This is a genomic window from Lelliottia sp. RWM.1, assembly GCF_016859735.1.
Classification (GTDB): Bacteria; Pseudomonadota; Gammaproteobacteria; order Enterobacterales; family Enterobacteriaceae; genus Enterobacter.
Map to the genome: position 1 here is coordinate 1 of NZ_WLVC01000035.1, position 54939 is coordinate 54939.

The 54939-nt window shown below is 51.1% G+C and carries 58 protein-coding genes, 1 tRNA gene and 2 pseudogenes; 14 read left to right on the forward strand and 47 right to left on the reverse strand.

Translation table 11 applies throughout. From position 1 onward, the window contains the following. Positions 1 to 96: 96 nt before the first annotated feature. From GF617_RS19930 to GF617_RS19950, 5 genes are all read right to left on the reverse strand, one after another. Positions 97 to 1050: a transketolase family protein gene (locus GF617_RS19930; protein WP_203452311.1), complete on the reverse strand. Its 954-nt coding sequence runs from the start codon at positions 1048 to 1050 to the stop codon at positions 97 to 99. Further along, complete coding sequence (locus GF617_RS19935; protein ID WP_203452312.1) at positions 1043 to 1873, reverse strand: transketolase; 831 nt, start codon at positions 1871 to 1873, stop codon at positions 1043 to 1045. Before GF617_RS19935 ends, GF617_RS19930 begins: the two co-directional genes overlap by 8 nt. After that, entirely contained in the window at positions 1870 to 3261 is a 1392-nt protein-coding gene (locus GF617_RS19940) for a PTS ascorbate transporter subunit IIC (protein WP_181620239.1), read from the reverse strand. Before GF617_RS19940 ends, GF617_RS19935 begins: the two co-directional genes overlap by 4 nt. A 22-nt stretch (positions 3262 to 3283) precedes the next feature. Beyond that, on the reverse strand, positions 3284 to 3556 hold the full coding sequence (locus tag GF617_RS19945; RefSeq protein WP_181620240.1) for a PTS sugar transporter subunit IIB: 273 nt from the start codon (positions 3554 to 3556) through the stop codon (positions 3284 to 3286). Between the two features lie 81 nt (positions 3557 to 3637). After that, positions 3638 to 4081 carry a PTS sugar transporter subunit IIA gene (locus GF617_RS19950; RefSeq protein ID WP_181623810.1) on the reverse strand — a complete coding sequence of 148 codons (444 nt, stop codon included), beginning with the start codon at positions 4079 to 4081 and terminating at the stop codon, positions 3638 to 3640. Between the two features lie 238 nt (positions 4082 to 4319). Between GF617_RS19950 and GF617_RS19955 the strand changes: the two genes are divergently transcribed. Beyond that, positions 4320 to 5339: a LacI family DNA-binding transcriptional regulator gene (locus GF617_RS19955; protein WP_203452313.1), complete on the forward strand. Its 1020-nt coding sequence runs from the start codon at positions 4320 to 4322 to the stop codon at positions 5337 to 5339. Positions 5340 to 5342: 3 nt separating this feature from the next. Here GF617_RS19955 and yfcD read toward each other — a convergent pair whose 3' ends face one another. From yfcD to yfcF, 3 genes are read right to left on the reverse strand one after another with little or no spacing between them, the layout of a single operon-like run. Continuing rightward, on the reverse strand, positions 5343 to 5897 hold the full coding sequence (gene yfcD, locus GF617_RS19960) for an NUDIX hydrolase YfcD (RefSeq protein WP_181620242.1): 555 nt from the start codon (positions 5895 to 5897) through the stop codon (positions 5343 to 5345). A 56-nt stretch (positions 5898 to 5953) separates the two neighbouring features. Next, entirely contained in the window at positions 5954 to 6505 is a 552-nt protein-coding gene (gene yfcE, locus GF617_RS19965) for a phosphodiesterase (RefSeq protein ID WP_181620243.1), read from the reverse strand. A gap of 55 nt (positions 6506 to 6560) precedes the next feature. After that, the gene (yfcF, locus tag GF617_RS19970) at positions 6561 to 7205 is read right to left on the reverse strand and encodes a glutathione transferase (protein ID WP_181620244.1); all 645 of its coding nucleotides are present in this window, start codon (positions 7203 to 7205) and stop codon (positions 6561 to 6563) included. 138 nt (positions 7206 to 7343) lie between these two features. Between yfcF and yfcG the strand changes: the two genes are divergently transcribed. The 4 genes from yfcG (at position 7344) to GF617_RS19990 (ending at position 9890) form a co-directional block, all read left to right on the forward strand. Next, positions 7344 to 7973 (forward strand): GSH-dependent disulfide bond oxidoreductase, encoded by a 630-nt coding sequence (gene yfcG / locus GF617_RS19975; RefSeq protein WP_181620245.1) that lies wholly within the window; start codon positions 7344 to 7346, stop codon positions 7971 to 7973. Between the two features lie 73 nt (positions 7974 to 8046). Then, positions 8047 to 8415 carry a dihydroneopterin triphosphate 2'-epimerase gene (gene folX / locus GF617_RS19980; RefSeq protein ID WP_181620246.1) on the forward strand — a complete coding sequence of 123 codons (369 nt, stop codon included), beginning with the start codon at positions 8047 to 8049 and terminating at the stop codon, positions 8413 to 8415. A 13-nt stretch (positions 8416 to 8428) separates the two neighbouring features. Continuing rightward, entirely contained in the window at positions 8429 to 9328 is a 900-nt protein-coding gene (locus tag GF617_RS19985; protein WP_203452314.1) for a TIGR01777 family oxidoreductase, read from the forward strand. 52 nt (positions 9329 to 9380) lie between these two features. Beyond that, on the forward strand, positions 9381 to 9890 hold the full coding sequence (locus GF617_RS19990; RefSeq protein ID WP_181620248.1) for a GNAT family N-acetyltransferase: 510 nt from the start codon (positions 9381 to 9383) through the stop codon (positions 9888 to 9890). Positions 9891 to 9937: 47 nt separating this feature from the next. On the opposite strand, the gene hisP is transcribed toward GF617_RS19990, so the two are convergent. From hisP to pdxB, 15 genes are all read right to left on the reverse strand, one after another. Beyond that, positions 9938 to 10711 carry a histidine ABC transporter ATP-binding protein HisP gene (gene hisP / locus GF617_RS19995; RefSeq protein ID WP_181620249.1) on the reverse strand — a complete coding sequence of 258 codons (774 nt, stop codon included), beginning with the start codon at positions 10709 to 10711 and terminating at the stop codon, positions 9938 to 9940. 8 nt (positions 10712 to 10719) lie between these two features. Continuing rightward, positions 10720 to 11436, reverse strand: coding sequence for an ABC transporter permease (locus GF617_RS20000; protein WP_181620250.1), 717 nt, complete (start codon positions 11434 to 11436; stop codon positions 10720 to 10722). Continuing rightward, complete coding sequence (locus GF617_RS20005; protein ID WP_181620251.1) at positions 11433 to 12119, reverse strand: histidine ABC transporter permease HisQ; 687 nt, start codon at positions 12117 to 12119, stop codon at positions 11433 to 11435. Before GF617_RS20005 ends, GF617_RS20000 begins: the two co-directional genes overlap by 4 nt. 88 nt (positions 12120 to 12207) lie before the next feature. Then, positions 12208 to 12990 (reverse strand): histidine ABC transporter substrate-binding protein HisJ, encoded by a 783-nt coding sequence (hisJ, locus tag GF617_RS20010; protein WP_181620252.1) that lies wholly within the window; start codon positions 12988 to 12990, stop codon positions 12208 to 12210. Positions 12991 to 13233: 243 nt separating this feature from the next. Beyond that, the gene (gene argT / locus GF617_RS20015; RefSeq protein ID WP_181620253.1) at positions 13234 to 14016 is read right to left on the reverse strand and encodes a lysine/arginine/ornithine ABC transporter substrate-binding protein ArgT; all 783 of its coding nucleotides are present in this window, start codon (positions 14014 to 14016) and stop codon (positions 13234 to 13236) included. Between the two features lie 285 nt (positions 14017 to 14301). After that, positions 14302 to 14871, reverse strand: a complete 570-nt coding sequence (locus tag GF617_RS20020; RefSeq protein WP_181620254.1) for a UbiX family flavin prenyltransferase — start codon at positions 14869 to 14871, stop codon at positions 14302 to 14304. 89 nt (positions 14872 to 14960) lie between these two features. Then, entirely contained in the window at positions 14961 to 16478 is a 1518-nt protein-coding gene (gene purF, locus GF617_RS20025; RefSeq protein WP_181620255.1) for an amidophosphoribosyltransferase, read from the reverse strand. Between the two features lie 33 nt (positions 16479 to 16511). Next, on the reverse strand, positions 16512 to 17000 hold the full coding sequence (gene cvpA, locus GF617_RS20030; protein ID WP_032612840.1) for a colicin V production protein: 489 nt from the start codon (positions 16998 to 17000) through the stop codon (positions 16512 to 16514). A 220-nt stretch (positions 17001 to 17220) separates the two neighbouring features. Continuing rightward, positions 17221 to 17925 (reverse strand): cell division protein DedD, encoded by a 705-nt coding sequence (gene dedD, locus GF617_RS20035; protein WP_181620256.1) that lies wholly within the window; start codon positions 17923 to 17925, stop codon positions 17221 to 17223. Beyond that, positions 17915 to 19183, reverse strand: coding sequence for a bifunctional tetrahydrofolate synthase/dihydrofolate synthase (gene folC, locus GF617_RS20040; protein WP_181620257.1), 1269 nt, complete (start codon positions 19181 to 19183; stop codon positions 17915 to 17917). Before folC ends, dedD begins: the two co-directional genes overlap by 11 nt. 69 nt (positions 19184 to 19252) lie before the next feature. Continuing rightward, on the reverse strand, positions 19253 to 20158 hold the full coding sequence (accD, locus tag GF617_RS20045) for an acetyl-CoA carboxylase, carboxyltransferase subunit beta (protein ID WP_181620258.1): 906 nt from the start codon (positions 20156 to 20158) through the stop codon (positions 19253 to 19255). Positions 20159 to 20312: 154 nt separating this feature from the next. Next, positions 20313 to 20972 (reverse strand): DedA family protein, encoded by a 660-nt coding sequence (locus GF617_RS20050; protein ID WP_181620259.1) that lies wholly within the window; start codon positions 20970 to 20972, stop codon positions 20313 to 20315. 28 nt (positions 20973 to 21000) lie between these two features. Beyond that, on the reverse strand, positions 21001 to 21813 hold the full coding sequence (gene truA / locus GF617_RS20055; protein WP_181620260.1) for a tRNA pseudouridine(38-40) synthase TruA: 813 nt from the start codon (positions 21811 to 21813) through the stop codon (positions 21001 to 21003). Further along, the gene (locus GF617_RS20060) at positions 21813 to 22826 is read right to left on the reverse strand and encodes an aspartate-semialdehyde dehydrogenase (protein ID WP_181620261.1); all 1014 of its coding nucleotides are present in this window, start codon (positions 22824 to 22826) and stop codon (positions 21813 to 21815) included. The genes truA and GF617_RS20060 overlap by 1 nt, the downstream gene beginning before the upstream one ends. Positions 22827 to 22893: 67 nt before the next feature. Next, positions 22894 to 24030 (reverse strand): 4-phosphoerythronate dehydrogenase PdxB, encoded by a 1137-nt coding sequence (gene pdxB, locus GF617_RS20065; RefSeq protein WP_203452315.1) that lies wholly within the window; start codon positions 24028 to 24030, stop codon positions 22894 to 22896. A gap of 113 nt (positions 24031 to 24143) precedes the next feature. Between pdxB and flk the strand changes: the two genes are divergently transcribed. Continuing rightward, the gene (gene flk / locus GF617_RS20070) at positions 24144 to 25148 is read left to right on the forward strand and encodes a flagella biosynthesis regulator Flk (RefSeq protein ID WP_203452316.1); all 1005 of its coding nucleotides are present in this window, start codon (positions 24144 to 24146) and stop codon (positions 25146 to 25148) included. Positions 25149 to 25186: 38 nt separating this feature from the next. Here the strand turns inward: flk and GF617_RS20075 are convergent, their stop codons facing one another. Next, a complete protein-coding gene (locus GF617_RS20075) occupies positions 25187 to 26365 on the reverse strand; it encodes an MFS transporter (protein ID WP_203452317.1) in 1179 nt (392 codons plus the stop codon). Between the two features lie 207 nt (positions 26366 to 26572). Beyond that, positions 26573 to 27790, reverse strand: coding sequence for a beta-ketoacyl-ACP synthase I (fabB, locus tag GF617_RS20080; RefSeq protein ID WP_181620265.1), 1218 nt, complete (start codon positions 27788 to 27790; stop codon positions 26573 to 26575). Positions 27791 to 27947: 157 nt separating this feature from the next. Here fabB and mnmC point away from each other — a divergent pair, with 157 nt between their 5' ends. After that, positions 27948 to 29948, forward strand: coding sequence for a bifunctional tRNA (5-methylaminomethyl-2-thiouridine)(34)-methyltransferase MnmD/FAD-dependent 5-carboxymethylaminomethyl-2-thiouridine(34) oxidoreductase MnmC (mnmC, locus tag GF617_RS20085; protein WP_203452318.1), 2001 nt, complete (start codon positions 27948 to 27950; stop codon positions 29946 to 29948). A gap of 55 nt (positions 29949 to 30003) precedes the next feature. On the opposite strand, the gene GF617_RS20090 is transcribed toward mnmC, so the two are convergent. The 6 genes from GF617_RS20090 to prmB all read right to left on the reverse strand — a co-directional run bounded on the left by GF617_RS20090 (position 30004) and on the right by prmB (position 34556). After that, positions 30004 to 30282: a YfcL family protein gene (locus GF617_RS20090; protein ID WP_181620267.1), complete on the reverse strand. Its 279-nt coding sequence runs from the start codon at positions 30280 to 30282 to the stop codon at positions 30004 to 30006. A gap of 13 nt (positions 30283 to 30295) precedes the next feature. Beyond that, positions 30296 to 30841 (reverse strand): elongation factor P hydroxylase, encoded by a 546-nt coding sequence (locus GF617_RS20095; protein WP_181620268.1) that lies wholly within the window; start codon positions 30839 to 30841, stop codon positions 30296 to 30298. Next, positions 30841 to 31650 (reverse strand): sulfite exporter TauE/SafE family protein, encoded by an 810-nt coding sequence (locus tag GF617_RS20100; RefSeq protein ID WP_181620269.1) that lies wholly within the window; start codon positions 31648 to 31650, stop codon positions 30841 to 30843. The genes GF617_RS20095 and GF617_RS20100 overlap by 1 nt, the downstream gene beginning before the upstream one ends. Further along, complete coding sequence (gene mepA / locus GF617_RS20105; protein ID WP_203452319.1) at positions 31650 to 32474, reverse strand: penicillin-insensitive murein endopeptidase; 825 nt, start codon at positions 32472 to 32474, stop codon at positions 31650 to 31652. The genes GF617_RS20100 and mepA overlap by 1 nt, the downstream gene beginning before the upstream one ends. A 2-nt stretch (positions 32475 to 32476) precedes the next feature. Then, a complete protein-coding gene (aroC, locus tag GF617_RS20110; RefSeq protein WP_181620271.1) occupies positions 32477 to 33562 on the reverse strand; it encodes a chorismate synthase in 1086 nt (361 codons plus the stop codon). A 61-nt stretch (positions 33563 to 33623) separates the two neighbouring features. Then, positions 33624 to 34556, reverse strand: a complete 933-nt coding sequence (prmB, locus tag GF617_RS20115; RefSeq protein ID WP_181620272.1) for a 50S ribosomal protein L3 N(5)-glutamine methyltransferase — start codon at positions 34554 to 34556, stop codon at positions 33624 to 33626. A 145-nt stretch (positions 34557 to 34701) separates the two neighbouring features. On the opposite strand from prmB, the gene smrB reads away from it, so the two are divergent. Beyond that, on the forward strand, positions 34702 to 35253 hold the full coding sequence (smrB, locus tag GF617_RS20120; RefSeq protein ID WP_181620273.1) for an endonuclease SmrB: 552 nt from the start codon (positions 34702 to 34704) through the stop codon (positions 35251 to 35253). Between the two features lie 45 nt (positions 35254 to 35298). Here smrB and sixA read toward each other — a convergent pair whose 3' ends face one another. The 4 genes from sixA to GF617_RS20140 all read right to left on the reverse strand — a co-directional run bounded on the left by sixA (position 35299) and on the right by GF617_RS20140 (position 39899). Then, positions 35299 to 35784 carry a phosphohistidine phosphatase SixA gene (sixA, locus tag GF617_RS20125; RefSeq protein WP_181620274.1) on the reverse strand — a complete coding sequence of 162 codons (486 nt, stop codon included), beginning with the start codon at positions 35782 to 35784 and terminating at the stop codon, positions 35299 to 35301. Positions 35785 to 35993: 209 nt separating this feature from the next. After that, complete coding sequence (gene fadJ, locus GF617_RS20130; protein ID WP_203452320.1) at positions 35994 to 38141, reverse strand: fatty acid oxidation complex subunit alpha FadJ; 2148 nt, start codon at positions 38139 to 38141, stop codon at positions 35994 to 35996. After that, complete coding sequence (gene fadI / locus GF617_RS20135) at positions 38141 to 39451, reverse strand: acetyl-CoA C-acyltransferase FadI (protein ID WP_181620276.1); 1311 nt, start codon at positions 39449 to 39451, stop codon at positions 38141 to 38143. The genes fadJ and fadI overlap by 1 nt, the downstream gene beginning before the upstream one ends. Positions 39452 to 39614: 163 nt before the next feature. After that, on the reverse strand, positions 39615 to 39899 hold the full coding sequence (locus GF617_RS20140) for a YfcZ/YiiS family protein (RefSeq protein WP_181620277.1): 285 nt from the start codon (positions 39897 to 39899) through the stop codon (positions 39615 to 39617). Positions 39900 to 40271: 372 nt separating this feature from the next. On the opposite strand from GF617_RS20140, the gene fadL reads away from it, so the two are divergent. Beyond that, positions 40272 to 41618, forward strand: coding sequence for a long-chain fatty acid transporter FadL (gene fadL, locus GF617_RS20145; protein ID WP_181620278.1), 1347 nt, complete (start codon positions 40272 to 40274; stop codon positions 41616 to 41618). A 119-nt stretch (positions 41619 to 41737) separates the two neighbouring features. Next, positions 41738 to 42662 (forward strand): annotated as a pseudogene (locus tag GF617_RS20150) (transposase domain-containing protein). Between the two features lie 49 nt (positions 42663 to 42711). On the opposite strand, the gene mlaA reads toward GF617_RS20150, so the two are convergent. Then, positions 42712 to 43464, reverse strand: a complete 753-nt coding sequence (gene mlaA, locus GF617_RS20155) for a phospholipid-binding lipoprotein MlaA (RefSeq protein ID WP_181620279.1) — start codon at positions 43462 to 43464, stop codon at positions 42712 to 42714. A 315-nt stretch (positions 43465 to 43779) separates the two neighbouring features. On the opposite strand from mlaA, the gene GF617_RS20160 reads away from it, so the two are divergent. The 4 genes from GF617_RS20160 (at position 43780) to GF617_RS20175 (ending at position 47291) form a co-directional block, all read left to right on the forward strand. Further along, complete coding sequence (locus tag GF617_RS20160) at positions 43780 to 44709, forward strand: formate/nitrite transporter family protein (RefSeq protein ID WP_203452321.1); 930 nt, start codon at positions 43780 to 43782, stop codon at positions 44707 to 44709. Positions 44710 to 44784: 75 nt separating this feature from the next. Continuing rightward, positions 44785 to 44859: transfer RNA gene (locus GF617_RS20165), tRNA-Arg, on the forward strand. A gap of 164 nt (positions 44860 to 45023) precedes the next feature. After that, positions 45024 to 46193, forward strand: a complete 1170-nt coding sequence (locus tag GF617_RS20170) for a tyrosine-type recombinase/integrase (protein WP_203452322.1) — start codon at positions 45024 to 45026, stop codon at positions 46191 to 46193. Positions 46194 to 46271: 78 nt separating this feature from the next. After that, positions 46272 to 47291 (forward strand): acyltransferase, encoded by a 1020-nt coding sequence (locus GF617_RS20175; protein WP_203452323.1) that lies wholly within the window; start codon positions 46272 to 46274, stop codon positions 47289 to 47291. A gap of 65 nt (positions 47292 to 47356) precedes the next feature. Here the strand turns inward: GF617_RS20175 and GF617_RS27555 are convergent, their stop codons facing one another. The 11 genes and pseudogenes from GF617_RS27555 to GF617_RS27195 all read right to left on the reverse strand — a co-directional run. Beyond that, positions 47357 to 47617 (reverse strand): transposase, encoded by a 261-nt coding sequence (locus GF617_RS27555; protein ID WP_375290791.1) that lies wholly within the window; start codon positions 47615 to 47617, stop codon positions 47357 to 47359. Next, on the reverse strand, positions 47508 to 47894 hold the full coding sequence (locus GF617_RS20185) for a hypothetical protein (RefSeq protein WP_203452325.1): 387 nt from the start codon (positions 47892 to 47894) through the stop codon (positions 47508 to 47510). Before GF617_RS20185 ends, GF617_RS27555 begins: the two co-directional genes overlap by 110 nt. Next, positions 47894 to 49210, reverse strand: a complete 1317-nt coding sequence (locus GF617_RS20190) for a hypothetical protein (RefSeq protein WP_203452326.1) — start codon at positions 49208 to 49210, stop codon at positions 47894 to 47896. The genes GF617_RS20185 and GF617_RS20190 overlap by 1 nt, the downstream gene beginning before the upstream one ends. Positions 49211 to 49212: 2 nt before the next feature. After that, positions 49213 to 49854: a DUF2612 domain-containing protein gene (locus tag GF617_RS20195; protein WP_203452327.1), complete on the reverse strand. Its 642-nt coding sequence runs from the start codon at positions 49852 to 49854 to the stop codon at positions 49213 to 49215. After that, positions 49851 to 51080 (reverse strand): baseplate J/gp47 family protein, encoded by a 1230-nt coding sequence (locus tag GF617_RS20200; RefSeq protein WP_203452328.1) that lies wholly within the window; start codon positions 51078 to 51080, stop codon positions 49851 to 49853. The genes GF617_RS20195 and GF617_RS20200 overlap by 4 nt, the downstream gene beginning before the upstream one ends. Further along, positions 51077 to 51436: a hypothetical protein gene (locus GF617_RS20205; RefSeq protein ID WP_203452329.1), complete on the reverse strand. Its 360-nt coding sequence runs from the start codon at positions 51434 to 51436 to the stop codon at positions 51077 to 51079. The genes GF617_RS20200 and GF617_RS20205 overlap by 4 nt, the downstream gene beginning before the upstream one ends. Beyond that, entirely contained in the window at positions 51433 to 52143 is a 711-nt protein-coding gene (locus GF617_RS20210; protein WP_203452330.1) for a phage baseplate protein, read from the reverse strand. The genes GF617_RS20205 and GF617_RS20210 overlap by 4 nt, the downstream gene beginning before the upstream one ends. Then, a complete protein-coding gene (locus tag GF617_RS20215) occupies positions 52136 to 53002 on the reverse strand; it encodes a hypothetical protein (RefSeq protein ID WP_239006552.1) in 867 nt (288 codons plus the stop codon). Before GF617_RS20215 ends, GF617_RS20210 begins: the two co-directional genes overlap by 8 nt. Then, positions 52986 to 53291: a hypothetical protein gene (locus GF617_RS27560; protein ID WP_375290796.1), complete on the reverse strand. Its 306-nt coding sequence runs from the start codon at positions 53289 to 53291 to the stop codon at positions 52986 to 52988. Before GF617_RS27560 ends, GF617_RS20215 begins: the two co-directional genes overlap by 17 nt. Then, entirely contained in the window at positions 53288 to 54103 is an 816-nt protein-coding gene (locus tag GF617_RS20220) for a phage baseplate protein (RefSeq protein WP_203452331.1), read from the reverse strand. The genes GF617_RS27560 and GF617_RS20220 overlap by 4 nt, the downstream gene beginning before the upstream one ends. A gap of 58 nt (positions 54104 to 54161) precedes the next feature. Then, positions 54162 to 54863: pseudogene (locus tag GF617_RS27195) on the reverse strand (phage antirepressor N-terminal domain-containing protein); the annotation flags it as partial. Positions 54864 to 54939 lie beyond the last annotated feature (76 nt).

Here is a 54939-nt window from a genome sequence, read left to right on the forward strand (position 1 = left end):
CGCGGGAACTCAGGGTAAAGACCAGAAAATATCCGGATAAAAAGGTTGCTGGTCACCTTAAGTGACCAGCATTAACCTGATGGTCGCCTTTTTTATTTACAGCAGCTCTCGCGCCGCCGAAACAATATCATGCGCCGTCAGGCCGTACTCCTTCTGCAGGAAATCCTGAGTCCCCACCTGGCCGTAACGCTCTTTAACACCCACTCGACGCATCGGTACAGGACAGGTTTCTACCAGCACTTCCGCAACGGCTGAACCCAGCCCATTATGAATACTGTGGTTTTCACAGGTCACGATGCGCCCGGTTTTCTCGGCATAATTTTTCACCAGCATCCGGTCGATGGGTTTCAGGGTAAACATGTCGATCACTGCCGCACTGACCCCTTCCTGCTCCAGTTGACGTGCTGCTTCCAGCGCTTCCGCCACCATGATGCCATTGGCAATAAGGGTAATATCATTCCCTTCACGCAAAACGTTTCCTTTGCCGATGGTAAAGGTTGAGCCTGGGGCATAGACACTTGGCGCCTGTTTACGGATGGTGCGAACCCAATAGAAGCCTTCGAGGTCGATAAGCTGGCGCAGCACATCCTCAAACATCACCGCATCGGTCACTTCCAGCACCACCGAATTCGCCAGACCGCGCACAATGCCCATATCCTCAAAGGACATATGCGTTCCGCCGTTGTGACAGGCCGTAACGCCAGCATCCGAGGCAATCACCTTCACGTTGTTGCGCTGGTAATCGAGCGACATAAATAGCTGGTCGAAACAACGACGGCTGGCAAAGGCGGTAAAGGTGTGGACGAATGGCTTGCGCCCGGTGAGCGACAGCCCTGCCGCTGTGCCGATAACATTGGCCTCCATGATGCCACAGTTAATCACATGCTGCGGGTAATCGCGCGCCACACCGTCCATCGCCATAGAGCTCATCAGATCCGCTTCGAGGGTAATAATCTCGCTCCCGGCTTCAATCTGTTTCGCCACAAAGCCCGCGTAGACTTTACGCATCTCAACGGTATCTTTCTGTCCTGCAGGTGCGACCTTAATCATGTGAAGCCTCCAGTTGGCGAATCGTCTCGTGAAGTGCGGCTTTACTCTCATCGGTCAGGCGCAAATGGTGCGAGTTGCTTAACTGCTCCAGATAAGGAACGCCCTGCCCTTTGATGCTATCGAGAATAACGATCAGTGGGCGGGCATCGGCTGCCGGAATCCGTGAAGTGACTTCCAGCAACATTGGGATATCGTCCCCTTTGACCGTCACCACCTCATAACCAAAGGCACGGAATTTCCCTTCCAGGTCGAACGCGCAAATAATGTCGTCCAACTCACCGTCAAGCTGCTGTTTATTCCAGTCCACAAATACCGTCAGATTGTTTAAACGGTGATGAGCAATAAACTGGAACGCTTCCCAGCACTGGCCTTCGTTCAGCTCACCATCACCCACAATGCAAAATACCCGGTTGGGCCGCCCCGCCAGCTTATGCGACAGTGCCATTCCTCCTGCGATGGAGATCCCCTGCCCCAGAGAACCTGTGGTGGCATCCACGCCGCGGGTTTTCAGACGGTCCGGATGGCTTGGCAGACGCGTTCCATTCTGGTTCAGCGTGCTCAGCTCTTCTACCGGGAAGTAGCCCTTAATGGCGAGCGTGCTGTACAGCGCCGGGCCGGCATGGCCTTTCGACAACACAAAATAGTCGCGCTCTGGCCAGTCAGGATCGGCCGGGTCAATCTTCATCACTGCGCCGTAGAGTACAGCCAGAGTTTCGACCACCGACATACTGCCACCGTAGTGACCAAAACCCAGTTGCGTCAGCGATTTCAGTGTCTCCAGGCGAATCTCACGCGCAAGATGGGTTATCTCATTCACATTCATGATTTAGCTCCGGTGTTTTCCTGCGCGTTACTGCCCGCAGATTTATTTTTAGCGAACACGTTGTACGCCACCAGCACTGCGAACAACGCAACAACCAGTCCCGTAATAGCAAGCGGCGACAGGAAGCGCGCGAGGTTACCCAGTACAATCCCGACAGCACCGAAATCAGCATCCGAGAAGGTAGTATTGGCAAAACCAATCGCGCCAAGTACAGGTAGCAGCAAGACCGGCAGGAAGGTGATCAGTAAGCCGTTGGCGAACGCGCCTATCATCGCCCCACGACGTCCGCCAGTGGCGTTACCGAACACACCCGCCGTCGCACCGGTAAAGAAGTGTGGAACAACGCCAGGCAGGATCAGCACCCAACTAAACTGACCGCAGATAAACAGTCCGACCAGACCACCGAGGAAGCTGAACAGGAAGCCAATCAGTACCGCATTAGGCGCATAGGGATAGACGACCGGACAGTCCAGCGCAGGACGTGCATTTGGAACCAGTTTTTCCGAAAAACCGGTAAAGGCAGGGACAATTTCCGCCAGAATCAGGCGTACACCTTGCAGGATAATGAACACGCCCGCAGCGAAGGTAATGGCCATGATGATGGCGTAAACCAGGTAGTTCTGACCGCCACTGAAGGTCGCCTCAACGTATTCACGCCCGGCGCTTACGGCCATGATCAGGTAGATAATCATCATGGTCAGCGAGATGGAGATAGAACTGTCACGCAGGAAGCTCAGGTTCTTCGGCAGGTTCATCTCTTCAGTAGAACGCGAACCTTTGCCGAATTTACTGCCAATCCAGCCGGAAAGCACATAACCCAGCGTACCGAAGTGACCAAAGGCAATATCATCATTACCCGTAATGCGTTTCATGTAACGCTGAGCCAGTGCCGGGAAGAACGCCATCACCAGACCTAAGATCAGCGAGCCGGTAAACACCAGGCCGACTCCTTCAAAGCCTGCAACGGTCAGGATCACACCAATCATACACGCCATATAGAAGGTGTGATGCCCGGTCAGGAAGATGTACTTCAGACGGGTAAAGCGCGCGACAATAATATTCGCGACCATCCCGAAAGCCATAATTAATGCCGTAGAAGCACCGTATTTTTCCAGCGCGATAGAAACAATCGCTTCATTATTGGGAATAATGCCCTGAATAGTAAAGGCATGCTCAAACATCCCGCCTAAAGGATTTAATGATCCGACCAGTACAGTTGCGCCACCGCCCAGAACAATAAAGCCCAGAATGGTTTTAATTGTGCCTTTTACCACATCAGAAAATGCCTTCTTCTGTGCTACCAGTCCAATTAAGGCAATTAACCCCACCAGCACTGATGGGACTTTTAATATATCAACAACGAAATTCAGCGTTTCAAGGATAAACATATCCGCCTCGCTATAATCAGGGTTATTGTCTTGAGAACCAGGCGCGTAACTGCGCTTCGAGTTCATTAATATCGATGATGTTGTTGATCACCACCAGTTGGCTTTCTGGCACACTGGCACTGGCTGCAATATCTTTTGCCATCACAAAAAGATCCGCTGCGCCTGGGGTAGCAGAAGAGAGATCTGAATGTTCAACCTCTGCCTCAATGTCCAGTTTCTTCAACACCTTTTTAATATTCATTTCGACCATGAAACTACTGCCAAGGCCCGAACCACAAATTGCCATGATTTTCATTATTATCCCCTTTTTTTGAGTACAGTTCGTCCCCATCATGCTGACGCATAATGTTGTGACTTATCGGTATGAGTAATTAAATCAGAAGCGGTCGATAATTTTTTTAATGTCCTCCAGGGTATTAGCCTGATGTAATTCAGCCATATCATCATCGCTGGAAAATAACTCTGCCAGAGCAGAAATCATTTCAATATGACTGTGTTTATCTGGCGCAGCCAGCATCACAATCACATCGACGGGATCAAACTCTCCAGCACCAAATGAAACTCCCTGTTTAAGTTTTAATAATGACAGGCCGAGTCCTTTTGCCCCTTCTTCAGGCCGCGCATGCGGCATGGCTAGCCCTGGTGCCAGCACATAATACGGTCCTAATTTATGGTGTTGCTCAACAATCGCGGTGACATATTCCGGCAATATCACCTGCATATCCAGTAGCGGTTTAGCACAAATCTCCAGCGCCTGTGGCCAGCTCTCCACGCTCTCCTGAAGTGTGATGGTTGTATCATATATCCAATTTTTGAGCATTTTGCACTCCTGGCATGACGCAAAAGATGAGCAAACTTTATTCAACAGTTGAATCATTGGCTGCGATCAAGATCACAAAGATAGCGCTACCAATCTTTAACATTCAGAATTGTGATAGCGCTATCAAATTACAATCATCGCGTGAAATCACAGCAAATAAAGGGATTTAAGGCGTATACTGCCTTCCACGTGAAGCGAAGGATGATAATAAAAACGCGTCCTGTCAGCAGGAAGGTGTATGTCTCTAACCCGAAAACGGCGAAGTACCGGTAAAGTGACAATTGCCGATGTCGCGCAACTTGCCGGAGTGGGCACGATGACCGTGTCCCGTGCGTTACGCACGCCTGAACAGGTTTCCGATAAACTGCGTGAAAAAATTGAAGCTGCTGTGCAGGCGCTGGGGTATATGCCGAACCTGGCAGCCAGTGCGCTGGCGTCGGCCTCATCATGGACGATTGCCATGGTCGTCCCAAATCTTTCCGAGGCGGGTTGCTCGGAGATGTTTGCCGGATTGCAACAGGTGCTGCAGCCTGCCGGATACCAAATCATGCTGGCGGAATCTCAGCACCGTCTAGAACAAGAAGAAAAGTTGCTGGAAACGCTGCTTGCATCGAATATTGCAGCAGCCATTTTGCTCAGTGTCGAACACTCCGACACGGTACGCCATTGGCTGAAAAATGCTTCGATACCGGTGATGGAAATGGGCGCCATGCGTGCCGATCCCATTGATATGAATATCGGTATTGATAACGTGGCAGCGATGTATGAATTAACAGAAATGTTGATTCAACGCGGTTATCAGAACATCGGCCTGCTGTGTGCAAACCAGGAGCAATGGATTTTCCAGCAACATTTGCAGGGCTGGTACAAAGCCATGCTGCGCCATCACATGTCACCAAACAGGGTGATTAATGCCGCCATGCCACCTAATTTCTCCACGGGTGCAGCTCAACTGCCTGAATTTTTGTTGGCGTGGCCAGAGCTTGACGCCCTCGTGTGCGTGTCCGATGAACTGGCGTGCGGCGCATTGTACGAATGCCAGCGCAGACGAATCAAAGTGCCGGACGATCTGGCCGTTGTAGGGTTTGGAGATAGCGATGTCAGCCGCGTCTGTCAACCGCCATTAACAACCATGGCCGTACCACACCGTAAGATTGGTATCGAAGCAGGACGCGCGTTGCTGGAGCGCTTGAACGACGGAGACTGGCGCGATCAGAAAACCATCGCATCCAGCCTGTGTTTACGGGAAAGCTGTTAAGGCTTATTCAGCTTCTTCTTGTTTCTCGGTTTTTGCGGATTCGTTATTAGCATTACGGCTCATCCACAATGCCAGCGCTTTTAACGAGTCCGGCGTGAATTCGTCACAACGCGCAGTGATCTCTTCTGGCGTCATCCAGCTCACTTCACTGACTTCTTCTTCCTGAAGTGCAAACGGCCCGTGGGAGACACAGCTGAACAGTCCTCCCCAGACACGGCAGTTTGGATCTTCAAAATAGAACTGCCCGTGCTCGGCAAATGGAACCCCTGCAATACCTAACTCTTCTTCGGCTTCGCGACGGGCTGAATCCAGTAAAACTTCATCGGCCTGAACCACGCCTCCTGCAGTAGCATCCAGCATACCTGGGAGAAAATCCTTCGTTTCCGTACGTCGCTGCACCAGGATTTTGCCCATACCATCATGGACAACAATATATGTTGCGCGGTGGCGCAAGCGTTCGGCCCGCATCTGTTCGCGACTTGCCTGTGCTATCACTTCATTGTCTTCACTGACAATGTCAACCCACTCTGTACTTGCCAAATGACTCTGCTCCACCATCGGGGAAACCTTCTCGTCTAAGCGCTCTTTCGGCGCGTTTGCAGTTGGGGTGTAACTTACGGATTAATCGCTACCTGCGCAATAACTTGCTGATCATTAAGTGCGATAACGCTGAGCATATTCTCGTCCAGCATGCCGTAGCTCGCCGGGTATCCCCCTTTGGGAATGCTAACTGAGCCGGGATTAAAGTAATAAATATCCCCGCGTTTTTCAGCGACCGGAATATGAGTATGGCCGTAAACCAGAACATCGCCAGCGACCAGCGCAGGCAGGTTATCAGGGTTAAAAAGATGACCGTGGGTCAAAAACAGACGTGTTTTTTCCAGCAAAACCTGCTGCCAGGGAGCGGTAATCGGGAATTGCAGCAGCATCTGATCGACTTCGCTGTCGCAATTTCCGCGAACGGCGATAATGCGCCCCGCAACCGTATTAAGCGCCTCAGCCACCTGCGCAGGGGCATACCCTTCCGGCAGCGCATTACGCGGCCCATGGTTTAACACATCGCCCAGAATAACCAGCCACTGCGCTCCGCTTTGTGCAAACAGAGAGAGAACACGCTCTGCAGCGGGCAGCGATCCGTGGATATCCGATGCAAACATCAGTTTCATCAGTCACTCCTTCGAAAAACAGACTGCCCTATCATACCGCAACAACCCGGGCTTATCAGCCAACACGCTTAGCGGAGAGTGCCACATAGCGCTGCACTGACGCACGTTGCCACTGGAAGTTTGCATAATCAACCAACACCTGGGGAACCTCGTCTCCATTGAGCACCAGTCGATTCAGCATCAGAGCCAAATCCACATCGGCAATACACCATTCGCCAAACAGATTGGGGTTGCCATGTGAAAGCAGTGCTGTTGCTGTTTCCAATAATTTATTGGCACTTTCCTGACCCGCTTCACTTAATGCGGCTTTTTTCGCACCAGCAAACACCACATCCGTAGAACGTTCAGCACGAATTGGCAGCAAATCGCTGCGCAGCCACGCCTGAATCTGACGTGCGCGCGCACGTTTTTGTAGGTCATGAGGATAAATACGTTCCCATTCTGGCGGAGCAAAACGGTCTTCCAGATACTCGGCGATGGCAGAGGATTCACTCAGTTCAAATCCCTCAATCTCCAGCACGGGCACTCGTCGGGTCAGTGAGTAGCCCCGCCACTCAGGTTTGAGATGGTCGCCGCAGTCAAGATCAACGGTTTTCAGCGTGAACGACAGCCCTTTTTCGGCCAGTGCCACATAGGCACTCATGACATAAGGGGAATAGAAATTCGCATCGGACCACAAAGTGATGGCGGGTTGGTTCATAACGTCCTCATAAGCTGATCGGTTTTCAACCAACATATAATCTCTTTGTCCCGCTGTCACTTGATGAAAACTCACGATTTACAACAAGCACCTATACTCGTTTTATCACCTCTTTTTTTGCTATGACAGGAGTTGAGAATGATAGACCTCTATTATGCCCCTACCCCTAACGGTCATAAGATCACCCTCTTTCTGGAAGAAGCAAATCTGGATTACCGGATCATTCGAATTGATATCAGTAAAGGGGATCAGTTCAGGCCGGATTTCCTCGCCATCTCACCCAATAACAAGATCCCCGCCATTATTGATACCGAGCCGGATGATGGCGGCACACCGTTGAACCTGTTTGAGTCAGGCGAAATTTTGCTCTATCTGGCAGAAAAAAGCGGAAAACTGCTGAGCGGAGAACTACGCGAACGCCACCACACGCTGCAATGGCTTTTCTGGCAAACCAGCGGGCTGGGGCCCATGCTCGGACAGAACCACCACTTTAATGCTTTCGCCCCGCAACCTATCCCTTACGCTATAGAGCGTTACCAGGTTGAGACGCAACGTCTTTACGGGGTAATGAACCGGCGTCTTGAGAAATCCCCCTGGCTTGGCGGCGATCATTACAGCATTGCCGATATCGCCTGTTGGCCATGGATCAACGCCCATGAGCGTCAGCGTATTGATCTAGCAACCTACCCTGCGGTGAATAACTGGTTCGAGCGGATAAGAACCCGCCCGGCCACCGAGCGAGCCATGCAAAAAGCGCAGCAGATTTAAACATGCGTCCGGTTGGGCGCGTGTGATGTCATCATGTATTATGGAGAAAATAACAACACGGAGTAGACCTGCAATGTCGCAGCATGACGCTATTATTCGCATTAAAAACTTACGCTTACGCGCGTTCATCGGTATCAAAGACGAAGAGATCGCGAACCGTCAGGATATCGTTATCAATGTCATCATCCACTACCCGGCAGACAAGGCGCGGGCCAGCGAAGACATCAATGATGCGCTGAATTATCGCACTATTACTAAAAGCATCATTCATTACGTTGAAAACAACCGCTTCTCTTTACTGGAAAAATTAACTCAGGATGTGCTCGATATCGCACGCGAACATCATTGGGTCACATATGCTGAAGTAGAGATCGATAAACTTCACGCGCTGCGTTATGCCGACTCCGTCTCCATGACGTTAAGCTGGCAGCGCCAGGCATAAACCTGGAGGTTGTATGAAGATTCTGCTGACCGGCGGCACAGGTCTGATTGGACGCCACCTCATTCCGCGTCTGCATGCGCTAAAACACGACATTACCGTGGTCACCCGCAGTCCGGAAAAAGCACGTCAGGTGCTAGGGGCGGGCATCGACATCTGGAAAGGACTGACTGAGCAACAGAATCTGGACGGCTTTGATGCCGTCATTAATCTTGCAGGCGAACCCATCGCCGACAAACGCTGGACGGAAGAGCAAAAGCAACGCTTGTGTAGCAGTCGCTGGAATATCACGGAAAAACTGGTTGAGCTTATCCGTAACAGCCACACTCCGCCGTCGGTATTTATTTCTGGCTCGGCTGCGGGATATTACGGCGATCTCGGCGAAGTAGTGGTGACGGAAGAAGAGCCTCCGCACAACGAATTCACCCACAAGCTCTGCGCCCAGTGGGAGCGCATTGCCAGTGCAGCACAGAGCGATAACACCCGCGTCTGCCTTCTGCGAACCGGTGTCGTCCTCACCCCTAAAGGTGGCATTCTGGCCAAAATGCTTCCCCCCTTTAAGTTAGGGCTGGGGGGGCCAATCGGAAATGGCCGCCAGTATCTGGCCTGGATCCATATTGATGACATGGTAAATGGCATTCTTTGGTTGCTTGATAACGATCTTCGCGGCCCGTTCAATATGGTCTCCCCGTATCCTGTTCGTAATGAACAGTTTGCTCACGCGCTCGGGCATGCGCTGCATCGCCCGGCGATATTGCGCGTGCCTGCTACAGTCATTCGGCTGTTAATGGGAGAATCGTCTGTGCTGGTGCTGGGTGGTCAGCGTGCGTTGCCAAAGCGGCTGGAAGCCGCCGGATTTGCCTTTCGCTGGTATGACTTAGAAGAAGCGCTGGGGGATGTGGTGGGTAAAACCTGACAACAGGTTATGGTAAAGTGATACGCCAACCCCTTCGTATGACGGCGTAATCATGGCTACCATCACCACACCCAGGCTTCACCTCACCCCTTTCGAACCCTCTGACTGGGCATTCTTCCGCACGCTGCGAGAAGACCATGCCATCATGCGCTATATGGCCGCCATCGCCCCGGAAAAAGAGACCCGACGCTTGTTCGCTGCGCGTCTTGCCGCGCCGCATATTTTTGTTATTCGTCTTCATGATGATGCCACACCGCTGGGCGATATCGGCCTGCAAATCAGCCCTGAGAATCGTGAAGAGGCGGATATCGGTTATACCGTCGTGCCTGCTGCTCAGGGAAAAGGTATTGCCAGCGAGGCGTTACGTGCGGTGTGTGAGTATGCATTTAACCAGACGGGCGTGAAGGCGATTAACGCCTATGTGCTGGCGGATAACGTCGGTTCTGTGCGGGTGTTAGAGAAGGCCGGGTTTGTACGTACTCAGGTGCTGGAAAAAGCGTATGAGATTGACGGGGTTCGGTATGACGACTGGGTTTACCGGCTGGAGTGTGGTGCGATCTGATCCCCTCACCCCGGCCCTCTCCCACCGGGAGAGGGGGAAAGCAAAAACTACTTCAACGATCCTTTCAGGAACTGCTGCAAGCGTGGGCTTTTCGGGTTTGCCAGCACCTCATCCGGATGCCCCTGCTCTTCAATTTTACCCTGATGCAGGAAAATAACGTGGTTCGAGACGTTACGGGCGAAGCCCATTTCGTGTGTCACCACCACCATCGTTTTCCCCTCTTCGGCCAGTTTCTGCATAATACGCAGAACTTCACCAACCAGTTCAGGATCGAGTGCTGAGGTAGGTTCATCAAACAACAATACTTCTGGCTCCATCGCCAGCGCACGAGCGATAGAAACGCGCTGCTGCTGACCACCGGACAAATGCACCGGATATTTCATCTGCTGGCGTTCGTCGATCCCCACTTTCGCGAGATATTTCACCGCCCGTTCACGCGCTTCAGTTTTACTTAACCCCAGCACCTGGATTGGCGCTTCCATCACGTTCTCCAGCACCGTCATGTGGCTCCAGAGGTTAAAGTGCTGGAACACCATCGTCAGGCGCGTACGCAGCAGGCGTAGCTGATGTTTATCCGCGACCTTGAGTTGACCGTCTTTATCACGCACCAGGTTGATGTTCTGCCCACTCACCACAATTGAACCTTCACTCGGTTTTTCGAGGAAGTTAATGCAGCGCAGGAAGGTGCTTTTCCCTGAACCTGATGAACCGATAATACTGATCACATCGCCTGCATTAGCCTGTAGCGACACCCCTTTCAGCACTTCATGTTCGCCGTAGCGTTTGTGCAAATCGATAACGTTTAATTTGTTCTCAGCCATCATAATTCTCAGTGCGTCGAAGACGGTTTTACATGCTGCAACCAGCGTTTTTCAGCCTTACGGAACAGGCTAATCAGGACATACGAAATAATCAAATACAGGACTGCCGCGATGCCGAATGCGGTGAACGGCTGATAGGTTGCCGAGTTAATATCGCGGGCAATTTTCAGCAAATCCGGCACGGTGGCTGTAAATGCCAGGGCGGTAGAGTGCAGCATCAAAATCACTTCGTTGCTGTAGGCAGGCAAAGCGATACGCAGCGCGGACGGCAAAATGATGCAACGATAAAGTTTCACCGAAGAGAAACCGTATGCGCGTGCCGCCTCAATTTCACCGTAAGGCACAGAGCGAATCGCCCCGGCAAAAATTTCGGTGGTATATGCACAAGTATTCAGCGTTAACGCCAGCACCGTACAGTTCAGGCCACTGCGGAAGAAAGCATTGAGCATTTCCGTGCCTTTCACAATCTCCAGCGTGTACATGCCCGAATAGAACACCAGCAACTGCACATACAGTGGTGTACCGCGGAAAATGTAGGTAAACAGCCAAATCGGGAAGCGAATAAATTTATTGTTCGACACGCGACCGATGGCCATAAATATCGCCAGCACACCGCCCATCGCCACAGAAGAAATTAGCAGCCACAGCGTAATCGCCACGCCCGTGAAGCGATAACCATCTGTCCACAACAGTGATTTCCAGTATTCCTGAATAATTTCAATCACAGGTCAGCCCTCTTCACACCCACGGAGTAGCGACGTTCGAGCAGAAGCAGCACACCATTGGAAACGGTCGTAAAGACCAGATAAATCACACCACACACCACCGCAAAGTAGAACGGCTCCCAGGTACTCTTACCCGCCAGTTGCGTGGCTTTCACCACGTCTTCGAGACCAAGCAGCGAAACCAGCGCCGTCGCCTTAAGAATGACTTGCCAGTTGTTACCAATACCCGGTAAGGCATAGCGCATCATGGCTGGAAACATAATGCGGCGGAATGTTTGCGAGGAGGTAAACCCGAAAGCAGTTGCCGCCTCGATGTGTCCTTTCGGAACGGCCATATATGCGCCACGAAAGGTTTCAGTGAAGTAAGCCCCGTAGATAAAACCGAGGGTAATAATGCCCGCGACCATGGGATCAATATCCCACTGCGCGAAGCCCAATGCATCCGTTACGCTGTTAAGCACAATTTGCAGGCCGTAAAAAATTAACAGCATCAGCACCAGGTCAGGAACACCACGAATCAGGGTGGTATAGGCTTCAAAAATCAAAGCCATCACCCGATTGGCAGAGAGTTTCGCCCCCGCGCCCGCCAGGCCTATCAGCACAGCCAGCACCACGGAACTGAGAGCCAGTTCGAGGGTGACAAGCGCGCCTTGTAAAATAACGCCAGAAAATCCGTACAGCATACCGCGTGCCCTGTCGTGTCGTGAGTAGTGAAACCGTGTCTTTTCCCCTCCCAACACGGGAGGGGTCGCACGTTATATGACGGGGTGATTAGCCACCGTACACATTAAAATCAAAGTATTTTTTCGCAAGCTTGTCGTACGTGCCATCTGCACGCATTTCAGCAAAGGCTTTGTTCAGCGCTTCACGCAGTTCGTTGTCTTCTTTGCGCAGGCCCATACCCGTCCCAACGCCAAAGAGTTTCTCGTCCTTAATGGACGGACCGCCGAACTTGTAATCTTTACCAACAGGCTGCTTCAGGAAGCCTTCGCTTGCGGCAACTTCATCCTGGAACGCGGCATCAATACGGCCCGCCGTCAGGTCAGCATAAATATTTTCCTGGCCCTGATAAGAGACGATTTCGATTCCTTTAGGCGCCCAGTGTTCATTACCGTAGGTTTCCTGAGTTGTGCCTTGCAGGACGCCGACACGCTTACCTTTCAGGGACTCCAGCGTTGGCTGAATATCTGAGGATTTTGCGACAACCAGACGAGAATCTGCCGCGTAGAGTTTGTCGGTAAAGGCAATCTCTTGCTGGCGTTTTTCAGTAATCGAGAGGGAAGACATAATCACGTCGATTTTTTTCGCTTTCAGCGACGGGATCAGCGCATCCAGTGGGTTTTCGACATAGGTACATTGCGTTTTGATACGCTTGCACAGTTCATTTGCCAAATCGATATCAAAACCAATCAATTCACCTTTGGCATTCTTCGATTCGAATGGGGCATAAGTAGGATCCGTACCAATACGGATTTTTTGCGGAATAGCTGCGAATGCCGCGGTCGTGCTGGAAACGGCCAACACCAGAGAAAGTGACAATATCAGTTTTTTCATATCTATCCTCAACAGACTGGATTCTTACGGGATTTTTACTACGACGGGGTATTGTTAATGTGCCACTAATCCCCTCCGCAAGGCAAAAGATAATGCCCTGCGGATGGGATTTTTTGCATCTGGAATGCTTAAGTATGCACTTATGAACCAATAAACACCCAGGTTTGCACCATATTGGCTCACCAATACCCACAACGCACCACAATAGATCACCATTGTGGTGCATCACCCCGCAAGCAACGATTAATCACCGTATACGTTGAAGTCGAAATATTTCTTCGCCAGTTTGTCGTAGGTTCCGTCTTTACGCAGTTCTGCAAACGCTTTATCGAACGCAGCTTTCAGCTCGGTATCGTCTTTACGCAGACCAATTCCCGTACCGTCGCCAAAGTATTTTTTGTCTTTCACAGAAGGGCCAGCAAAGGCATAGTCTTTGCCTGCCGGTTGTTTCAGGAAGCCTTCGCTTGCAGCGACTTCATCCTGGAATGCTGCATCCAGGCGTCCTGCCGCCAGGTCAGAGTAAATTAAATCCTGGTTCTGATAGGCAACAACATCAACACCCTTTTCGCGCCAGGTTGCATTAGCGTAGCCTTCCTGGGTTGAGCCCTGAAGCACACCAACATGTTTGCCTTTCAGCGAGTCAATCGTCGGCTGAATGGGAGAGCCTTTAGCCGCGATCAGACGAGAGTCCGCAGCATAGAGCTTGTCAGAGAAGGCAATCTCTTGCTGACGTTTTTCGGTGATGGAGAGAGAGGAGATAATGGCATCAATTTTCTTGGCTTTCAGCGACGGGATTAATGCATCGAAATCGCTGCCTACCCATGTGCATTTCACCGCAATGCGCTTGCACATCTCATTTCCCAGATCGATATCAAACCCAACAAAATCGCCTTTCGCATCCTTGGAAGAGAATGGCGCGTAGGTTGCGTCAGTACCGATACGCACTGTCTGCGGCAGGGCCGCATAGCTGCTCGCTGCTGCACTTAATCCCACCAGCAAAGACAGAGCCAGAACCGTCTTCTTCATACATTTACCCTCAAGTACCGTGATTTTATTATGTATTGTGTTGTGTGTTGCAGGCTTATCTTGCAGGTCTTATGCCACATTGCCGTCTGCTTAAAAATTCGACGTTAAATATGTTAATAAAACGTTGCGATATTGCCTTAATGGTGAAAGATAGCAGGTCTGCCGAACGAACCGGAAAGGGAAAAAAGGAAAAAACGAATTAAATGTCGAGGATATGATCGCGGTTGCAGTTTTGCCCTGTAACAGGGCAACGTGCCTTTTCATGCACTCAGGTTGTGCACAAATTTATGCCCCTTGCCAGCGAGCGAAGAGATCGCCAGGCAGGTCAATATCAAACTGATCCAGCACACGGTTAACCGTCTGATTAATCACATCATCAAGCGTCTGTGGACGATGATAAAAAGCCGGGACCGGAGGCATGATCACAGCTCCCAGTTCTGCCGCCTGCGTCATCAACCGCAGATGCCCCAGATGCAGCGGCGTCTCTCGCACGCACAACACCAGCGGACGGCGTTCTTTCAGCACCACGTCCGCTGCACGCGTCACCAGGGTATCGGTATAGCTGTTGACGATGCCAGAGAGTGTTTTAATTGAGCAAGGCAGGATAACCATTCCAGCTGTTTTATACGAACCGGAAGAGATGCTGGCCGCAATATCGCGGGAATCATGTACAACGTCTGCCAGGGACTGCACATCCCGCAGGGCAACGTCGGTTTCAAGGGAAAGCGTCTGACGCGCCGCCTGGCTCATCACCAGATGGGTTTCCACGTCTGCTACGTCGCGTAGCACTTGCAACAGTCGAACGCCGTAAATCGCGCCGCTCGCACCGCTGATCCCTACAATGAGTCGTTTCATGATTATTGCCCTTGCTGATTTCAGGGCTGACTGTGCAGGATTTTAGAGGGAGTTGCAAGTGAGGGAATATTCCCTCACTTGCAGAAGCATCAGCCTTCGTTGTGCATCTCTAAGCTTTCAAGATCGTTTTGCATCTGGACGGCTTTCGCATCGTCGTTACGCAGCGAGTCAAGGTAGTCGAGATACTGCTGATCCACATCTTTGGTCACGTACACGCCGTTGAACACGGAGCATTCAAACTGCTGGATGTCCGGGTTTTCAGCACGTACCGCATCAATGAGATCGTTCAGATCCTGGAAAATCAGACCGTCAGCGCCAATGATCTGGCGAATCTCATCCACTTCACGACCGTGGGCAATCAGCTCATTTGCGGTTGGCATATCAATGCCATAGACGTTAGGGAAGCGGATCTCTGGGGCTGCGGAAGCCAGGTATACTTTTTTCGCACCCGCTTCACGCGCCATCTCGATGATCTGTTCAGATGTCGTGCCACGCACGATGGAGTCATCGACCAGCAGGACATTCTTGTCACGGAACTCTGCGCGGTTGGCGTTCAGCTTACGGCGTACTGATTTACGGCGCAGTTGCTGGCCCGGCATGATAAAGGTGCGGCCGACGTAGCGGTTTTTTACAAACCCCTGGCGGTACGGTTTATCCAGGATACGGGCAATTTCCAGGGCGATATCACAGGACGTTTCCGGAATAGGGATAACGACATCAATGTCCAGATCGTCCCATTCGCGCGCAATCTTCTCACCCAGCTTGGTTCCCATGTTCACGCGAGCGCTGTACACGGAGATCTTGTCGATGAACGAGTCCGGGCGAGCAAAGTAGACGTATTCGAACAGACACGGGTTGCTGACCGGGTTATCGGCACACTGGCGGGTAAACAGTTGTCCCTTCTCAGTGATGTAGACCGCTTCACCTGGCGCAACATCGCGCAGAAATTCAAAGCCCAGCGTATCCAGTGCCACGCTTTCAGAAGCAACCATATACTCTGTACGACCATCACCCATGTCACGCTTACCCAGTACCAGCGGACGGATGCCGTTAGGATCGCGGAAAGCGACCATTCCGTGGCCGATAATCATCGCCACACAGGCATATGCCCCACGGATCTGGCGGTTTGTCGCGGCAACGGCGGCAAAAATATTGTCAGCTTCCAGAGGATAATGACGGAAGTTATCCAGCTCGCTGGCAAAGATATTGAGCAGGATTTCAGAATCAGAAGTGGTATTAATGTGGCGACGCTTCTCTTCAAACAGCTTTTTACGCAGCTCATGGGCGTTGGTCAGGTTGCCATTGTGGGCAAGCGTGATGCCATACGGAGAGTTAACGTAGAAAGGCTGAGCTTCAGAGGCGCTGGAACTGCCAGCAGTAGGATAACGAACGTGACCAATACCCATGTTACCTTGCAGGCGCTGCATATGACGGGCTTCAAACACATCGTTTACCAGGCCATTCGCCTTACGTAAACGGAAGCAGTTGTTTGCATCAATGGTGATGATACCCGCAGCATCCTGCCCACGGTGCTGAAGCACCGATAACGCGTCATAAATAGACTGGTTTACCGGCATGAAACCGGCGATCCCGACAATACCGCACATTCGTCTTTTCCTCGTTAAGCCACATCTCAGGGTTTATGCCCTGGGCAAGAAACTCGACGAGCTTTGCAGATAGTCAAAGAACCATCTGATGATAAAGCTGAACTGTGGAATCAACTGCGATTTCTGCCAGTCTTCACTTTTTGAGAACCCGGTAAAGGTATCAAGGAAGAACAGTATCGCTGCTACAATCAGCACGCCTCGCAATGCACCGAAACAGATCCCGAGCACCCTGTCCGTTCCTGACAGACCGGTTTTCTCGACCAACTGACCTATCACGTAATTCACGATAGCGCCGACAATCAGCGTCGCAATAAACAATACCGCGATGGCGATTCCATTTCGGACCAGTTCATCTTCAAAGCCCGTGAACCAGACTGACAGGTAAGTGTAGTAATGACTGGCAACAAAGAAAGCACAACCCCATGTCACCAGCGATAACGCTTCACGAACAAAGCCACGGATCAGGCTAACCAAACAGGAAAAGCCAATCACCGCAATGATGGCGTAATCAATCCAGACCATATGTGTCCCACGATTAAACGCCCTGTCATCCAGTTCGGGGCGAATTCTAACAGAAAAAGAAAACGTTTGCGTAGGGATTTCCTTCCCGCGCGTAAATAAAAAAGGCGCTGAAAAAATGTTCAACGCCGCAGGCTTTTTACGTCTCTTGGGACGTCTGCCGTCCTCCTCTCACCCGCCCTTCCCCCTCAAGAGAGAAGGTCAGGATGAGGGGTAAGCTCTCTCAGTTCGCGCTGTAGTTCATCACCACACCACTCAAACCGGAGATTTGCTTCAGTTCGCCAAGCGATCCTTTCAGCTTATCTTTAGAGGCTTCCGGCCCAACGAGAATACGGGTAATTTTACCCTGTACAGGTGTGGAAGGTGAAGTGTAAACGCGATAACCCGCTCCGCGTAGTTTCCCTACCACCTCGTTAACTTTATCGGCATTTTTCAGCGCACCAAGTTGCACCACATAGGCCTTGCCGGTTGGAACCGCTTTATCATCCTGCGCGGGTTTTGCGGGAGGTGGTGTCTCTGCGGCCGCAGCCAGCTGTTCGCTGGTTTTATCTCTCTGCGGTTTCGGCTGCGGTTTCTCTACTGGCTTCGGTTTTTCGACAGGTTTAGGTTGCTCCACCTGCACTGGTACGGGATCAATATCGCTATTGTTATTGGCTGCAAGACGAGAAGGGTCAAGCGACGGGGCAGCCGCATCCCCTGCACGAACCTCTTCCGCAGCACCTTCAGGAGGCTGAACAGGCAAAGCCTGTGTTGCCGCCGGAAGCATGTCAGGCTCATCACGGTCACCCGGTTTCGGTACGAGCGGGATAGCCGCAAATTCATCCTGATAATGTTTTTTCTGGCCGTCGAGCAGACCTGGAAGAATGATCACTCCCAGCGCCACCAGCACAATCGTTCCTGTTAAACGGTTCTGAAACTTACTCGCCACCGGTTCTCCCCGCGTCCATCACTTCCATGACATGTGCCACCGTGTGGAACGAGCCACACACCAGCACGGTATCTTCTGGTTTAGCATCAGCCATCGCGGCATGCCAGGCCTGCGCCACGCTTTTGTAGATTTCACCCTTGCCGAGATGTTCCATCAACTGCTCAGCGGTAGCCCCACGCGGCCCTTCCAGAGGAGCACAATACCAGCAATCGACCACACTCTCCATGCAGGCCAGCGTACCACCAATATCTTTATCATGAAGCATACCGATTACCGCCAGAACACGCCCGGTTTTTGGTAACGATTTGAGACGACTCGCGAGGTACGCCGCGGCATGTGGGTTGTGAGCCACATCCAGAATCAGGCGCGGAGATTCCCGAACAATCTGAAAACGTCCGGGCAAAATTGCGCGTTGAATGCCGTCCCGAATTGCCTGCTCGCTCACCTTCAACCCACTTGCACGTAGCGCGGCCAGTGCGGTGGCGGCATTGGGTTGCGGAACCTGCGGCAAAGGTAAATTATCCAGCACGCCCTGATCGTCGCTAAAGCGCCAGCCCTGAGGCTCAACATCGTAGCGCCAGTCCACATCACGACGCAGAAGATGTGCGCCTTTTTCCTGTGCAACATCGGCAATCGTCTGCGGCATATCTGGCTCACCTACCACCGCTGGACGACCTGCACGGAAAATCCCGGCCTTCTCTCGCCCAATACTTTCACGGTCCGGCCCCAGCCAGTCAGTATGATCCAGCGCGATACTGGTCACGACGGAGACATCTGCATCCACCATATTTGTGGCATCCAGGCGCCCACCAAGACCGACTTCAAGGATCACGACATCCAGTTGCGCCTGCTTAAATAGCCACAGTGCAGAGAGCGTACCGTATTCGAAGTAGGTTAGAGAGATCTCTGCACGCGCGGCCTCAATTTCAGCAAACGATGCCGTATGTGCCGACTCCGGCAACTCAGTATTTTGAATTCGCACGCGCTCGGTGTAACGCACCAGATGCGGAGAACTGTAGACGCCCACTTTATAACCGGCGGCCATTAATACTGATTCCAGCGTGCGGCAGGTTGTACCTTTACCGTTCGTACCCGCAACGGTAAATACGAAAGGAGCTGGTTTCAAAACATCAAGGCGAGCAGCCACCAGGCTTACGCGCTCAAGCCCCATATCGATGGTTTTGCTGTGCAGGTTTTCCAGATAAGAAAGCCACGCGACCAGGGGTGACGTGGCTTGGGGAATGCTGTGATTTTCCATGATACGCACTTTTCAGTTACGGTTTGAAAGCAAAAGGGCAGCGCCATCTGGCCCTGCCCTTTTCAGTTATCAGGCTTCGGGTTCCTGATTCGGTACGACCACACCTTCATGCGGCTCATCTGGTTTAGGCGATGGCAGATTCATCATCTTCGCCAGAACACTTGCCAGTTTCAGGCGCAATTCCGGGCGACGAACGATCATGTCGATAGCGCCTTTCTCGATGAGGAATTCACTGCGCTGGAAACCCGGCGGCAGTTTTTCTCGAACCGTTTGTTCAATAACGCGAGGACCGGCAAAACCAATCAGCGCTTTTGGCTCAGCGATGTTCAGATCGCCAAGCATCGCGAAACTCGCAGACACGCCACCCATGGTTGGGTCGGTCAGAACGGAAATATACGGCAGACCGCGTTCCTGCATTTTTGCCAACGCCGCAGAGGTTTTGGCCATCTGCATCAGCGACATCAGCGCTTCCTGCATACGTGCACCCCCTGACGCGGAGAAGCAGATCAGCGGGCAGTTGTCTTCGAGCGCTTGCTCAACGGCACGAACAAAACGCGCACCAACAACAGAACCCATTGATCCTCCCATAAAAGAGAACTCAAATGCGGCAGCAACAACCGGCATCTCGTGCAATGTGCCTTTCATGACAACCAGAGCATCTTTCTCACCAGTCTCTTTCTGAGCAGACGCCAGGCGGTCTTTGTATTTTTTGGAATCACGGAACTTCAGCACATCTTTTGGCTCAAGCTCACTACCCAGTTCTACCAGAGAACCTTCGTCCAGCACGCTATGCAGGCGGTTACGCGCCGACATACGCATGTGGTGGTCACACTTCGGACACACCTCAAGATTGCGTTCCAGCTCAGCACGGTACAGAACCTGGCCGCAGCTGTCACACTTCGTCCACACCCCTTCAGGAATACTCGCTTTACGCGTAGGGGCTATGTTGCTTTTAATTCGTTCAATCCAGCTCATTGATAACCTTTCTGCCTGAACCTGGTCGTATGCCAGTTTTGCTATAAGAGGCGAATAATGCCATTTTTGCCTCCAACAGACCATGAATGTTGCACATTAAAACATAACAGCCCGAAACTTTGGATAAAAAAGTGGTCGAACCGCCAATGCACATTTACTTAGATTGCTTTGCAGCAGCACGTCTATGGCGAATAATTTCGATAACGCCGGGTAAGATTGACAGCACAATAATGGCTACAATCAGCAGCTTAAGATTCTCCTGAACCACGGGGAGATCGCCGAACAGATAACCCGCATAGGTAAAGAGCAGAACCCACAGCAAAGCCCCCACAACGTTATAGGCCGCAAAATGACGATACGACATATGACCCATTCCCGCCACAAACGGCGCGAAAGTGCGAACAATGGGCACAAAACGGGCAAGGATAATCGTTTTGCCGCCGTGACGTGCATAAAACGCATGGGTTTTGTCTAAATAGCTACGACGGAAAATCTTCGAGTTTGGATTACTGAATAATCTCTCGCCAAAAACGCGCCCAATCGTGTAGTTAACCGCATCACCGATAATCGCGGCGATGATCATCAACACCACCATCAAATGAACATTCAGATCGTTAGTCGGCAATGCTGATAGCGCACCGGCAACAAACAACAGTGAATCGCCCGGCAGGAACGGAGTCACAACAAGCCCGGTTTCACAGAACAAAATCAGAAACAGAATGGCATACACCCAGACGCCGTACTGCGCGACTAACTCCGCCAGATGAACATCAATATGCAGGATGAAATCAATTAGAAAACGTATTAAGTCCATATTGTCTAAACCTTAATTGCACCTTTGTTTAGTCCGCTAAAAATAGCGGGCCCATTGGCGGTTTAGGAAGGTCGAACCGATCCGGATAATCCACGGAGACCAGATACAAACCTTCTGCTTTCGCCGTTGCTGCCGCAAGCGTTCTGTCCTTCGCTGCCAGCAGTTCTGCAATCCAGCTCTCCGGCTGGTGTTCGGCCCCTACTTCCATCAGGCTGCCCACAATATTCCTAACCATATGATGTACAAAGGCATTGGCTTTGATATCTACCACCACATATGCGCCAAAACGACTGACGTTAATGTGCATAACATTTCGCCATGGCGTACGGGACTGACACTGCACCGCACGAAACGACGTAAAGTCATTTTCGCCAATCAGACATTGAGCTGCGCGGTGCATACGTTCTGCATCCAGCGGTTCATAAAAATGCGTCACGCCCTGGCTTAATACTGCAGGACGAAGACGTTGGTTGTAGATGATGTAGCGGTAACGCCGCGCCGTCGCGCTGAAGCGGGCATGAAAATCATCCGGCACATTTTTGACCCAACGCACGGCAATATCTCCAGGCAAATTTGCATTCACCCCCAGCGTCCACGCGGCATCCTTGCGCACGGCAGTCGTTTCAAAATGCACCACCTGCCCGGTTCCGTGAACACCGGCATCGGTGCGCCCCGCGCAGAACACACCGATAGGCTCATTCGCAACCTGAGAGAGCGCTTTCTCCAGTTTTTCCTGGACACTACGCACTTCATTTTGACGCTGCCAGCCATAATATTTACTGCCATCGTACTCAATACCGAGGGCAATTTTATGGACTGGCTTTTGTTCCACTTCCGACATCAGTACAGGTACTCCTGCACCAGTTTCTCAGCAATTTTCACCGCTATTAGCGCACCGCCAAAACGGACGTTATCGGCAACCGACCAGAACTGTACCTGCTCCGGCATGCCGTAGTCATTACGCACGCAACCGATAGAAAGGTGCGCACTGCCAGTCGCATCACCGACCTGAGTCGGGAAGTCGGTTTCTTCGGAAAGCACGATATCTTCACCACGGGCAAACGCATCACGCGCCTCTTCGGCTGCCAGCGGACGCAGAGCCTCAAAACTCACCATCTGCGCATGGCCATAAAAGACCGGAGACTGCACGCAGTTGGCCGAGATCATCAGCCCTTCATCCTGCAAAATTTTGCGTGCTTCATCGACAATACGGCGCTCTTCACGCACGGAGCCTTCACGATCGGGCAGCAGCGGCAACATATTGAACGCCAGTTGACGACCAAAGAAATCATCTTCATCAATGGGAATACCGTTCAGCAGTTTTGCACTCTGCCCCGCAAGGGCATCGACGGCTTTTTTTCCATGCCCGGAAGCGGACAGCAGGCTGGTCACAGCGATACGTGACAGACCACCATCGTCGATCAATGGTTTCAGTGCGGTAAGTAACTGGCTGGTCAGGCTATTCGGGACGGCAATAATGTTGCGGTTACGGTAGTCCGCCAGCACAAACGGGTTCACATCCGGGACCACCAGCGGAACATCCGGTTCCAGTGCAAACAGGCCGCTTAAATCAATCACCAGACAGCCAGAATTGGTTGCTTCTTCAATATAAGACGCCGTGGCTTCGACACCAGCTGCAAAAAATGCCAGCTGCGCCTGGGTCCAGTCAAATTCGGCCGCATCCTGAACCATGACGGATTTACCGCTAAAACGCAGATGCTCGCCCGCGCTATCAGTGCGGGCAAGCGCATAGATGTCCCCCACCGGGAACTGACGTTCAGCAAGTGTTTCGAGCAGGGCTTCGCCCACGGCGCCCGTAGCGCCCAGTACGGCAATATTCCAGCCTTCAGACATGGTGGTTTACTCCAGAAATAAAAAAGCGTCCCTGCCGGATTATCCAACAGGGAGCATTAAGAAGACATTAACGTGCCGGGTGGTGAACGGCATTGAATCCCAGTTTATGCAACAGCACCGCCGCATCAGCGTCGTCGCAGATCACATACAGGGAAGACCATTCACGGCGTTCAAGATAATTCTTGCGCAACTTGTCAAATTCACCCGGAATACCCGCTACTTTACGCAGCAGCGCGTCATCGCGGCGCACATCATACACCAAATGCACCAGCCTTTTCAGCGTTGCCTCATCGAGCGGGCCGTGCAAAGTGATGCGTCCAAATTCCGGGGCAGGCAGCAAGGTATCAAGCGCCACCTGTTGTGGCTTACCGATGAACACACTATAGGCTTCAAAGACTTGTGTGGTTCCACGCGCTTTACCCTCCAGCGTGTAGCCGGCGATATGTGCCGTTGCCACATCCACTTTTTCCAGCAACGCCACATTCAGATCCGGCTCTGGCTCCCAGACATCCAGTACCACGCTGAGCGCTTGTCCTTCCTGAAGACATTTCAACAGTGCTGAGTTGTCTACCACCGGGCCACGACAGGCATTTATCAGAATAGCGCCAGCCTTCAGACTGCGGATCAGTGTTTCATCTGCCAGATGCCACGACTTATAAGGACCTTCTTTGAACAAGGGCGTATGGAAGGTGATCACATCGCACTGCTCAATCAACTCATCAAGAGAGCGAAAATCGCCCTCATCGCCCTTATCCGCACGCGGCGGATCGCATAAAAGCGTACAAATGCCCAGCGCTTCGAAGCGTTTTTGCAAACGCCCACCCACGTTGCCCACCCCTACTATGCCGACAGTACGGTCTTTTAGGGAAAAACCGTCGCGCTCTGCCAGCATCAACAAAGAAGAAAAAACATACTCCACTACGGCAATGGCATTGCAGCCAGGTGCGGCGGAAAACCCGATCCCCGCCTGCGTGAGCCACTTGTCATCCACATGATCGGTCCCAGCCGTCGCTGTCCCGACAAATTTAACCGCTTTGCCAGACAGCAACGTCTCATTTACTTTGGTCACCGAGCGCACCATCAGGGCGTCGGCATCATCCAGTTCGTTCAGGGGAATAGGACGACCAGGGACAGCCTTTACATCACCCAGACGGCTAAATAGCTCGCGGGCGTAAGGCATATTTTCATCGACGAGGATTTTCACGTCTGAGTACCTGTTTGAGAGGAAGTTAACCGCGCAAGTGTGCCATAATCTCGCCGCCAGGCATACTCGTAAACCTGGTTTACGCTGAGTTTTGACTTTAAGGATTTTTGACGATGCAGCCCATTTCAGGTACGCCGCCGCGCCCTCCGGGTGAAGGCCCCGTAACGCCCAACGTCGCAGGCGAACAACCGCTTTCCACACAACAGCGTACTGTGCTGGAGCGTTTGATCACGCGTCTGATCGCCCTGACTTCTCAGCAAAATGCGGAAGTGTGGGCCGGGGTAAAACACGATTTAGGGGTAAGAAACGATGCCCCTTTGCAATCGCGCCACTTCCCTGCCGCTGAGCAAAACCTGAATCAGCGTCTGAATACTGCGCAGCTTAACCACACCACTCGCCAGATTGTTTCGCAGTTAACCGAGCTTCTGGGCCAGGGAAATAACCGCCAGGCCGTGAGCGATTTTATTCGCCATCAGTATGGCCAGACAGCGCTCAGCCAGCTCACGCCTGATCAGCTAAAGACTGTTCTGACGTTACTGCAAAATAATGAGTTATCGATTCCACAGCCGCAACAACGCCCGGCCACGGAACGTCCGCTGTTGCCTGCTGAGCACAACACGCTCAAACAGATGGTGACGAAACTGGCAGCAGCAACCGGGGAGCCAACAAAGCTCATCTGGCAATCTATGCTGGAACTGTCAGGGGTGAAAGCGGGAGAATTAATCCCGGCCAAACAGTTTACGCATCTGGTGACCTGGCTACAGGCGCGCCAGACTCTAAGTACCCAGAACGCACCCACACTGCATACGCTGCAGGCGGCGCTCAAACAGCCGCTTGAGCCACGCGAGTTTGAAGCCATTCGGGATTATACGCAGCAAACCTGGCAAGCGATGCCACAGACGGTATTAACCTCTGCGCAGGTCCAGGATGTATTGAACCAGATCTTTATTCGGCGTGCTGAACGAGAAGGTGGTGTGCCGGAAGCACGCAATCTCCAGCCGATTTATAGCCCGCTCTTCGCGCCCGTCGTTGAAACCTTCAGAACGCTGTCTGCACGGCCGGGGCTGATGTTTATTGCCCTGATGATCGCGCTGGCAATTTTCTGGCTGCTCGCCTGATGTCATGCCCTCTTCGCTCAGAAGAGGGCAAACATTGATTATGCCTTACGAAAAGCAATCAACGTCACCACAATGCCGGTAACCGCTGAAACAGCCCCCGCAAGAAAGACCGACGGATAGCCAAAAGAGGTCGCCAGCAGACCCGCCAGAGGCCCGGTCACGCCGTATGAGATATCCTGAAATGCCGCATAACCGCCAAGCGCCGTCCCTCGTACTTGTGGTGCTACCCGTTTAACCACCTCGACGCCCAGCGCCGGGAAGATTAACGAGCACCCACAGCCTGTCAGGGCTGCGCCGAGCAAAGCAATGGATGCCACAGGGGCCTGCCACAGCAGAATTAGGCCTGTCGTTTCAATTATGAGGGAAATCACGGCGACGTTCACACCACCGAAGCGATCCGGCATCCAGCCAAACAGGATACGCATCAGGACAAATGCGCCACCGAATGCCGTGAGCGTAAAGCCTGCCATCGCCCAGCCACGACTCATGAAGTAAAGTGAGACAAACGTCCCTATAACCGCAAAGCCGACACCCTGCAACGCAAGCCCCATTCCCGGTTTCCAGATCTGTCCGACAACACTCCACAGGGATGGCCTTTCGCCTTTATATGCAGGGACTTTACGAACTGAACCATTAAACGCCCAGGCCAGCAATGGCAGCACTATAGTTGTCCCGGCGAGCGCGGCAAAACCAAAGTGGCTGTGGATCAGCAATCCCAGAGGCGCACCTGCGGCTAGAGCACCGTAGATCGCCATCCCATTCCATGACATCACCTTGCCGGAGCGAGTGGGGCCAACCAGCCCCATCCCCCAGGTTAATGTCCCGGTCAAAAGCTGACTCTCACCAAAGCCCAGGATCAATCGGCCAACAATCAGTAAGGTAAATTTGTAAATCGCATCCACCGGCAATAATGCCGCAAGAAGCCATGCGCCCCCCGCAAGCCCGCAAGCGAACATCCCCTGTAGCGCAGAACGCTTTGCGCCATGCTGATCGGCCAGCCTTCCTGCATAGCCGCGCGTCAGGACCGTTGCCAGAAACTGAATACCAACCGCCACACCAACCAGCGTATTGCCGTAGCCCAGCTCCTGGTGCACAAATAAGGGAATGACGGGAAGTGGAAGACCAACGGTCATATAGGTAAGGAATACCGCGAAGGCGATACGAAACAGCGAAACATTCGCTGAAGAGGTTTTTTCTGTTTGAGTGACTGCTGTCATGCTTTACTCCGAAATGAAGAGTAAGGCGGGGAAATACCACGCCCCCTCTGCCTGAATATCAGGATTAAGGTGCGTTGGTTGACGTTAAACGCTTACGCATTATCAAGAGGATAATGTTGAGGGGTGGAGTTTGCCTGTGAGCACAACCGCTTGTCAATGCATAAAAAAGGGAGCCAGATGGCTCCCTTTTCAACTAAAACGCAGAATTTATGCCTTCAGCTTACGCATCACCAGCGTGGCGTTTGTGCCGCCAAAGCCAAAGCTGTTGGACATGACGGTAGTCAGTGCCGCTTCAGTCGGTTTGGTTACGATGTTCAGACCCTGAGCCTGCTCATCCAGCTCTTCCACGTTGATGCTTGGGGCGATGAAGCCGTGCTCGAGCATCAGAAGAGAGTAAATAGCTTCCTGTACACCAGCAGCACCCAGAGAGTGACCGGTCATCGCTTTGGTTGCAGAGATCGCCGGGCTGTTGTTGCCAAATACTTCACGAATTGCTCCCAGCTCTTTCACGTCACCTACCGGAGTAGATGTACCGTGTGAGTTCAGGTAATCGATTGGGGTATCAACACCGTCCATCGCCAGCTTCATGCAGCGTACTGCGCCTTCGCCAGATGGCGCGACCATGTCTGCACCATCGGAGGTTGCACCGTAGCCAACAACTTCAGCATAGATATGCGCGCCACGTGCCAGCGCGTGTTCCAGCTCTTCAACCACAACCATACCGCCGCCGCCAGCAATGATGAAACCATCACGGTGTGCATCATAGGTACGGGACGCTTTTTCTGGCGTTTCGTTATATTTGGTAGACAGTGCGCCCATCGCATCAAACTCACAGGCCATTTCCCAGCACAGCTCTTCGCCGCCACCCGCAAACACGATATCCTGTTTGCCGAGCTGAATTTGCTCAACTGCGCTACCGATGCAGTGTGCAGAGGTCGCACAAGCGGAGCTGATGGAGTAGTTCACACCATGAATTTTGAACGGAGTTGCGAGGCATGCAGAAACAGCAGACGCCATCGCTTTGGTCACGACGTAAGGACCAACTGCTTTCAGGCCACGCGGGCTACGCATTGCGTCCGCACCGAATACCTGAGATTTAGAGGAGCCGCCGGAACCTGCAATCAGACCCACGCGCGGGTTATTTTGATAAACCTCTTCTTTCAACCCAGCATCTGCCACAGCCTGCTGCATTGAGAGGTAAGCGTAGATAGAGGCATCGTTCATGAAACGGACCACTTTGCGGTCGATAAGACCCGTGGTGTCCAGTTTGACGTTACCCCATACATGGCTACGCATACCAGAATCTTTGAATTCTTGAGAGAAAGTGATCCCCGAGCGTCCTTCACGCAGAGATTCCAGGACTTCCTGCTGGTTGTTACCGATGCTGGAAACGATGCCCAGGCCAGTAATCACTGCACGTTTCATTCAATACCTCTGTAAGTCATACTAGTAAAGTTTCGAGTCGCACAATAGCGTACACTTGTACGCTGAACAAGTCCGATCAGCCAATTTCTGCGGAAATTTGCGCCAACGGCCCTGCATCGTTAAGATCGCGCCACTGCCTGTCAGACGAGTAACTTACGTGAAACAAAATGCTATACAACCCGCCAACCTCGAATTCAACGCTGAGGGTACACCTGTTTCCCGAGATTTCGACGACGTCTATTTCTCGAATGATAACGGACTGGAAGAAACCCGGTATGTCTTCCTTGACGGAAATCACCTTAGTGAGCGTTTTCCTGCGCATCCTCGCGCTCAGTTTGTGGTCGCGGAAAGCGGTTTTGGTACAGGGTTAAACTTCCTCACACTCTGGCAGGCTTTCGACCAGTTCTGTGCTGCCCACCCTCAGGCTACACTCCAAAGATTACATTTCATCAGTTTCGAAAAATTCCCCCTGACGGCGCATGATCTGACGCTGGCACACCAGCACTGGCCGGAACTGGCCTCCTGGGCATCTCAGTTGCAGGCCCAGTGGCCGCAGGCGTTTGGGGGATGTCACCGTCTGCAACTGGACGGAGGTCGCGTCACGCTGGATTTGTGGCTGGGCGATATTAACGAACTAACCGACAAGCTTGACGACTCTCTGAATCAGAAAGTTGATGCCTGGTTCCTCGACGGCTTTGCGCCCGCCAAGAACCCGGATATGTGGAGCGAACACCTCTTTGCCGCGATGGCAAGGCTGGCACGTCCTGGCGCAACGCTTGCGACCTTCACCTCGGCAGGTTTCGTGCGTCGTGGCCTACAGGACGCAGGCTTCACCATGCAAAAATGCAAAGGATTTGGCCGTAAACGCGAAATGCTGACGGGCGTAATGGCACAGGAACGCAAGCTTCCCGTCCATGCGCCCTGGTTTCACCGCAGCGGCAGCGTATCTCGCGAGGTCGCCATTATTGGCGGCGGTATCGCCAGCGCCCTGCTCTCGCTGGCGCTCATTCATCGGGGCTGGGACGTTACGCTTTATTGTGCCGATGATGTTCCCGCCTGCGGCGCATCAGGCAATCGACAAGGTGCACTTTATCCCCTGCTGAGCGCACACGACGCCGCACTGAGCCAATTTTTCCCGGCGGCATTCACCTTCGCACGACGTCTTTACGACACCCTTCCCGTCACTTTCGCCCACGACTGGTGCGGTGTCACGCAACTCGCCTGGGATGAGAAAAGCCAGCAGAAAATTACGCAGATGCTAACTCTCGGTTTACCCGAAGAAATGGCCACTGCGATTAATGCGCAACAGGTTTCCACCAATGCTGGCATCGACACCGGATGTGGCGGCGTACACTATCCGCTCGGTGGCTGGTTATGTCCGGCAGAACTGACCGCTGCCGCCCTTACACTTGCCCAATCGCGTGGACTGAAAGTGCGCTATTCCCGTCCCGTCACGTCGCTGGAGCGCTGTGGAGAGCGATGGTCAATACACTTCGCCAACGACAGCAACGCGCAACATGCCTGCGTCGTGCTGGCGAACGGCCATAACATCAGCCAGTTTGAACAAACGGAAAAGTTACCGCTTTACCCGGTAGGCGGTCAGGTAAGCCATATTCCCGTCACGCCGCAACTGAGCAAACTTCGCCAGGTACTTTGCTACGATGGTTACCTGACACCGCAAAACCCGGCGAATGGTCACCACTGTATTGGCGCAAGCTATCACCGCGGAAAGACCGACACTGACTACAGCCAGGAAGACCAGGAACACAACCGGCAACGTTTGATCGACTGCTTCCCTCTGGCTGAGTGGGCGAAAGAGGTTGATATCAGTGCGGGAGAAGCACGTTGTGGCGTACGGTGTGCCACCCGCGACCATCTGCCAATGGCCGGGAATGTCCCGAACTATAACGAAACGCTTGAGGTCTACCGGGATCTTGCAGAACAGAAAACCTCAGCGGTTAATGCGCCGGTGTACCCGGATCTGTTCATGCTGGGCGCGCTGGGATCGCGCGGATTATGCTCCGCACCTCTGGCAGCGGAAGTGCTGGCCTCGCAAATGAGCGATGAGCCACTACCGCTGGATGGCGAAACACTGGCTGCACTGAATCCGAATCGTCTGTGGGTGAGAAAGTTACTGAAAGGGAAGCACGTTAAATAGGATGCTGTCTGACGCCCTCTCCCGACAAGAGAGGGCAAAAACTGCGAGGTTTCCGTTAGTTCAGATTCGCCTGCTGGAACAAGTTGTCCCACATTCCCAACACTAAAGACTGGTCACGCGGAGAGAGTTCGCCAGCCTGAATCGCTTTCTCAAGGCTACGGGTCACTTCAATATGCACAGCCTGTGCAGAGTGATCGTCTCCAGCTTCCAGTTCAGCAACGGCAAGCGTCAGGTGACCACGCAGATAACCGCTGGCGAACAGCTCATCATCACTGGCGTGTTCCACCATGTCATCAATTAACGCCAGAATGCGCGATTCAAATTCTGCGATCATCTTCTTTCCTCTGTTAAAGATCTTCCGGCCACGGGAAGCATTCCGCCGTCATCTCCGGCGTGTGGTAATAATTCTGTAATGCCTTGATAAAACGTGCCGGGCGTTCCGGTATGCCTTTCTCAAGATATTCCATCACCTGCGCATGAACGCGGCGCTGGAACACAATACGGTCTGGTTCGAAGTCACCCTCAAGGTTGTCGCAGCTTACGTTGAACGGAAAACCCGCCGCCACGCAAAACAGCCAGTCGAAAGCCTGTGGTTTTACTTCTACATCTTCAAACTGCCCTTGCGTCGCCGCATCACGCCCGTCCGGGCAATACCAGTAACCAAAGTCCACCAGCTCGCGACGTGCTTTTCCTGCAATACACCAGTGCGAAATCTCATGTAATCCGCTGGCATAAAAACCGTGGGCGAACACGATGCGGTTATAAGGTACATCTGCATCAGCAGGAAGATAGATCGGTTCGTCGTCACCTTTAATCAGACGGGTATTAAAATCACCAGCAAAACAGCCGTCAAAAATCTCAATCAGCTGTTCGTAATTATGTGTACTGTTCATTAGTTCATCCCCAACCAGTGGAGGATCTCCTGTCCGTGGCTGTCATAAAGAAGCTTGGCGCTCATCACCGCTGACACCACCACAATCATGGGGCGGATCAGCTGTTGCCCTTTGCTTAATACCAGACGCGATCCGGCTCGCGCCCCGATAAATTGTCCTGCCATCATCACAAAACCGGTCGCCCAGATAACCTTACCGCCAATAATAAACAGCAGCAGGCCGCCCACATTCGACGTCGCGTTGAGCACTTTGGCATGTGCGGTTGATTTAGCGAGGTTAAAACCAGCCAGCGTGACAAACGCCAGGGCGTAAAAAGAGCCTGCACCGGGACCAAAGAAACCGTCATAGAACCCTACGCAGCCGCCCGCAATCAGCGCAAACGGTAAACCATGCAGACGACGCTGTCTGTCCTCTTCACCGAGCTTAGGCATCAGTAAAAAATAGAGGCCAATACAGATAACCAGAACAGGCAGAATTTGGCGCAGAACATCAGACGTCACGTGCTGAACCAGCAATGCGCCTGCAGTTGAGCCAATAAAGGTCATCAGGATATTCAGTTTCTGATCGGCAAGATTCACCACCTTGCGACGAACAAAATAGAGCGAGGCGGATAACGAACCACCACAGGCTTGCAGTTTATTGGTTGCCAGTGCCTGAGCAGGACTCATTCCTGCCGCTAACAGAGCGGGAACAGTGAGTAATCCCCCGCCCCCCGCCAGCGCATCAATAAACCCGGCCAACATGGCAACAAAAAAGAGCACCACCAGCAATACTGGCGACACCATAAACAGATCGACGAAATTATCCATTAGAGTACATGCTCATCCAGTAGCGCCTGGCAGGAAGGCGGCAACGGAGGCGGTGTCTTCTTCTCAGGCTTAGAGGTTCCAGGTTTGGCCGGTTCAAACCAGCTTTGCAGTTCTGCACCACAGCCGTCACCCGGTGGAGGCAGCGCTTGGTCTTCACATTCCAGGCTATTTGCCGGACAGCGCAAACGGACGTGCATATGCGCACGATGCTGGAACCATGGGCGTACTTTACGCAACCAGTCGCGATCAGTTCCGGCATCAAGGCACAACTGTTGTTTAATCGCCGGATTCACAAAAATACGGGTGACATCGTCATCTTTTGCCGCCAGTTTTATCAAGCTTGAGACATCCTGCGACCAGAGCGAAGGCACAACATTTTTTCCGTCACGGGCGACCAGATCGAGCGCCTGCGGCTTAAGCAGTTGCGCCGAACTCCAGCGCGCTTTCGGTAGTTGCAGGAAGATATCAACATCCAGCCCCGTCTGGTGGCTGGCATGACCACCATTAAACCGTCCGCCAGCCGGCATGCCCATATCACCTATCAACAGAGTTCCCAGCCCCCGGTTATGCACCTGGCTCCCCAGTCTCTGGATGAAGGTGATTAAATCAGGATGACCAAAATAGCGTCGCTGATCGGTACGCATCACCTGATAAGTACCGGACTGCAGCGGTAATTCTTGTGCCCCAACGATACAGCCGTTTGAAAATGCACCAATAGATTGTGCACTGCCCGCCACAGGATGGGTGATTTTTTGCCAGGGAGTGGCTGCCAGACTGGCCCCGCTGGCAAGCAGGGCCAGCAGAGCAATTGCGGTTTTTTTCATGTTTACCAGCGTGGAATGGAGGTCGTCACATCGGCATTTTGCGCGCGCTGGCGCAGGAAGTGATCCATCAGCACGATCGCCAGCATCGCTTCTGCGATCGGCACTGCGCGGATCCCCACACAAGGATCGTGACGTCCCTTGGTGATCATCTCAACTTCGTCACCAGAGCGGTTAATCGTGCGGCCCGGTACAGTAATACTCGACGTCGGTTTCAGCGCAATGTTCGCCACAATCTGCTGGCCGCTGCTGATACCACCGAGAATGCCACCCGCATGGTTGCTCTGGAATCCGTCTTTGGTAATTTCATCGCGATTCTGGCTGCCACGCAGCGCCACCACGTCAAAACCATCACCAATCTCCACGCCTTTCACCGCATTAATGCTCATCATTGCATGAGCAATATCAGCATCCAGACGATCAAAGACCGGCTCGCCCCAGCCTGCCGGCACACCGTCAGCAACCACGGTCACTTTAGCCCCAATGGAGTCGCCCTCTTTTTTCAGGCCACGCATCAGTTCGTCCAGTGCGTCCAGCTTATCGGCATCAGCGCAGAAGAAGGGGTTTTGCTCAACCTGATCCCAGTCTTTAATCGCCAGTGGGATATCGCCCATCTGGGTTAAACACCCGCGGATCACGATGCCAAATTTCTGCGCCAGGTATTTCTTGGCAATTGCTCCTGCAGCTACGCGCATCGCCGTTTCACGGGCGGAAGAACGTCCGCCGCCGCGATAGTCGCGAAAGCCGTATTTTTGTTCATAGGTATAATCCGCATGACCCGGACGGAACACGTCTTTGATCGTGCCGTAATCTTGCGAACGCTGATCGGTATTTTCAATCAGCAAACCAATACTGGTCCCTGTCGTGCGACCTTCGAAAACACCGGAGAGAATTTTGACCTGATCCGGCTCGCGACGCTGCGTGGTGTAGCGAGAGGTTCCCGGACGGCGGCGGTCAAGATCGTGCTGTAAATCAGCTTCGGTCAGTTCAATGCCTGGCGGTACGCCGTCAACAATGCAACCTAATGCCAGCCCATGCGACTCACCAAAGGTGGTCACCCGGAATAATTGTCCAATACTGTTTCCTGCCATCACGGCTCCGTTGTCGTTGTTCTGTGTTTGAGCGTTGTGAAACGGGCCGAAGCCCGCTGGATTAGTCTTTGTAGATGCTGAAGTATTCGCGCGCATCAAGGAGCTGCGCTTTCGTCAACATAAAGACGCCGTCACCACCATTATCGAACTCAAGCCAGGTGAACGGCACATCCGGGTATTGCTCCATCAGATGTACCATGCTGTTACCGACTTCACAAATCAGAATGCCGTTGTCAGTCAGATAATCCGGCGCGCAGGCCAGAATACGACGAGTCAGTTTCAAACCATCGGACCCAGATGCCAGACCCAGTTCAGGCTCGTGGCGATATTCATTCGGCAGGTCAGACATATCTTCTGCATCAACGTACGGCGGGTTGGTGACAATCAGATCGTACTGGAGCGCGGGAAGATCACGGAACAGATCGGAACGGATTGGCGTGACATGGTTAATCAGCCCATGCTCTTCAATGTTGTGTTCGGTTACCGCCAGCGCGTCGGTAGAGATATCCACCGCATCTACTTCCGCTTCCGGGAAGGCGTAGGCGCAGGCAATAGCAATACAGCCGCTACCGGTACACATATCCAGGATGTGCTGTGGATGATGATCGATAAGACCGGCAAAATGGTTGTTGATCAGCTCACCAATCGGAGAGCGTGGAACCAATACACGCTCATCAACGTAGAATTCGTGGCCACAGAACCAGGCCTTGTTGGTCAGGTAGGCGACAGGAATGCGCTCATTAACACGGCGGATCACACGCTCAACAATGCGGTGTTTTTCACTGGACGTCAGGCGCGCAGTGCGCATGTCCTCAGGAATATCCAGCGGCAGGTAGAGAGAAGGCAACACCAGTTGAACCGCCTCATCCCATGGATTATCCGTGCCATGGCCGTACCAGATGTTGGCGGCGCTGAAGCGGCTAACCGACCAACGCAACATGTCCTGTATGGTATGCAGCTCGTTTACTGCTTCATCGACAAATATTTTATCCACTCTTTCCTCCAGGGCATGCTCGCTTAATTTTCGGCGGCTAGTTTGCCATGAAGACGGCGATAAATCAGCAATGACGCTTACTGCTTGAGGTTAAAAAATGCGTTTAGTCAGGTACACTACCTGAAATAAGAGATGAGACAGGCCAATGAAAAAGAAAAAGTCGCTCAGCGAGGAGGATCAGTCGCTCTTTCGCCAGCTAATGACAGGGACACGCCAAATCAAGCAGGACACCATTGTCCATCGCCCGATACGCAAAAAAGTCACTGAAGTGCCGGTAAAACGTTTACTGCAGGAGCAGGCGGACAACAGCCACTATTTTTCGGACGAATTCCAGCCGCTGCTGAATACACAGGGTGCAGTCAAATATGTACGCGAAGACGTTAGCCATTTTGAGCTGAAAAAATTACGTCGAGGGGATTACTCACCAGAGCTCTTTCTTGACCTTCATGGTCTGACGCAGATGCAGGCAAAACAGGAACTGGGGGCGTTGATCGCCGCTTGTCGTCGTGAACATGTCTTTTGCACCTGCGTTATGCATGGCCACGGTAAACATATTCTTAAGCAGCAGACACCGCTGTGGTTGGCTCAGCATCCACACGTCATGGCGTTTCACCAGGCCCCAAAAGAATACGGGGGAGATGCGGCGCTATTGGTACTGATTGAGATTGAGGAGTGGCAGCCACCAGAGCTGCCCTGACAGGCTGGCGGGTGGCAAATGCTACCCGCCGAATCGCACGTCACATCAGATCGCTTTCGCCATCTTCAGGTTGCACGGACTCATTTGCCAGTTGAATACCCCTTTGCCGGTTTCGTCGAGAGTGACATTGGCAATAGCGGAGGTCGTGAACATTGGTGGCGTTTCACCTGGGCACAATTCAGACACCAGATAACCCACGAGTGGCAAATGGGAAATGACCAGCGCAGAAGCAACACCTTCATTGCAAAGTGCCTGAAGATACGCGCTGACAAGGCCGACATCGCCGCACGGAGTAAGCTCAGGAAGAACATCTACGCTTTCCGGCAGGTGAATACACTCTCCTACCACATCCAGCGTCTGTTCTGCACGCAGGAACGGACTCACCAGAACACGTTCAATGTCCACTTTTTGACCTTTAAACCAGATTGCCATTTGACGGGATTCGTCGCAGCCACAGGTTGTCAAAGGACGTACTGAGTCACTGGCGGCATCGAGTGCCGCGTCACCATGACGCATGATAAAAACTTGCATATTGCACCGCTTTTGTTAACCAGAATCACCGGCGTTGACTGCCTGCAATAACATCAAGGAGGCAGAAAACCCGATGGCCGGGCATTGTGCCTGATCCATTCGGTGAATGAAACGCTGTTTTTTACCTTAATGGCGTAAGTATAGTCAATCTTTGTTTACAAATTCGCCAAAACAAGTTCATTCAACGTTGGATTTACCCTTCTTTGACCTCAACTTACGAGGGCAGTTTCCCTTGAAGGCCAAAAAGTTTGGCCGCGTTCTGCCATCTGCAATAACTCATCACACGGTGTAAACCGGGGACCATATTGAGTGGCAAGACGTTGCAGGATTGCAACCACTTCACCCGCACCGATTGTATCCATGTAACGGAACGGGCCGCCGAGGAATGGCGGGAAACCAATACCAAAAACACCACCGATATCGCCATCACGTGCGCTTTTGATGATCTGCTCACTAAAGCAACGAGCCGCCTCATTAAGCATCATCATGACACAGCGTTCAGCACACTGATGCGCCGTCAGTTTTCCCTGTCCGGTTATCGGAATGAGCCCATAAACCGAAGGGTCGATCTGTTTCTTGCTTTTACGCCCTTTCGCAGCGTAAAGATAGAAACCACGTCCATTTTTTCTGCCTTTGCGATCGTCATTCAAAATCGCAGAAACAAAGTTTGCAGGCGGGCTAAAACGATCGCCATAAGCCGCTTCAAGTACTGGTATAATTTTAGTGCCGGTATCTATTCCTACCTCATCCAAAAGTTGGATTGGCCCCACCGGGAAACCAAACTTTACCAATGCTTCATCAATATGTTCGATCTTCTCGCCTTCCGTCAGAAGCCGCATGGCTTCATTTATATAAGGCGCAAGAATACGGTTAACATAAAAGCCGGCTTTATCCGCCACCACGACTGGCGTCTTACCCTGCATTTTGGCAAGTTTAACCACGGTAGCCACCGTTTGCGGGCTTGTTCGCGCGTGAGGGATAACTTCCACCAGCGGCATTTTTTCAACCGGGCTAAAGAAATGCAGGCCAATAACCAGCTCAGGACGTGCTGAATTTGCAGCAATATCACCGATCGGCAATGACGAGGTGTTCGATGCAAAAATAGTGTGCTGTGCACAATGCTCTTCAACATCGGCCACCATTTTTTGTTTAAGCGCCAGGTCTTCGAAGACAGCTTCAATGACGACATCACGGTGAGCAAAACCACTGTAGTCGGTTGTACCCGAGATTAATGCCAGCGCCTTATCTCTCTCACTTGCCTTGATATGGCGACGCTTCACCTTTTGATCAAGGATCTGCCAACTGTACTGCAGCGCGTGATTGATCCCCTTTGGGTTAATGTCTTTGATACGCACAGGCAATTTGCCTTTGCTGGCGGAAACAAACGCAATACCACCGCCCATCAGTCCCCCACCCAGCACACCAAGCGAACGTAGTGGAGCAGGTTCAGCCTCACTTCCAGGATCTTTTTTAACATCGGTGCTGGCAAAAAAGATGCTGCGCAAGGCCTGTGATTGCGGCGTCATCGCCAGTTCACCAAACGCTTTTGCCTCAGCCGCGTACCCGCTGCTGCTCCCTTGCGCCAGTCCGGTTTCAATGACATCCAGAATTCGTTTCGTTGCCGGGTAGTTGCCCCTGGTTTTTTGTTCGGTTTTCTTACCCACCATGCTGAAAAGCAGCGTACGCCCGAGTGGTCCTGCAAGAATGCGCTCACGCACGGGCAGGTGACGCTTTGCCTGACGTCCTTTCAGCGCCAGTTCCACGGCGGATTCAAGCAAAATAGATGGCGAAACCACCTCATCAACCAGTCCCACCTTCAATGCCTGACGCGCACGCAATTGTTTACCCGTTAAAATCATCTCCAGTGCCGTACTGACTCCCACCAGGCGTGGCAAACGCTGTGTTCCGCCGGAGCCTGGCAATAGCCCTAATTGCACTTCCGGCAAGCCCAGAACGGTTTTCGCATCGTCAGTACAAATGCGGCGATGACAAGCCAGAGCCAACTCAAGCCCCCCGCCCAGGCAGGCCCCGTGGATAGCCGCGATCACCGGGATCGACAGCGCATGGATTTCGGCCATCACCTGCTGCCCCTGGCGCGCAAGCTCTTCAGCTTCCTGCGCATTTTTCGCACGAGCGATCATGTTGATATCCGCCCCTGCAATGAAGTTATCCGCCTTGGCTGAGATAAACACCAGACCGCGAATATCTTTGTTTTCGCGGATCTGCTTTAACATCGCGCGCACCTGAACGCCAAATTCGGCCTTCAGGGTATTCATCTTTTCGCCGGGTACATCAATGGTCACAATGGCTACATTATCGGGGCGAATATCCAGCGTAAATGCAGATGCTATTTCCATTATTCCGCCTCCAGGACCATTGCCGCACCTAAACCACCCGCCGCGCAGGCGGTAACCAGACCAAAACCGCCACCACGACGGCGCAGTTCATGTAATGTTTGGGTGATCATTCGCGCACCCGTTGCAGCAAATGGATGGCCGTAAGCGATGGAGCCTCCCAGAACGTTAAATTTACTCTCATCAACTTCGCCAGTGGCATGTGCCCGACCGAGTACTTCACGCGCAAAACGATCGCTGGCCAGCAACTGTACGTTCGCCAGTGTCTGCGCAGCGAAGGCCTCATGCATATCAATCAGCGTTAAGTCTGCTAGCGTTAAACCTGCACGTTCCAGCGCCAGCGGCGTAGACCAGGCTGGTCCCAATAACATGTCCTGCCAAACGTCAATGGCCGTGAACGCGTAGCTACGCAAGTAACCCAACGGCGTAATGCCTAACTCTTTTGCACGCGATTCGGTCATCAGGATCACCGCAGCAGCACCGTCGGTAAGCGGAGTGCTGTTTGCCGCCGTCACCGTGCCATGTGTGCGATCAAATGCAGGACGTAACTTTGCATAATCCGCCAGGGTCGACGTGCCACGGATGTTATTATCTTCAGTAAGTGGTTCACGATAAGGCGGAATATAAGCAGTCATCACTTCATCAGTCAGTTTGCCTTGTGACCAGGCCTGTGCGGCATTTTGGTGAGAACGATGGGCCAGTGCATCCTGCTGCTCACGCGTTATTCCGTACGTTTTCGCCATTTGCTCAGCCGTATCACCCATGCGCAGACCGGTCGAATACTCGGCAACAGCAGGCGGTACAGGCATTAAATCGCGCAGACGCAGGCGTGAGAAAAGCTTGAGTTTCTGCCCTGTCGTTCGGGCCTTGTTAACATCCACCAGCATACGTGCCAGTTTTTTACTCACGCCAATCGGCAGCACAGAAGAAGAATCTGCACCACCCGCAATGCCAGCCCGGATTGTGCCCACCATCAGACTTTCAGCCACATTGGCGACGGCCTGAAAACTGGTGGCACATGCGCGGCTAACGCTATACGCATCAGTATGCACATTCATCCCGGTTCCCAGAACAATCTCGCGGGCAATGTTGGGTGCTTCAGGCATCTGGACAACCTGGCCGAAAACCAGTTGTTCAATAACATCAGGAGATATTTCGCTGCGAGCCAGCATCTCCCCCACCACCATTTTCCCCAGATCGACGGCTGGAATTCCGTGAAATGCGGTCGCCTGACGCGCAAACGGAGTACGCAATCCACTGACAATGGCAATGCGATCGCCTTGTCGGGTGATAAGCGGTAATGCCTGACTCATAACACGCCCCTGTAAATAACATAAATGCAAAGTGGTCTGACCTGGTAACAGTCTTAACCATTTTTTTACATTCAGCCAATCAGAGAGATGAAAAAGTGGGAGCTAAAACACAGAGAATAAAAAGAAAATACCCCTGCATGGCAGGGGTATCAGGAAGAAAGGATTAACGCAGGCCGAGCTGGAAGATCAGTGTTTCCGCTTCACAGGCGAAGACAAAGTCAATATCCAGACGCACACCACCTTCAACTTCGGTGAACGAGGATTTGATTTCACAAGGCTCAGACTCAACGTCGCGAGCACGTTTGCTCAGCGCCGCCAGGGTTTCATCAGCCTCGGCACGATTGGTGAAGACACGGCTGTAAGACGCGGTGCAATCGGTGTTGTCCATGATAGTACCAACATCCATACAGCAGCAAACCGGGGTTTCATCAGCACTGCATTTACTCATAGCTCAATTTCCTCTGTATTCGCGCAGGGCGCGAGATAAACACGATGCTGATATTTTACGCCCCAGCGGTGGCTCTCTCCAGCCGTTAATGACGCAAAATGAGATAAGTGACCAATATCACACTAAAAAATGATCTAAAACAAAAACCACCCTTTTGAATGAGTCGCGATGGTCACATTTTTGCCAGCCAGATCTCGTTTCGTGAAACATATTTGAAAAACTTAATAAACAAACTTGCAACATCCCATCTGGTCCGACCTATACTCTCGCCACTGGTCTGATTTCTAAGTGTTACCGCAGACCCTACACTTCGCGCTCCTGTTACGGTATGTAACAATTATTGAATAAAAATAACTCAATGAGGTTATGGTCATGAGCCAGAAAACCCTGTTCAAAAAGACTGCGCTGGCAGTCGCAGTGGCAATCGTCTCAACGTCCGCCTGGTCCGCGGGCTTCCAGTTAAACGAATTTTCTTCCTCTGGCCTTGGCCGTGCGTATTCCGGGGAAGGTGCAATCGCAGATGATGCTGGTAACGCAAGCCGTAACCCTGCGCTTATCACCATGTTTGATCGTCCAACCTTCTCTGCCGGTGCGGTTTATATCGACCCGGATGTCAATGTTAACGGCAAATCCAATTTAACAGGACAAAGTGCTAACCAGGACAACATTGCGCCAAGCGCATGGGTTCCTAACATGCACTTTGTTATGCCAATCAACGATCAGTTCGGTTGGGGTGCATCTGTCACCTCCAATTATGGCCTGGCAACAGAATTTGGCGAAAACTATGCAGCCGGTATTTATGGCGGCAAAACCGATCTGCAAACCGTTAACCTTAACCTGAGCGGTGCTTATCGTCTTGATAGCAACTGGAGCTTCGGTTTAGGCTTCGATGCCGTTTACGCGAAAGCAAAAATTGAGCGCTATGCAGGTTCACTCGGCCCTGTACTGGCAAACCAACTTTCCGGGCGCGTTCCTCCATCCTATCTGGATGGAATCAGTTCTGCTGATGACCAAATTGCTCACCTGAAGGGTGACGAATGGGGATTTGGCTGGAACGCCGGTATCTTGTATGAACTGGATAAAAACAACCGCTGGGGCCTGACCTATCGTTCAGAAGTGAAAATCGACTTTGACGGCGATTATAAGAGTTCCATCAATCCGAGACTGAGCACGATCCTCGGAAATATGGGTCTGAGTGGACTTCCGGAAGGGACCGGCGGCAGAACCGAAAATGGTTCTCTGTCACTGCATCTGCCTGAGATGTGGGAACTGTCCGGTTATAACCGCGTTGCACCGCAGTGGGCTATCCACTACAGCCTGACCTACACCAGCTGGAGTCAGTTCCAGGAGCTGAAAGCCACTGGCGACAATGGTCAGACACTGTTCTATAAAGATGAAAGCTTCAAAGACGCTTATCGTATCGCATTGGGTACAACCTACTACTACGATAAAAACTGGACCTTCCGTACCGGGATTGCCTTTGATGACAGCCCTGTTCCTGCAGACAAACGTTCCATTTCCATCCCGGATCAGGACCGTCTGTGGCTGAGCGCAGGTTTGACCTATGCGTTTAATGAAGACGCGTCTGTCGATGTGGGCGCATCTTATATGCATGGTCAAAACGTTAACTTCACCGAAGGTGAAGGCCCAGCGGCTTACACCTTCCATTCTGAAGGTAAAGCCTGGCTGTTTGGTACGAACTTCAACTACGCGTTCTAACCACTCAGGGATCAAAAAAGGTGAGCATATTGCTCTAATGCCGATCAGTTAAGGATCGGTTGACCGATCCAGTGGCTGTGTAAGAATCCGGAAATGCTCACCCGTTTCCGGATTTTTTTATGCACATTGGACAGGCTCTTGATCTGGTATCCCGTTACGATTCTCTTCGTAACCCTATGACTTCTCTGGGCGAATATCTGGACCCGGAACTGATTTCCCGCTGTCCTGAAGAATCCGGAACCGTCACTCTGCGCAAGCGCCGCCTGCCGCTGGAAATGATGGTCTGGTGCATTGTCGGCATGGCGCTTGAACGTAAGGAACCTCTTCATCAGATCGTAAACCGGCTGGATATCATGCTGCCCGGCAGCGTCTGAGAAGTGAGGCCGTATGCCGCGTGTTCAGGCACTCTGGCATATCCGCACTGATGTGGCCTGACCCTGCTGGCCGTCGATGGTGTGTTCTGGCGCACACCGGACACGGCAGAAAACGATATAGCCTTCCCTCGTCAGACGCATGCCGGGACGCCGGCACTCTCCCCGCAGGTCAAAATGATCTGTCAGATGGAACTGACCCGTCATCTGCTGACCGCTGCGGCCTTCGGTACGATGAAAAACAGCGAAAGCAACTTATAGACCAGACAGGGGATAACACCCTGACGTTAATGGATAAAGGTTATTACTCACTGGGGCTGTTAAATGCCTGGAGTCAGGCAGGAGAGCACAGGCACGAAAAAAATGGCCGGAGCTGGGAGAAGAAATGACGGCCCGACTGCTGACGTTCACCCGCAAAGGAAAAATCGGCTATCTCCTGGCATCAATGACGGATGCCATGCGCTTCCCGGAGTCGTGCGGAATGGTCATGAGGATGTTAATGACGCTACAGGGGGCTTCACCGGGTCGTATCCCGGAACTGATGCGGGATATAGAGAGCATGGCGCAGATGGTAAAGCTACCGACAAGAAGGGAAAGAGCCTTCCCGAGAGGGGTAAAGGAAAGGCCCAGGAAGTATCCAAAAGCGAGTAAAAAGAGCCAGTCAGTTGCTTAACTGACTGGCATTAGAGCATATTGCTCACCTTTTTTATTTCTGACGTTATTTACTGCGAATCGATATCTTTTAATTCATTTTCGATCGCTTTCGCATTTGGATTCTCTTCCGGCTTCAGCTTGCCACCGCTGGCAATAAAATCATGATTCTGGAAGTAGGCTTCACGCACCATAATGTACGGGTCGGAAGACTGACGCAGCAAGCCGTCGGAATCGAGCAATTGTGCACGCGTTTCAATACCTTCAACAGTCCATTTACCCACCGACAGCGGCCATGTGAGCCATGACAACACCGGATAAAGGGTATCGACCATATCACCGCCATCATCACGCAGGGTAAAGCTGCCATAGAATGGCAACTGCACATACGGACCATAGCCCACGTCATAATGTCCCAACGTACTACCAAAGCGGTGCGGTTGCTCACGCTGCAGTTTCGGGTTTGCCATTCCAGCAACATCAATAAACCCGCCCATCCCTAGCAGGGTGTTAAGGAAGAAGCGGGTGAAATGCACCATCCCCTGATACGGATTACCTTGCAGGAAATAGTTCGCCATCACCGCTGGCTCTTCCAGGTTACTGGTGAAGTTACTCAGTCCATTACGTGCAGGCTGTGGAACGTAATCACGCCATGCAACAGCCACAGGACGAACCACATACGGATCCAGCACGTTGTAGTTGAAGTTGTACATGGTGCGGTTAAATCCTTCGAGAGGATCGGAGCGCCCCGTTTGCTCGCCGGAGCTGGCGCAGCCCACGAGCATAGTGATACCCAGCGCAAGCGCCGACAGCCGAAGTTTCATAAATATCTCCCTGTTCAGTATGGCTATCGTTGATTGCCATCCGTAACGGAGCGTCTGGCGCTCCGTCTGTAAACGTGCAAGTGATTGTAACAGCACGTTTAGCGATGTCTACGCACACCATTACGGGCAGTAACCACCGTCACTCTGATCTCAGCATAGCCTGCTTTTTGATTTCGTTTCGCCAGCAATTTTATATTGGCTTTGAAAGAGATGTATCACGATTGTTGCCATTCCCGGGAATTTAAGAGCATCCCCACGGGTTATCCGTAAAAAATCGCTACCCTTAATAGCAAGACCACCTTGCCCGGAGCTGTGATGAAGGAAATTCGTGAAGCGAAAATCGGCGAACAGAGTGAAGACCGTGAAGTCGAGAGCGAAGAGAAAAATCGAGGGGAGAAAATAGAAGTCGATGAAGACCGCCTGCCCTCCCGCGCCATGGCGATTCATGAACATATTCGACAAGAGGGTGAAAAAGAGCTGGAGCGTGATGCCATGGCATTGCTGTGGTCAGCGATTGCAGCGGGGCTCTCTATGGGGGCATCGCTGCTTGCAAAAGGGATATTTCATGTGCAACTGGACGGTGTGCCTAGCGGTTTTTTACTGGAAAACCTCGGGTACACGTTCGGCTTTATTATTGTCATCATGGCACGCCAGCAACTGTTTACCGAAAACACCGTCACTGCCGTATTGCCAATAATGCACAACCCTACCGCCGGGAATATCACCTTGCTGATGCGCCTGTGGAGCGTGGTATTACTGGGAAACCTGATTGGTACTGGCATTGCCGCCTGGGCCTTTGGGTATATGCCAATTTTTGATGAAGCCACCAGGGATGCCTTTGTGAAAATCGGCATGAATGTGATGAAAAACACCCCCTCCGAAATGTTTGCTAACGCGATTATCTCAGGCTGGATTATCGCCACGATGGTCTGGATGTTCCCATCCGCGGGCAGCGCAAAAATTGTGGTGATTATTTTAATGACCTGGCTTATTGCCCTGGCCGACACGACACATATCGTCGTGGGGACAGTTGAAGTGCTCTATCTGGTCTTCACGGGTACTGTCCACTGGTTCGATTTTTTCTGGCCTTTCGCACTTCCTACACTGGCAGGCAATATTTGCGGCGGAACCTTTATTTTTGCGCTGTTAAGCCACGCACAGATCCGCAATGACATGTCAAACAAGCGCAAAGCCGAGCGTAAAGCGCAGGAAGCTGATGTTAAATCGGCAAAAAAATCGCCCTGAGTGGCGACACTTTAAGCAGTCGGGCGGTGATGAGCTTAACGCTAAGTCTAAATAACGCTATACTCGTGCCGCTTCGTCCCCTTAGTTAAATGGATATAACGAGCCCCTCCTAAGGGCTAGTTGCAGGTTCGATTCCTGCAGGGGACACCATTTCTTCATTACCAGTCATTTCCCACCGTTACCAAAACCCCTTGATGTTACCGCTAAACAATGCTGACGACGTTACCTAGCATTACCCTACATAGATTGACTGCGCCAAACATTTGCGGGCATATTGTGGGCATACTGCAAAATGACCACGGATTTATGCCCACATGCTTACGGTAAAGCAAATAGACGCAGCCAAGCCTGCTGAAAAATCATATCGACTGGCAGACGCTGGCGGCCTTTTCCTGTTCGTCCCTCCTTCAGGTAAAAAGGTATGGCGTATGCGTTACCGGTTCGAAGGGAAAGAGAAGACACTGGTCATTGGGCCCTATCCTGAAATCTCTCTCACCGAAGCCAGGGCGAAGCAGTCCGACGCAAAAATGAAGCTGCTTGCTGGCGTTGATCCAGCAGAACATAAGCAGGCTATAAAGAAGAAAGAGAAAGAAGAGTCATCAGATTCTTTCGGTGACATATTCAGGGAATGGCATGCGCATAAATCAAAGGTTTGGTCTAAGGGATATGCAGATGAGATGTTAAGCATGTTCAATGACGACATTCTTCCTGTCATCGGACACCTGCGCATGGAAGATGTTGAGCCTATGGTGCTGCTGAAAGTCATCAGGCTATTCGAGGACAGGGGAGCAATGGAACGGGCTGATAAAGCAAGGAGAAGATGCGGAGAGGTTTTTAGTTATGCGATCGTAACAGGAAGGGCTAAGTATAATCCATCAAGAGACTTGTCTGGAGCCATGCGAGGGTACAGAAAGCAGAACTACCCTTTCCTTCCCATGCATCGCATACATGAATTCCAGAGAGCGCTTAATGGTTATGGAGGATGGATTGTTTCGAAGGTAGCGGCGCAGATCCTTCACTATACGGCAATGCGCACCGTGGAATTGCGATCGCTGGCATGGGCGGGAATAGATTACGAAACCAGGTTAATCAGTGTTGACCCAGAAGTCATGAAAGGAAGAAAACTTCACGTCGTTCCAATGTCCGACCAGGTTATAGAACTATTCAAATTCCTGCAACAAATCACGGGACAGTACGATCTTTGCTTCCCAGGAAGGAATGACAGGAAGAAGCCTATCAGTGAAAACGCCGTACTCGGAGTGATCCGTAGCATTGGTTATGAAGGGCAGACAAGCGGACATGGTTTCCGGCATCATTTCAGTACCGTTCTGAATGAGAAGCACTGGAACAGGGATGCAATAGAGATGCAACTGGCGCACGTAAGTGGCGGCACTCGTTCCGTGTACAACCACGCCGCATATCTTGAAACCAGAAAGGAAATGATGCAATGGTGGGCAGATTGGCTGGATGAAAAAATAGGGTGATCTGCACATGTGGCATGTACACTACCTGGCATCTGTTTGATTATGATGTTGATTATATAGATTCCCAGAGATCAGGATATGGAAAATAAGAAGATTTTAAATATAGAGATTCTGCGGGTTATGGCTATTATTGCTGTTGTCTTGATTCATATGACAATACCATATTTTTATGACATTAATTTAATGAATGGCAATTATACAGCATGGGCTTTCAATAATTTATACAATGCAATATCGAGATTTTGCGTGCCTGTATTTTTCATAATTTCAGCTTACCTTTCATTTAATGGTAAATCATCTAAAGGTGTTGCCAGTAGAATTAAGCGCCTTGCCATACCTTATATCTCATGGTCTGCAATTTACTTCCTGTATAACGGTGGAAGCGATATTATTGAATTTATAAAAAAAATTACGGCAAGCAATACATCATTTCATTTATGGTTTCTTCCGCCGTTTATAGGATATACATTACTTCTACCGGCGATAAAAAAAATGGTAAGTTTAGATGACGGTGAAAGCCAGAAATACATTATCATTATAATAACAATTGCATCTATTTTACCTCAGGCGGTAATTTACGCGATGAATACATTTTACGGTGATTACTCATTTCTTTCTGGCGTAAACAACTTTGGGTTGTCTTTCCCATCACTACTAACATATGCCATTGCATTTCCTTTGCTATACAGAAAAGTATCTATAACTAAATGTGTTTTTTTGTATTCAGCAATGGTTGCATTAAATCTGCTAGTTAGTCTTCTGGTTTCAGAAAAGACAGGAAAGACCGATACCTTTTTCTACGGATATACAACCCCATTTGTATTTATATCTTCATTCATACTATTTAATATAATAATGAGCGCCGACCTTTCATTTATTTCGGGATTTGCTAAAAAGACTATCATCTCTATAGGAGACTGCTCATTTGGCGTCTATCTTTCTCACTGGATAGTCTATCTTATTCTAGGCCGGTATGGCATGGTATTTACGGGAAGGGCTATAATTGACCCTTTATTGAATACCGTTATTGTTTTTTTAATTTCTTTCTATTTAATTTACGCACTAAAAAAGATTAAATATTTACGCATGTTTATGTGAATTAATCCAGGTGTAAGGCCCATCTTTATTTTTAATTCAAGATGGGCCTGAGTGTTATTACATAACTACTGGACGGGCCATTGATAATTACATGAAGAACATTTGAAATAATATCGAACAACGCCGCCTATCGTTTTGCTGATGACCGTTACTGTGCCTGTAGATCCGCATCTAGGGCAAATATCTGGAGGGGTTGCTTGTGTGATTTCTGTCATCTCATCCACCGTATTTTTCATCAAGTTCAATAATCTGCTGATCGTACCCTGCGTTAAGTTCAAGAAGTCGTTGATAGATATCAGACTTTTTCTGCTGCTCTTGTTCACCATCAAAAAGCCCAGCATTGAGATACGCAGATGCTAATACAGATTTGTCTTTCTCGTATTTTTCATTGATTGCTGTAAGTTCTTGCTCATAGAGATCTGAATCATTAGGAGGTGTTGGAGCGTCTGGGTCTTCAAATTTTCCATCGATATACATCCAGCCGATACCGGCCTTTACGTCATCAATATTAATGGTTTCATATCCACTAAAAATATCACCATTGCCATCCCATGAGACGATGTTTACTACAACTCCATCACTAATTATTGCGTAACGATTCATTATGCGTACTCCCGTACAATCACAATTCCTGACCCACCAGAACCACCGTTAGCGCCACTCCCCCCGATAGGTTGAGATGCACCTGACCCACCAGAACCATAAGCACCAGGAGATCCAGCACCACCAGATGCCCCACCCCCTAGTTCACTACCAGATAGCTGAGATGCTCCCCCGTTGCCTCCCGATGGAACGCCACCAGTAATTATTGCCGGTGTTCCTGCCCCGCCTTTTGAGTTATACAAGTTCCCACCCGTTGCCGTTCCTCCCACTCCTCCTCTGGCATGACTTGTGTATGCAGACCCGCCAGCAATAACATTGCTAGCGCCAACGCCACCACCGCCAGCAACAATGGTTCCTCCAAAAGATGAGTTTCCTCCAGATGTGGATGCAGCACCGCCAGCACCCACAACTACGGCGGCGCTGGCTGGAACGGCTGTGAGATATGATGAAGCATAACCACCTGCGCCTCCAGGAGCTCCGCAGGTGGCAGTAGTCCCTGTACCAGCGGTAGCGTTACCCCCACCTCCCCCACCGGCCTGCACTTCAACAAGAATCGCCTTAGTCCCTGCTGTTGGCGTGTAGGTTCCTGATGAAGAGAATGTTTGAATGTTGAGAAGACGACCGGATATTCCAAGCAGGTTTGTATCCTGAATTACGTTTGTCCCGTCACCAAGAACGTATGCAGTCAATCCAGCAGGAATGGCGATGCCTGATCCACTGGTTGTTTTGATAGTTACGCTGAAATTACCAGAGCAGTTGTTAACTACAGTCCATTTTTTTCGCCACGCAGGAACGACAAGATTAATGTTAGCCGTCAAAGTACCAGACAGGACAACGCGATCGCGTGATGCTTCAAGCGTTGTCAGAGTGACGCTTGAGTTAGTGAGTCCGGTTTTTGTGGTGACACCATTACTGTCTAAAGGAATCCACCCCGTGAGAGGCGTCGCTGTAGCAACCTCTGGATTATTTGTATTCCCATCAAGCGTATTTATCCATGTCCCGTCACCGGTGGAATTCTGAAGTATGGCCCCAATTGGATAGCCACTGATTCCGGTAGAGAATTCGCTGTCAAACTGATAGCCAGCTCCAGCCTGTCCCCAGCGAGCATTGAGAGCCAGTTCGTACAGAATCTGGTTGAAGTCCTCACCTTTCGGCGGCAGACCTCCGGCAGATTTGAGAATCATGGTTACAGGCGGGAATCCTACATCATAGGAAGCCTGGTTATTACCTGCTGGAGTGGTATCTAGAATAGCTTCACGAGGACCATTGACTCCAAACGGTACTGATTTTTTAGCGGGTGCATCAGATCGATTCATGTTTAATCTCTGTAAAATGTTCCGTCATTAAACGGATATGCGTCGTCAGCGAATCCAAAATATGGAGGTACAACTTGATGGATATTCAGTTGCACTCCGCTAGGAACGGGTACGACGTCGTAGTTTGTGAGAATTGACTCTTCAAACGGAGCAAGCGAAAACTCGAAAGTTATTCCGATTGTCATGTCTCTGTAATTAACGCAATACGCTTTACCCCGACCCGCAAATAGCATGCGGAGGAATTTGTTGATGTCGGGTATTGTGGCGATGCTGATATTGCTGAATGCTTTGCAGAGAATCAGGGTTCGGTACGCGTCATCAGCAAGGCGTACAGATGTTGTTTCCTGTATTCCGGCAAAGAACGGTGAATCATTAAAGGGAAGAGGGTAATCAGATGCTCCGTTGTCTGCTTCGGAAAAACCGAAAGAATCACTGTCAATCGGCGCTGTTATATACCTGCCGATACCTACAATCTTTCCCCATATATCAAGCCCAAAGGTTTCGTTTGTGGTCAAATCCCACACCTTTGCTATGAATTCATCAGTAAAGTCATCCAGACTAATTGCCTGATTGAATGTGTCGATTATGGAGAGAAGTCTGGTGCTGGCAGAGTATTGGGTAAGTATTGTTTCTTCCCAACTCATACAAGAGTGACCGTTATATCAGAGTCCTGAATAGTTGGTATCTGATCTATGCCCATTGTCACAGATGGATGATATGTCACGCCATCAAGAGACACCTGTAGTGACAAGATGCCAACCGTATCAGGAGAGATTGAAATTACCGGAGCGTAGTATTTGCCAGAGTTGATTGTTGCTCCGATCCTCGCTTTATCGATGCCGTCATAATCACCATTAAATACTTTGGTGATCATGTTTTTCACTTGAGTTGATATATCACTGGGCGGGTTAAGGCTGCTGTCCAGTTCAACTTTGAAATAAACACGAGTCGGTGATGCTCTCTGCCACTGCATTACATACTCCGGGTATGGAGCGCTGTAATTATCTGTGTCGTAAATAGTGAATGTGGTATCGCCATTAAGGTTTGCGCCAGGGTTGTACGTCCTGAATATTGAATCGGCAACATCTTCATCAGCACCGCCATATACACAGATGTAAATTGAGTGCGCCAACACAGGAAAGTTGGTAGTCCCTCTTGTGACTGTTGATGCGGTTCTGTTTGACCACACGTAAGCATCAAGAACGCCGGATGTTTCCAGGATAGCTGATAGCGTAGCGCCGTCCATGTTTCTCGCGTTACGCGCCACTGACTGTTTGCGGCGTGTTTCAAAAGCTATGCGCGATTCAACATCTACCCCTACAACGCCGGGGCTAACGTTTGTGATCGCATCCCATCCCGATACCGCCCGGTAAATCTGATTTAATGCGCCGGCAGCGCAAGGTATTGGCCCGGTTGTGTTATTCACGAACTGAACATCAATGCTTCCGGACGCTGGTATCGTTGCGTTGTCGATAGATCGGTAGATATATCCATTGGTGTCAATGGCTGTACTTCCCGCGGGGATTGTGGTTTCAACCTTACCAATGCACGTCGCAGTAACAACTGTACCCTGCGCCGATATCCGGTCCATGAAATAAATCTGCCCGATACCGTCCTGAAATCTACCCGTAGCATAATCAGGGTTAACCTGGTTAAACAGGCACAGCAGCTTGTCATACTCCTGCGCGATAATCTCTGTATCGGACTGTGCGATCTGCCCTTGCGGTGAGCTAAGAGACTGGCTGGCTCCTCCACCCAACGCAGACGTCATGTCAGTAAGTCGACCTGCAAGCACATCTGAGATATCAGGAACAGAGAGGCCATTCTCAGTGATTGTGACATCAGGAACAGCTGTATTTAATGTCGTCATAAAGTAGCCTGCGAAATGTTCCCGTTTATGTCGGTCACACGGATTGTTCCGCGCATCCTGCGTGTGTTTTTGTCAAAGAAGACATTTGCCAGAGCCTGGTCAACGATGGGCAACTTGAGTGCTTCAGTCTGAAGTTTTTGCGATATGAAACTTGGCGTGGGTCGCTTACCCAGGACGTCTGTTTTCCATGGAATACCCAGCGTGGTGTCGTAGTAGCACTCACCAGAGAAGACAAGGCATGCGCTGGCAACATCCTGGGCGACAGAATATGACTCGTCAGCAATCGCAATATTCCCGCTTCCATCCAGCGTTAAATCCCATGTCGACACGTCTAATTGCATGGTTCTGTAGGTCATACTGGTTTATCCGTGGTGTTTGATGTGACAGTGGAGCCACCAGTCTGAACGCCTGGAACAGGGTGTTTGTGCTGGTCATAGTTGTCACGCAGGGTTTTGAGTGATGCGCTTTGTGTGCCGTTGTTGTCGGTGATGTCTCCGCCAGCGGTGATATTTCCTGTAACGTGCATTGTCGGCGTGGTGACATTCACTCCATCAGGAGCTGTAATATTCGCTGACGAACAAGTTATGTTTACCGGGTTTGGAGTGGTGATGTTTATCGCACCGTCAGCGAACTCAATAAACTGTGATGGCTGGTTGTTAAGGAAGCCGCCGAGGTAAAGCGCATCAGATTTGCTGTGCGTCCTTTTGCTTCCAGGAACTGATTGCTTGCGGTTTGCCCGGGCTATTGAGTTATCGCGGTCGCAGATAGCAATCATGCCTATATCACCGGCCACAGGATTCATGATGACTGCACTCGCCCCGCGCTGAAGTCTGAACACCGGCAAATTAAAGATTTCCGAGTTCGGGATGGTTGCGCCTGACGGGTCCGTCCTGGTAACCAACGGAATGACGTCCACAACAAGATTTGGCGCAGTTCCGCGAATCTCAGTCACCTCAACAAGCTCAATAAAAAAAGCCCCTGAAAGGAGCTTTTTGAAGACGTAAGAGAGGTTTTCCGCATCACTGGTTTGCGCCGATGTAGGCGTGAATAAATTTTCAGCCACCGTTAGCCTCTATTTGTCTGTTAGCTATGCATACTGAATGCCATGGCCCATCTTCGACCCAGGACGAGAGTTCGTGATTCACACTTGTGAGCTTATAAATCCCGCTGGCATGGGGTAGGGTTGTCTGAAGTTCTATATCTCGACCAGTTGTCAGAAGCGTTGAGAATTGCGTCTGGAACATCACGCCGCCATTTGAGAATACCGGATATCCAATTAACCCGTATTCAGGAGAGATTAGGGGCTTCACATCATCCTTTGTGCTTTCCTGAGGCCAGAATGATATAGACGGTGGGGCGACAGACATCGCAATGCTCAGGTCGTCACAAAGCGCGCGCAACTGGTCAAATACACTCCCTTCATAGTGGGGATTTGAGATTACTTTCCCTTCCAGTCCCACAATGTAAGGTGTGTATCCGGCAGCTTTGCAGATAGCGTTAATAACGCTCGTAACCGGGGTTGAACCGTTGAATGAAAAAGGTGAAGCTGTTTTGTTCTGTAGATCGGCATTGGCCGTGGCAGTAATCATCAGTGCGGTATTCGGCACAGTGTTCATGTTGGCGATAGAAGACGTCATGTAGCCAACGAATATCGCTGTATTTTCCACGAAAATCTTCATGCTGATACGCTCAGTATCAGTACCAAATAGCCCCATAGCTTTTGAAGATAACGCTGCCAGCATTTCCAGACCAAGACCAAAGATGCTTACGTTTACCTGAGTCCCAAAGAGATTACCGGATGACTGTAGTGAAACGGTGGCCCTGACATCACTAATCGATATTGTGTTATTCCCGGCATCGTCGAGCGATGATGTTTCATTGACAAACTCAAATCGTAGCGTGCGTTTACTGTACAAGTTCATTCTCCCCGATGTAGTAAAGAATGAACCTTCCGCCCAGTCCAGCGTAAGACGGGTCTTGTTGGCCTACATTATCGAGAAAAACCAGATCACCACGAAAGCCGAGATACGAATACCTGACCATTTTGTTTCCGTACAGGCAAGGAACGCCCTGCATTATCGGGTTGCCATTTACCGTCAGGTCCATATATATGAAGCTTTCACGCTGAATCAGCCGTAGGACGCATCGCTGACCCGCCAAATCCACAGAGACAGACTGTGACTTCTGCGGCTCAAGTGGAATTGTTCTCATGTGATGTTCTCGTTTATCTCTTTTGCGAGCTCAGCGACTTTCTGCGTAGCGCTATTAGCGACATCAAGTATCGGCTTAGATACGGTATCAAGAGCACTCTGGAAGCTGGTTGTGATAGCCGTTGTCGCTGTTGTGGCAATTCCACTTACCGATGTTTTAAGTGATGACCAAGACTTTCCGAGTTCGTCGACAGTTGAAGGTGTTGATCCGGCGTCTTTTGTAGATTGCCCCATGCCAGTAACCCCCTGACTTACAGCATCATTGGTAGGCCTGGACTGAGCCTGAGCACCAGAAATAACCACCTCCATTTGCTGTATTACTTCCTGAAAAATAAGATACACGGTCAACATAGAACCCCCCGTCTGAGAGTTCACATTGTAGTCGTGGTCTACCAGGTCATAGCTTTGAAGTGTTTCTTTTGGGGTTTCGATGTCATATGTTTTTGCTGATGACAGCATATCTTTAATTGTTCTGAGTGCCGAACTCTGGCTAGTGAGTGTTAAATCAAAGATATTGGGAATATCCCCTGAAAATCCTGTCAAACCATCAATAATGATTGAACATCGTACTTGAGATGGTTGCTTAACTTTGTTTATCGCCTGGTATTTCCCCCCTTCGACAGGCGCCGTAGTTATCTGTGCGCTTCCTCTGGGTTGAATTGATGCTAGTCCACTAAACTCTAAAGCAACATCACCAGTTGTTCCGTCTCTAATCACATACTGAGGATGGAGCACGCTATCGATGATCGATAGCGGAGAGCCACCGCCTATCGCATTGAATATGTCTGCTGTGTTTAAGTCGATGATGCTCATCGGTTCTCCGGAAAATAAAAAACCCCGCCGGAGCGAGGTTTGTTTTATCTGCTGTGGGTTACAGGATAATACGATGGCATGCCCTGTCTCGAACTGCTACGTATGAAGCAATCTCTTTCATCGCCCAGCTTTGTTCCGCCATGATAGTGCGCAGAGCCTTTAGCTCAGCACTCACTGCGCTAACGTCATACCCAGCGTCGGTTAGTGCTGCAACTAATTTATAAGCTGGACTGCAATCAACTAACGCCGCACGATCAAGTGCTACCGTGTCACCGCACTGCTGGCGAATGACCGTGTATGGGGCATTTTCTACAAACCACGAAATAGGGAAGTTGATATCCAGTTTTGGCGCTGGTAGCGCTTCTTGCTTTCCGAGAAACTCACCTTCAAGTACCACGCGATGGATGTACTCTACGGCCAGCGGGATCTGTTCAAGATCGAGCTCATCAATGCTATCAATATTAAAGCGCTGATGAACCATAGTGTATGCATCGTCATAGCGGAGTCCTTTCTTTCCTACCAGCATGTTTACGGCATCGCGCAGCGGTGTTCGCTCGTCAACTGTGGTCTTCTTGCGTTGATTTTTTACTTCACCTTTAGTCCAGTACTGGTACAAAACGTCATCGCATTCATCCTGATAACGAGCAACCTTCTCACGCAACTCTGGACGAACCTTTCCGACATTTATGGTGTGAAGCCAACCAGCGAACTTACGGAAAGCAAGGCAAGTCATTGACTGTTCTCCGCCTTTAGTGGGGATTGAATCGCCACAGATAATCTAGACACTTCCGAGCCGCTGATAATATTGTTTTTCGTATTCAGTTGGTGGCATATGA

What these genes read in the sequence shown, in the direction of transcription:
- GF617_RS20220 (WP_203452331.1), bottom strand. Translation starts at nt 54,103, where the DNA reads ATGAGCATCATCGACTTAAACACAGCAGACATATTCAATGCGATAGGC.
- folC (WP_181620257.1), bottom strand. Translation starts at nt 19,183, where the DNA reads ATGGAAAATCACAGCATTCCCCAAGCCACGTCACCCCTGGTCGCGTGG.
- hisJ (WP_181620252.1), bottom strand. Translation starts at nt 12,990, where the DNA reads ATGAAAAAACTGATATTGTCACTTTCTCTGGTGTTGGCCGTTTCCAGC.
- GF617_RS27555 (WP_375290791.1), bottom strand. Translation starts at nt 47,617, where the DNA reads ATGGTGAACAAGAGCAGCAGAAAAAGTCTGATATCTATCAACGACTTC.
- yfcE (WP_181620243.1), bottom strand. Translation starts at nt 6,505, where the DNA reads ATGAAACTGATGTTTGCATCGGATATCCACGGATCGCTGCCCGCTGCA.
- yfcF (WP_181620244.1), bottom strand. Translation starts at nt 7,205, where the DNA reads ATGAACCAACCCGCCATCACTTTGTGGTCCGATGCGAATTTCTATTCC.
- GF617_RS19990 (WP_181620248.1), top strand. Translation starts at nt 9,381, where the DNA reads ATGGCTACCATCACCACACCCAGGCTTCACCTCACCCCTTTCGAACCC.
- folX (WP_181620246.1), top strand. Translation starts at nt 8,047, where the DNA reads ATGTCGCAGCATGACGCTATTATTCGCATTAAAAACTTACGCTTACGC.
- smrB (WP_181620273.1), top strand. Translation starts at nt 34,702, where the DNA reads ATGAAAAAGAAAAAGTCGCTCAGCGAGGAGGATCAGTCGCTCTTTCGC.
- GF617_RS20185 (WP_203452325.1), bottom strand. Translation starts at nt 47,894, where the DNA reads ATGAATCGTTACGCAATAATTAGTGATGGAGTTGTAGTAAACATCGTC.
- GF617_RS20020 (WP_181620254.1), bottom strand. Translation starts at nt 14,871, where the DNA reads ATGAAACGACTCATTGTAGGGATCAGCGGTGCGAGCGGCGCGATTTAC.
- GF617_RS20095 (WP_181620268.1), bottom strand. Translation starts at nt 30,841, where the DNA reads ATGAACAGTACACATAATTACGAACAGCTGATTGAGATTTTTGACGGC.
- GF617_RS20205 (WP_203452329.1), bottom strand. Translation starts at nt 51,436, where the DNA reads ATGACCTACAGAACCATGCAATTAGACGTGTCGACATGGGATTTAACG.
- flk (WP_203452316.1), top strand. Translation starts at nt 24,144, where the DNA reads ATGCAGCCCATTTCAGGTACGCCGCCGCGCCCTCCGGGTGAAGGCCCC.
- GF617_RS19940 (WP_181620239.1), bottom strand. Translation starts at nt 3,261, where the DNA reads ATGTTTATCCTTGAAACGCTGAATTTCGTTGTTGATATATTAAAAGTC.
- GF617_RS20195 (WP_203452327.1), bottom strand. Translation starts at nt 49,854, where the DNA reads ATGAGTTGGGAAGAAACAATACTTACCCAATACTCTGCCAGCACCAGA.
- hisP (WP_181620249.1), bottom strand. Translation starts at nt 10,711, where the DNA reads ATGGCTGAGAACAAATTAAACGTTATCGATTTGCACAAACGCTACGGC.
- GF617_RS20050 (WP_181620259.1), bottom strand. Translation starts at nt 20,972, where the DNA reads ATGGACTTAATACGTTTTCTAATTGATTTCATCCTGCATATTGATGTT.
- GF617_RS19930 (WP_203452311.1), bottom strand. Translation starts at nt 1,050, where the DNA reads ATGATTAAGGTCGCACCTGCAGGACAGAAAGATACCGTTGAGATGCGT.
- GF617_RS20090 (WP_181620267.1), bottom strand. Translation starts at nt 30,282, where the DNA reads ATGATCGCAGAATTTGAATCGCGCATTCTGGCGTTAATTGATGACATG.
- GF617_RS20060 (WP_181620261.1), bottom strand. Translation starts at nt 22,826, where the DNA reads ATGTCTGAAGGCTGGAATATTGCCGTACTGGGCGCTACGGGCGCCGTG.
- mepA (WP_203452319.1), bottom strand. Translation starts at nt 32,474, where the DNA reads ATGAAAAAAACCGCAATTGCTCTGCTGGCCCTGCTTGCCAGCGGGGCC.
- GF617_RS19955 (WP_203452313.1), top strand. Translation starts at nt 4,320, where the DNA reads ATGTCTCTAACCCGAAAACGGCGAAGTACCGGTAAAGTGACAATTGCC.
- aroC (WP_181620271.1), bottom strand. Translation starts at nt 33,562, where the DNA reads ATGGCAGGAAACAGTATTGGACAATTATTCCGGGTGACCACCTTTGGT.
- fabB (WP_181620265.1), bottom strand. Translation starts at nt 27,790, where the DNA reads ATGAAACGTGCAGTGATTACTGGCCTGGGCATCGTTTCCAGCATCGGT.
- argT (WP_181620253.1), bottom strand. Translation starts at nt 14,016, where the DNA reads ATGAAGAAGACGGTTCTGGCTCTGTCTTTGCTGGTGGGATTAAGTGCA.
- GF617_RS27560 (WP_375290796.1), bottom strand. Translation starts at nt 53,291, where the DNA reads ATGAGAACAATTCCACTTGAGCCGCAGAAGTCACAGTCTGTCTCTGTG.
- GF617_RS20075 (WP_203452317.1), bottom strand. Translation starts at nt 26,365, where the DNA reads ATGACAGCAGTCACTCAAACAGAAAAAACCTCTTCAGCGAATGTTTCG.
- GF617_RS20100 (WP_181620269.1), bottom strand. Translation starts at nt 31,650, where the DNA reads ATGGATAATTTCGTCGATCTGTTTATGGTGTCGCCAGTATTGCTGGTG.
- GF617_RS19950 (WP_181623810.1), bottom strand. Translation starts at nt 4,081, where the DNA reads ATGCTCAAAAATTGGATATATGATACAACCATCACACTTCAGGAGAGC.
- mlaA (WP_181620279.1), bottom strand. Translation starts at nt 43,464, where the DNA reads ATGAAACTTCGGCTGTCGGCGCTTGCGCTGGGTATCACTATGCTCGTG.
- GF617_RS20170 (WP_203452322.1), top strand. Translation starts at nt 45,024, where the DNA reads ATGCTTACGGTAAAGCAAATAGACGCAGCCAAGCCTGCTGAAAAATCA.
- GF617_RS19945 (WP_181620240.1), bottom strand. Translation starts at nt 3,556, where the DNA reads ATGAAAATCATGGCAATTTGTGGTTCGGGCCTTGGCAGTAGTTTCATG.
- fadL (WP_181620278.1), top strand. Translation starts at nt 40,272, where the DNA reads ATGAGCCAGAAAACCCTGTTCAAAAAGACTGCGCTGGCAGTCGCAGTG.
- yfcD (WP_181620242.1), bottom strand. Translation starts at nt 5,897, where the DNA reads ATGGTGGAGCAGAGTCATTTGGCAAGTACAGAGTGGGTTGACATTGTC.
- yfcG (WP_181620245.1), top strand. Translation starts at nt 7,344, where the DNA reads ATGATAGACCTCTATTATGCCCCTACCCCTAACGGTCATAAGATCACC.
- fadJ (WP_203452320.1), bottom strand. Translation starts at nt 38,141, where the DNA reads ATGGAAATAGCATCTGCATTTACGCTGGATATTCGCCCCGATAATGTA.
- cvpA (WP_032612840.1), bottom strand. Translation starts at nt 17,000, where the DNA reads ATGGTCTGGATTGATTACGCCATCATTGCGGTGATTGGCTTTTCCTGT.
- truA (WP_181620260.1), bottom strand. Translation starts at nt 21,813, where the DNA reads ATGTCGGAAGTGGAACAAAAGCCAGTCCATAAAATTGCCCTCGGTATT.
- GF617_RS20190 (WP_203452326.1), bottom strand. Translation starts at nt 49,210, where the DNA reads ATGAATCGATCTGATGCACCCGCTAAAAAATCAGTACCGTTTGGAGTC.
- sixA (WP_181620274.1), bottom strand. Translation starts at nt 35,784, where the DNA reads ATGCAAGTTTTTATCATGCGTCATGGTGACGCGGCACTCGATGCCGCC.
- purF (WP_181620255.1), bottom strand. Translation starts at nt 16,478, where the DNA reads ATGTGCGGTATTGTCGGGATCGCCGGTTTCATGCCGGTAAACCAGTCT.
- GF617_RS20175 (WP_203452323.1), top strand. Translation starts at nt 46,272, where the DNA reads ATGGAAAATAAGAAGATTTTAAATATAGAGATTCTGCGGGTTATGGCT.
- GF617_RS19985 (WP_203452314.1), top strand. Translation starts at nt 8,429, where the DNA reads ATGAAGATTCTGCTGACCGGCGGCACAGGTCTGATTGGACGCCACCTC.
- GF617_RS20200 (WP_203452328.1), bottom strand. Translation starts at nt 51,080, where the DNA reads ATGACGACATTAAATACAGCTGTTCCTGATGTCACAATCACTGAGAAT.
- accD (WP_181620258.1), bottom strand. Translation starts at nt 20,158, where the DNA reads ATGAGCTGGATTGAACGAATTAAAAGCAACATAGCCCCTACGCGTAAA.
- GF617_RS19935 (WP_203452312.1), bottom strand. Translation starts at nt 1,873, where the DNA reads ATGAATGTGAATGAGATAACCCATCTTGCGCGTGAGATTCGCCTGGAG.
- GF617_RS20140 (WP_181620277.1), bottom strand. Translation starts at nt 39,899, where the DNA reads ATGAGTAAATGCAGTGCTGATGAAACCCCGGTTTGCTGCTGTATGGAT.
- GF617_RS20160 (WP_203452321.1), top strand. Translation starts at nt 43,780, where the DNA reads ATGAAGGAAATTCGTGAAGCGAAAATCGGCGAACAGAGTGAAGACCGT.
- fadI (WP_181620276.1), bottom strand. Translation starts at nt 39,451, where the DNA reads ATGAGTCAGGCATTACCGCTTATCACCCGACAAGGCGATCGCATTGCC.
- GF617_RS20215 (WP_239006552.1), bottom strand. Translation starts at nt 53,002, where the DNA reads ATGAACTTGTACAGTAAACGCACGCTACGATTTGAGTTTGTCAATGAA.
- GF617_RS20005 (WP_181620251.1), bottom strand. Translation starts at nt 12,119, where the DNA reads ATGCTGTACGGATTTTCTGGCGTTATTTTACAAGGCGCGCTTGTCACC.